The following is a 57671-nucleotide window of genomic DNA, read 5'->3' as shown; positions in this document are numbered from 1 at the left end:
TGCCGTGACGACGATCATGATAGCTGCAGCCGCGGTTATCACATGACTGACGTAGGAAAGCCCCTTTCGTACAGCCTGCTTATTGCTGCGCGTATGATGAAATTCCTCGCTTATGCGCGAGATGAGAAAAACACCGTAATCCATACTAATTCCAAATACTAATCCAAAAATAAAAACCGGGATCATAATGGCAATGCTGCTCGGCTCAATCCCCAATCGGCCATCCATGAAGATCCATGCTAGTATACCAAAGGATGCTCCTATGCTCAGAAGATTGAGGAGGATAGTTTTGAGAGCAATGAGGACGGAACGAAAGGCAACAAGAAGCACGATGAAATTCGTAACGAATAGAAAGAGCAGCACATAAGCTAAGCTTCCAAAAACATGATCGAATACTTCCTGCTCATACTTGGCCTCTCCACCAAGCGAGAAGAATATTTTTGATGATTCCCCTCTTCGCTCCCACTCCCTCAGCCAATTCATCGTCTCGCGAGAGGATGGTTCGCCCGCAATCGTCACTTGCAGCAGCATTTGATTATTATTCAGAAATGGCTGGAGCACCGGCTGGAATTTCTTATTTTGCAGTGGCCGCTGCATGATTGTTGTCAAATACTCGGGTGACAAATTAAGCCTAGAGAATACCGAGTCCACCCTCAAGACGCTCGGATCTTGCTCCAAGCGCTTCGTCAGCTCAAAGGCATTCATCCAACCCGCTCGCTCCAGAAACAAGCTATCCCCGCGAGCAATAACCCATACCTTTGATGTGGAGGGCAGCTCAAAAACAGCCTTTGAGGTCTCAGCGGCCAAACGAGATTCATAGTTTTGAGGCAATGAAGCCTCATCTGGAACAGCAGTCTCCATTCTACTAAGGGGCATCAAGCATAGGATAAGCACGCCCCCTGCCAGCATCCCCATCACCATTGGCCGTTTCATTACCAAACGAGCAAGCCCATCCCATACGGATGAACGACTGGTACCAATCGGGCGCGTTTTTTTCGTTTGCATGGAAGGCAAGCAAATCGCAAGCAGTGCAGGCAGCAGCGTAAACGCGAGCATCAGCGATACGGCCACTACTGTCATCGCTCCAAGCGCAATAGACGAGAACATGGGCAGCGGAATCCAGATAAAGCTCAGCAAACCCAAGAAGACACAAGCTGCCGATACAAAAACAGCTCTGCCAGCTGTCTTCATCGTTGCAGCAAGCGCCTGGATAGGCTGCTTATGCCCTCCGAGTTCCTCGCGAAATCGACTAACGAGCATAAGTGCAAAGTCGATGCTTAGGGCAAGTCCCACCATCGGAATCACATTCAGAACAAAATTGGACAGCGGCAATTGGGTGCCTATTCCATATACAATTCCCATAGCAATCGTCACTCCCGTTATACCAATAACGATGGGGAGCAGCGCAATAATGATTTTACGGAAAACAAGCCACAAGATCAGAAAAGCAAGCGGTATACCGATCATCTCTGCTTTTGCTAAATCCGCATGACTAGCCTCATTTACATCACCTTGAATAACTGATTTGCCTGTCACTTTTATCGAAATTCCGCTGTAGGCGGGCAAAAGTTGATTTAACTGCTTTAGCGTATCCTCCATCCGATAAGGTGGAGCGTCGAATGAAAGCATTGCGTACGCGTAGTTCCCTTTCTGCAGTTCCTGCCGCTCAAGCGGAGAAATAATATTAGTCAGACCCTGAGTCCCGCTCACCTGCCGAAGCGTCTGTTCAATAAAAGCATGAAATCGCGACTTCGATAAGTTGTCCGTTTTCTCGAATAGCAGCATGACCGGTGCTTCTGACAGATTAAAATCGGATGCGAGCACCTGCTGCACCTTTGCATAACTTCCCTTTTGCGGATACAAGCCATGGTCTTGTACGACGGAATCCAGCCTAAGCGCATGACTGCCAACTAAGATAAGTGCAATTGACCATAAGAAAATACACACTCGCGGAAAGCGAAAGGATAGAAGTGCTAGGCCGTTCATCCCCATGAATATGCACCTCCAAAGTCAGTCACATCCGCACGCTGCTCATTGGCTTCGCCTTTACATCCGGAATGGCTTTAATCTCGTCGCCCGGACGAGCCCCTGTGCAAGTGGAGGGGCTATTCGCGCGGCGTTTGGCAGCCAACTAGACACGGTCGGCATATGAAATAACCATTGCAGGAAGCTTCCCCATCGCAGCGGCCCCTCAAATTCACGTTTAATTGCCCTCGTATACGCATGCTTCCAATCAGCCATAGTAAGACTTCCATTTAAATAGCTGTCAACAAGCGGAGCACATAGAGCAGCTGAGCGAAGTGCCATGGACATTCCATCTCCACAAAGCGGCGGAATCATCGCACCTGCGTCGCCAAGAAGCGGAAGCTGATCCCACGCGAGCGGCTTATGGTTCAAATGAACAGGCGCTACTGCCGCCTGCGTTCCTTGAACAGGCTCCCCAAGCGCGAGCTTCTCATGCAGCCTCGGATTTCGCCTAGCAGCGGCGTTCATGATCCCCAGTATCGTCTTTCCTGCATCTGCAAAGCTATCGCGAGCGAGCAGAGCCGAAGCATTCACAAGCCCGTCTTCTACCGGGCATAATCCTAAGTAACCGCCGCGGAAGAAATACAGCTCAACAACCGGCTCCATAGCTATGCCGCGAAAATGGGATTTCACGCCCATGTACGAGGGCTTCGCCGTCTGATGTTGCTTGTAGCCCGGTAATCCTGCATGCTTATTTGCTCCCCAAGCGGCGATGACAGTACGAGCCTCAACTGAGCTGAATTTACCGTTTTGTTTTGTTTCAATGGAATAACCAAAATCAGTAGGCTTCACTGCCGTCACTGTCGTTCCCGTTTGCAATTTTGCGCCCGCTTGCTGCGCCGCTTGATGGAGCGCGGCATCAAGCGAATATCGACTGAGACCCCATGCCGCACTTGAAAGCGGAATATTGATCTCAGCGCCATTTTCGAAAATTAAACGTATCCGCTCTATCAGGCTTGGTCCCAGCGCTTTAATAGACTCGCTTAAACCAAGCACCTGTAGTGTTCCTTGCGCTTCGGGAGATAGAAACTCTCCACACACCTTATGGCGCGGAAATGATTGACGATCGAGCAGCAGCGTCTCCCAGCCCTTATCGGCAAGCGCTTTGGCTAAGCTGCTCCCAGCTATGCCCGCTCCGAGCACAGCTGCATCCAGTATACGCGTCATTTTACTCAGCTCCGTCAAATGGACTGTTATGTGACTTGCTAATAACGACCGCATATCGGAACAAAGGTCTCCAGCTGTAGCTGATAGAACCGTTGCTCAGTTTTTGGCCAAGAAGCTTCCAATCTTTTGCGCGAAAACCCTTGGCAACCGATAATGGACCGTCATGCAAAATGTATCGATTAGTGGAAATGATCCGAGTCGTCAGCCATACCGCAGCCCATGCGATCCAGTGACGGTGGATGTCATTGACAACCACGCCAAGCCGTGCTGCCTTGAGCATACTTGCAGCTGCATGCGGCAGCTCCTCCTCTGAGAAATGATGCAAAAACTGCGTCCCCGTAACGATATCCGCACTGCCATCCGCCAAATCAAACAAATCTCCTTGCTTAATCTGGACTCTGGGCTCCTTTTGAAAAACCAACCTAGCTTCCTCGCAAGCCTCTTCCGTTATATCCACTAGCTGAATAGAAAGGTCAATTTCCCGTTCATCAGCCCACTTCAGCAGCTCATGGTTCACATCGCCTGAGCCCGCTCCAACATCAAGAATGGTCAGGCTTCTCGGCTTATTCGCTTGCTCCCATAGTCGTTCAACGCCGTAAATCGTCGGTGCGGCTGCAACAAAAATACGGTTCAGTTGACGAAGCTGGCGCAAAGCCTCGTGCAGCTCAGCCCCGCCAATTGAAAAATCATCCATAAGCTCGGCAGCTACAGCCCGATGACGCAAGCTTCTAGACATATGCCTCGTCCGCCATTTGCTCTTGATCCCCCGTAAGTACAGCGGGAACATAAGCAATCTTAATCATCTCAGCGGTTAAGCCTGGACCAAATGCGAGTGCAATGCCGCCTACTCGCTCCGAGCCTGTTTCTTGAAGATGCGACCTCATGGCATTCAGCACGAACAAAATCGTAGCGGAGGAGACATTGCCATAATCGCGCAGCACGCCTAAGCTATGCGAGGTTTGCTCATCCGTAAGCTCGAACTTATTTTGCAAAATATCGATAATACCTTTTCCGCCTGGGTGAATTGCCCATAGATCCAGCGCTTCATCCCCGCATAATTGCTTTACTTCCGCAGGTATAAACTCGCCGATCAGCTTCGGAATATGCGGGGAGAGGTATAGGTCAAAGCCGTGGTTGCCAACCTCCCACACCATTTCCTCTGCAAATTCAGGCAGCAGTACCGAACGTTCTTCGCCTAGCGCAAAAATAGGCCTGTGATGCGGCTTGCCCGCACCAATGACGCAGGCTGAAGCTCCGTCCCCGAAAAATGATGCGGCAAATAACGATTCCTTATCGCCAGATGGCTGGATATGAAGCGTGCATAACTCGACGCATACAACAAGTACATTGGCATTACTGTCATTCGATACAATTTGGCGTGACAGGCCAATGGCTTTAAGCCCAGCCGCACAGCCGAGAAAATTAAGCGGGATACGGGTTATCGTGGGGGCTAGTCCTAATTGATGTATGATCGCTGCGTCCATTCCGGGCAAAAATTGTCCGGTACAGCTGACCGTAATAAGATGTGTAATCTCAGCCGCATCAACCTCTCCATCTGCCAAAGCTTGTCTCGCTGCATGAAGCCCAAGCGGAACAGATTCCCGCTTATATATTCCCATACGTTCCGCTGTCGAGGGAGCGGTCTCCGGTGAAGCGCTCGGCAGGTAGCGGCATTCAGCTGCTTCCGCGAGCAGATTTGGTTCACAAGTATACCGGCTTTGCACGCCGCATTGCTTAAAAATCCTTCTTCCCCAACGGGCGGAATCCGGCTTATCGCTTAATGCATCGACTAACCTTCGCGCTGTATCCGCTTGATCAACAAGATGAGGCGGAACCGCCGTACCTATCCCTAATATCGCAATACTCGATTGTGAATGCTTCATATCGTAATTTCCCACCCTCTCCAGACAAGCATAATCGGACAAGTTTTCTGCTTTTAACAAGTCTATTCATTGCTTCTCCTCGTTATGCAAGTGAGTATTACATCGTTTTCCAATCATTTGTAATAAACTTGAAATATAATTTTCATCTCGTTTTAATGAAAGCCTACTATAATGAAAACAACCCCCTTTTGTAATATATATAATGAAGACCCACAGCACCGAATGCTGTGGGTCTCTTTTTGTCTATTTTAGAAAATAGTATTTACCCAAAAAGTGCCCAGTCTACAAAGACTGGGCACTAAGCTAAAATAAAAAATTAAATCATATCTACATATTTACCATACACATATGCTATTTTCCCTTTATACGAAACCTTCACCCAGCCGTGCTCCGTTCCTAACACTTCAAGAACAGTACCTTTTGGTACAGCCGTATAAATCTTTGCCTTCGAAGAAGCTTCAGCACGAACATTCAAGAAGTATGCTGTAACCTTTGCTTGCTTCTTAACGTCCGGCTTTACTGTTGGTTTAGGATCAGGTTTAGGATTAGGCTTAACTGGTTCCTTTGGAATGATTACTTCCGGCGTAGTTACCTCTGGGGCAGTCACTGCTGCCTTAATCGCCGCATTCAGTTTATGGTAGAACTCACCTTTTGTCTTCACGCCGGCAAATAGACTTTGCTCCACCTTTGCTTTGTTAGACAACTCAGCTATTTCATTTTCAGTGACCGCATCCAAAATGTTAATTGAGGCTACATTGGTATATTTGCCATCCTCCGTTTTCGGAATCTCCAATATACCGGTATTAATAAGCTCAACTACATCTGCGCGTTCAGGAGATTTCGTATCTACACCTGTAATTTTCCAATTGCTTTGAATTTTAGGCTCGTATACACCTTTTTTCACGTCTTTTAGGTACGCAATGGCACGATTACGAATGGTTCCGTCCATTTCGCCAAATGTGCTTGCATCCTTCGAAGACCAAAGCTGCCCAAAGTTGCGTCCTTCAAGTGCTCCACCTTTGGCTTTAAGTGCATCCATCCGATATGCGTTCATACCGAGTTTGATCACATCGTCCGATTTGATGCTGCTGCCATCCATTTTACGTAAGTTCGTGATTCTACTGCCAGCAGGCTTCGTTAGATCAATTTCATATTTAACGCCGCCAAAAAAATCGTTTGTGCTATATTTGGAAGCGCGGCGTGTCTTATCAAAGCTAACCGTTACATCGCCAGGTCGTGTTGAGTTAAAATAACCTGCTGCCCATTCCATGTAATCTTTCAAATCTTTACCCGTTACTTGGTAAACAGTAATTTCTCCTAGAGCAAACTGATAGTTATAGGCAATATCTTTTTTCTTAATAGGACCTACATCCAGCCGCGCCTTATCGTTATCAATCTGATGAGCAACGACATCTGCCTTACTGTAATACAACATGACCTCGTTAAAGAAGTCTGATAACGGTGTTTCCTGAATTTGTACAGTCGGAATATCATTAATCTCATTTTTAGCTACAAGATTCATTCCTTTAAGCTGTGCTACTTCGATATTCGCATCTGCCCTAGCAAAATCATGATACGGCTGCAGCGTGGATTCCAATGCAGGATCCGATACTTCAGTCGTTCCATCAGCCGCTTTAACAGGCAATGCAGCAGCTTTCTTATCTTTAAGAACTACCTTATCTCCTTGCTTCGTGAACGTAAGGTCGATACGAGAAACATGCGTTCCGTATTTATCCGGTTCAACAATTAAAACGCCATTCACCGTATCCTCTTTAATAAGCTTGTGCATGTGACCTGCAAAAATAGCAGCCAGCTCAGGGTTCGCATTGGCAATATCAGCTACGCCAGTACCTGGTACACCATTTTCGTTCTCCAGTCCCATATGCATAAGACCAACCATTACATCTACTTTACCTTCTAATTCCTTGATTGCTTTTTTCGTTTCATCAACAGGATTTTTGAATACAATCCCGTCTAGATGATCCGTTCCTTTTTCAAACTCAGTCGTCATTGGCGTATCCATTCCAATAACTCCAATTTTTATGCCAGCTTTTTCGATAATGGTATACGCAGGCAAGAATCGATCACCATTGTCCTTATAGATGTTCCCGCCCAGCCTTTGACCTTTATACTGAGTGGTAATCTTATTGAACACATCGAGCCCGAAGTTGAACTCATGATTGCCCATTACCCATGCATCAAAGTTCATTTCATTCATGGCTACCATCATCGGAGACTTCGGTTGATCATTAAATAATTCAGCCGAATTGCCCTGAATCATATCCCCTGCATCCAGTAAAACCGTATTCGGGTTCTCTTCTCGGACTTTTTTGATTATTGTAAATAACTGCGTTAAACTCCCCGTGGGATTGGGACCGTCAAGAGCATAATCCCATGGCATAAACCGTCCGTGAATATCCGAAGTACCTAGGATGGAAATCTGGGTATCCGTGCTTGCCGATTCAGCTGCTTTTACCGAACTCGGAACAAAATTGATAACGCTTCCAAACAACATGAGAGCAGCAATCACTAAACTTACTTTTTTCTTCATCTTCATTATGACTCTCCTTTGGTGGTTTGGATGACTAGTAGGAACGTTTTCATTCTATAGTATAGCTAGTATTTTGGACATAGCCGAAACGAACTTATTTATTGCAAAAGCGGCAACAGCGAAACAAGTTCGAAGAGGAATCGAACTCATTTCGCTGCTGCTTTGCTGGACTGCCATTGGATTCTTTTGCTATTAGAAAGAGAGCTTTTCCACATAGTTTCGTGGATGCTAAGCGTTACGGACGCGTAAGCTCAACCAGTACAACCTCTGGGCGATTAAATATTCTTTGCGGAAAAATGCTATTTCCGAGTCCGCGGCTGACGATCATCGTTGTGCCGCCTTCCACATATTTGCCTCCGTCATACTTTGGCAAGAAGCCTTGCCCCGGGGCCACGAGCCCACCAAAAAAAGGCAAGCGCACCTGTCCGCCATGGGCATGGCCGGAGAAGGTCAAATCGATTTTGTGTTGCGTGTAGACTGAAAAAAGCTCCGGGCGATGCGATAAAAGAATAGTGAGCGTGTCGGAGTTTTTTTTCGATTCGGTTGCTTGCATAGCCGTCGCCATATTTTCATTCAGCTTCGCAACATCGCCATCAGCCTTTAAATTAAAAACCGGATCATCCACGCCAGCTATTCGAATCTCGCCATTACCCAGCTTTATCATTTCGCTTTTGTTGCGCATCACATGGACGCCCAGCTCTTTCAACGCCTTCTGTAATGTGATTAACCTCGGGCCATATTCATGGTTTCCGGTCACATAGTAGACAGGAGCCAGTTCCGTCATTTTGCGCATCAAGGTAAGGCTAGTTTCTGCATTGTATCTTCTGCTATCAACCAAATCGCCTGTCATCACAATGAGGTCCGGCTTCAGCTGTTTTACCTTGCTCGTAATTGTACTTTGCTCCTTGCCGAAGGACTTGCTGTGAAGATCTGTTAAGTGAACGATACGATAAGAGCTGACTCCTTCAGGAAGCTTCGCCGAGCTGATTTCATATTTTGTTATTCCGATCGCATTATTCTCGTAATAAAGAAAAGCGGCTACTACAAGAATTGCTAATGGTAATATCCACAACAAACGTTTTTTGGTCATGCGCATTACTGCAAAACTCCTTACATTTTAGCGATAACTAGACAAATCTATTTCATCTAATAAACGATTAACGGCGTGAATGACAGCATCTGGTCTATCAATATGAATAGAGTGCCAGCTATCCTCGACTATAATCTGATTCGTGCGCTTGGTCAAATTTGTAAGCTTCCGCTGCCCCTGCTGCCATTCCTCATTCTGCTTCCCTGCGCTTAATACGATAACAGGCAAATCCTGCTTAAGCGGCTCGGCAGCTTTTAATTGCAGGCTGCTTTCCGTCGTGCTAAGCAGCTCAGCATAGACAGCCCTATATGCACTTGCCTTGTAGCCTAACGCACGTACTGGCACTAGCCATTCTTCCGGCAAACGCTTAGAGCCGATATGCTGCTTCAGCCATCTCGGTATGCCAAGCGGCGCCAGCGTATAGCCTAGTCTATATTGGGAACGGTGGCTAAACAGCTGTTTTTGCCGGCCAGCGGTTGTTTGCTCAGGCAGATAGCGGCTCTCGTGCGTCGCATCAACAAGCACAAGGCCGCATACTTCCTCCGGATAACGCGAGGCGAACAGCCTCATAATCATCCCGCCGTAGGAATGGCCAACTAGCAAATAGGGCGGAGCTGCGCCAAGCGTTCTCAGCAGTGAACGCAAATCATCAACATAAGCGCTGCAAGTAGGCAGATCAAGCACCGCCTCACTCCAGCCAAACCCTGCGCGATCATAAGTAATCACGTTCGCCTTCGTCGAAAGCGCCGGAGCAACGAGTGCCCAATCCAGCGAGCAACCGCCCATCCCCGCTTCTAAAATAATTGTTGGCGAACCATGACCCGTCACGGTAACATGCAGCTTGCGTGAGCCAATGTCGGCATGCCACCCCGTAGGTTTATGTTTTTTTTGCTCATAGACCGTTATCAAATACTGTACGATTAACAGTGGAAATCCGACAAGTGAGAGGATAAGTCGAATACTACGATCAAAAAGGGATATTTTCATCATACAAACGACCTTGCCTTTCTCCAATTATTTAGCCCGTTGCTTCGATAGATTCCATGATTGCCACTTGTTATGCTTATGGGCCTTATCCTGAAGCTTATTTATTACTCCGTTCAGCCCCTTCAACTCCGGATGCTTCGCTTGCAGCTTTAGCAGCGCCGGCGCCGCATCTGTGGACAGCGTGCCGAGATAAGCGATGTCAATCTTACCTGTTCGTTCGTAGCGATCACCATTGTTCTCAGCAATCCGCGCATCTATGTTGATATAGTTCATCACAACAAATGCAGTAATAGTTATGCATATATAAACCTTGCCCATCGAGAAATGCTCTTTCCATATACGCAGTAATGCAATGACGAGCAAAAAGCCCAGATAAATCATAAAGCCATGAACGAGTAGTCTTGTCTGTGTGAAGCCGTAAGCCTCCTCGTACAAAGAGAGCCTGCTGTAAGCGGAAATAAGCATAATGATTGTACAGCCTATCAACACGGTAAGAGACAGCTTGCGAATCCACTCCGCTGCTGCGCTAGTGCGCCGAATAAGATGCAAACCGCACATAAGCAAGCAAACGTTAATGAGTGCAACCATAATTAATTCCGCAAAACCTCTGCGTGCATATTCGGCATACGCAGCTCCCTCAGGCAGCAGACCGTTTGCCGCTCCGAACAAATAAGAGAACTGAATGATGACAAACAGCACGTAAACGATATTAATACTGACAAGCAGCGTCCCAGCAGTGATGGGATCAAATTCGATACGTCCGTTTGGCTGTATCGCAGCACCCGGCGTGTCTGTCGGTGAGTTTTTTGTTGTATCTGTTGCCTTATTAAAGAGCAATCCCCATATGTAGCAAAAAGCATAAAAGGCGAATACTGCTGCTACGATTATGCGCCAGATGCTCTCCCCTAAAGAGAAACGATCCATGGCGCCCGGAATCTCAAGCAGCCAAGATAGGAAAATTTCATCCGCTGAAGCAAGCAGCGCAATAACGACAATAAGGATAGGTGCGGACAGGAGCAGTCCTAGCGATATTTTGCCAAACTTGCTTCTCGCCGAGTTCTCACCTTTCTCTTTTCCTCTCAAACGATCATTAACTAGGTTAAACGGTACGCCTATAAAAGCAAACGGCTTAATTAAAGCCAGAAATAATAGCTCTGTATAAAATACGCCTCGGTACCACGGCTTCACACTGCTGCTCGTCATAAGCACCGTCTGAGAAATGATCAATGCAAACAATGCAAACATATTCAGCTGACGGAACAGACCGTTATCATATAGCGCATACGTCAGCGTTAGTAAAAAGATTGGAATGAGCAGCAGCCAGCCAGATCGTGCTTGACCTTGCCATTTCTCAAAGCCCCCCATCCTCCCCTTTATGGAATAAAAAAACAACCCATAAAAGCTGGCAATGAACACGATAATCGAAATGCCTGCGGCAGCTCCTACGAACAAATATTGACTGACTAGACCAAACAGAAGGGCAAGAATAAGCATTTTCTCATACCTTTTTTGCCATGGTGCTGGATCTCTCATTTTTCACTCACTCCATCTTTAAACTGGATTTGTTAATTTACTCCTTTTATTGTAACCTAGAAAACAAGAACAAAAAGTGTAAGTTATAATTGGAAAATTTCATATTTTTGAGTTAGGAGTAATTTGCATGAAAATCCGCAGGCATTATCTCGCGCTTAGGCGCTCATATCCGAGTATTCAAGAGAATATCCCCTTCGAGGTTACAACACAGGAGCTCGCAAATTTGCTCGATTGCACACATCGGAATATGGTACTTTTATTGAAGCGTATGCAGCAGGAAGAGTGGTTAGTGTGGGAGCCAAAGCGGGGACGCGGCAATCGCTCTGCCCTCTCCTTCCTCGTCAGCAAGGAACAAGTCGCGCTGGAGGAAGCACAGGAAATGATGCAAAAGCAGGATTTGCATTCGGCGCTTGAGCTTCTTCAGCAAATCGAAGAAGCGCCTTTGCTGCGCGACCAGTTTCAGGAATGGCTCTCTGGTCAATTCGGATTTCATTCGGAGGTGCAGGGCAAGCGGCGCACTGATATTTTGCGCTTCCCGCTTCCGCAGACGATCTATTCGCTAGATCCGGCAGCTATCCATTATACGGGCGAGTCCCACCTCGTTAATCAAATATTTGATGGGCTCGTTCGCATCGATCCGAGGGGCGAGCAGATTTTGCCGCAGCTTGCCCATGCGTGGGAGGTGGATGAATCGCGTACGCGCTGGACTTTCTATTTGCGCAAGGGCGTTCTGTTCCATCATGGCCGTGAGCTGGATTCATCAGACGTCAAATATTCGCTTGAACGGCTTAAAAGGTTGGCACCACAAGGGCTCTACAGCTGGGCGTACACCAATATCATTTCTATGGATACACCGGATGACACAACCATTCGCATTCAACTATCCGAGCGCAACGAAGCTTTTCTCTCTTTTTTGACAACTAATCGCGCCTCTATCGTGCCTCAAGATGCTTGTTCGGCAGCTGGCGAGCAATTTGGCAGCAAACCGATTGGTACAGGTCCGTTTCGATTCACCGGAAATGATCAAGGCGTCTGGATATTGGAAGCTTTTGCTGCCTATTTCCGCGGCAGAGCATTCCTCGACCGTGTAGAAGTGTGGACCGTTGCCGAGGAGGCAACGCGCGAAAACCACGCTGAGCTGCAATCGTTTCAAATCATGCACAACGCGAGACTAACGGATATGGCAGCTGAACGATGGCAGCAGGTTAGACAGTCCGGCATGACCTGTAAATTCATCACAGTTAATGAACAAAAACACGGCTTGCTGGCAAACCCCGCCATACGAGCGGCTATTAACCTCGCTATCGAGCGGACAGAGCTTTTGCAGCTGTTATCCGGAGATGTCATTGAAGGAGTTAACAGCTTCTGGCTGAACCAGATTGATCAAACGCAGGATGCAGCCCCCATTGATTGGAGCGTAATCAAGCAAGCGCTTGCCAGCTCCGGCTATCAAGGCGAACCGCTGGTACTAGCTACGATTCCGCAATATGCAGCGGATGCAGAGATCATTCAGAAGGTGTATGCGAAATCAGGCATTCCACTGCAAATTAATCTCATTCCTGCCGAGCAATTTAAAGGAACAGCACGCATGTCCGCCGATCTGCTGCTTTTCGCTGTCATGCTGGACGAGCATCGCGAGCTCAGACTAATTGATTTGTACAAAAGCATGCAGCAGCATGCGCTTCCCGAGGTTCATGATATGCTGGAGCACAGCATCCAGATGATATTGGGTGAGCCGGATCGAGCACGACGAGAAGCGATATTCATAGACATTGAGGCTCAGCTCAAAGCCAGGCACAGCTTGTTTTTCCTCTACCGTAAACATTTGAAAACTGCGTTCCACCCTTCCGTGCGCGGCATTTCATTGGAATCGCTGGGCTGGGTACGCTTCCGCGATATTTGGTTTACTTAAAAATATTTGGAATGGAAAAAAAGTCCAAATCCAACATCTAGAATGAATGTTTCGAGTTCTATGGCTGCATACTGAGATTAGGAGGGAAAATATAATGCGCTTGTTCGTGGCTATACCTGTATCACCATCTGTGTCCAAGGAGCTGGAAAGCTGGGCAGAAGATCATAAACATACGCTGCCTTTCCGTAAATGGACGCATCCGAGCGATTACCATATTACGCTTCAGTTTTTAGGCGACACTTCGGCTGCTCAGCTTGAAGAGCTGGCAGCCGCTCTAAAAAAAGTAAGAGCAAATGCTTTTTCCTTAACTTGGAGTGGAATCGGAACATTTGGCTCGCCCGCTGCTCCACGCGTTCTATGGGGTGCTGTTAGCGGAAACTTAAAGGAACTGTCCGCTCTTCACGAGGAGATTATTCGGGCAACGAGTTCAGTCGGCTTCATTCCAGACGATCGTCCCTACGCGCCGCACATCACGCTTGCCAAAGGATTCGCTGACGCTAATCGAATGCCAATTGAAGCAGCGACGTCTATTGCCTCATCGTTCAGCTGGGAAATCGATCAGTTTGTGCTCATGCTCACCCATATGAACGAGTCCCCTATGTACGAGATCATCGATCGTTTTCCGTTACATAAGCATGAATGAGGCTTAACTGCTGTCAAAATAAAAATAATCCCGCTGAGCGGCTATCCAGCTTTCCGACGTGCGCAGCGTCCAGCCGCTCTATTCTGCGTGAGCCTATCTCCTAACTCTATTAAGCCCCAACAATCCACCGCGATACTCCCCTCCTTTTTAGTAATTAACTTCAGCTTTTGCAGCCTATACCGCATCAGACTAGTCGGAAGAACGTATTAATAGTAAAATTAATGACATGAAAAGAAAAGATTGGATGTGATGGTTTGTGAATGGATTTGGATTCGGCCCTCCAGGCGGGGGAATCATGTTTACGATTGTTCCTATATTTATAATGATCGTATTCGTGCTCGTTATTGGCGGCATTATTTTTAGCATTGTTAAATATTTCAAAAATTCGACCGCGCCAAAAGAAACGACTTACGCGCGCGTTGTAGCCAAGCGCATGGACGTTCGCCATCATACGAATCACCATAACCACGACGGAGTGGGGCATACCAGCAATTCATCCCGTACGTATTATTACATCACGCTTGAATTCGATAATGGTACTCGCAAGGAATATGTAGACGTCAAAAATTTGTACGGCTTGGTTGTTGAGGGTGACACAGGTTATGCGGCAGTCCAAGGGGATTGGATCGTTGCTTTTGAACGAAATAGTAATATAAATAGCTCTATTTAAGAAAAGAAAAAGCGCTTGACCCGTAAATGCAAACGGGCAGCGCTTTTTTTGTGAGTTAAATGGGTTAGAGCTTAAGCAATTTGAAATCGCCGCCGCGGCTCTCTGGCGCGGTCGAGCACGAATAGCTCAATTGGCTGCTGACATCAAGCAGTGTTAAGCGACAGCCATGCTTGGCCCCAGTATCAATGGCGAGCCGTCGATTTCCTTGCCATATGGCTCCAGGGGAAGAAGCATCCAGCTTGAACGTTGGCGTATGTCCAAAAATAATGGTGTACGACTGCGCCTCGTCCGAATCAGGCAAAGGCGTATAAATAAACTCGTCGCGAATTTCCGTTAGGTCCTTCTTGTTTTGCTCATGCAGAGGGACACCTGGCCGAATGCCTGCATGAACGAATAAATACTGGCCGACTACCACATACAATGAAAGCTTGTGCAGCCATTCTTTCGTTTCCGGGTGAAGCGCACTGCTGGACTCAGCGGATGCAAGAAGCCGTAGCTCCTGATTTCCGAGCAATGCCTGTGCACCTTCGTTGATAAGCTGGTGAATCGTATCTAGCGTGCCCCATGTAGAGGGCCTATCGGCATCGATGTAGTCGCCCAGCAAAATAAGCCGATCATGGTGCGGGTTATAAGCTGCTTCTTGAAGCAAAAGCAGCAGTTCTTCTTCATAACCGTGTATATCTGCAATGGCTAAAAGACGCGAGTCTGTTTTTGTTGGATTATACAAATGAATCGACTACCTTTCTTCCTCATTCGGGTAAATGAAAGCAGAGCGAATGGCTAGCTTTATCGTTACATGCTCGCCAGCCTCTAACGGGACTGCGAGCACTAGATATACCTTCTGTCCGCAGCTCGTTTGTGCAACTGCACGCCAGCGATTGCCTTCAAAGGTACAGTGAAGCACTTGAAGCTGAATCGTATTGTCTGTCCGCTCCTGCGGTGAAGCTAATGAAAGCACGGCTGCGGCGTCTCTTCGCTCGACGACCTCAGCTTCCTCAGGACGGAACATAATGATCGCTTGCGAATGGTCACTTAAGTTCTGCTGCTCTGGCGCGAGCAAACCGTGAATGATCGATGAGCCGATGCGAACAGCGCTGCCGCTGTCTCCATTTATGACCTCGCCGCGCAAGCCGTTGATTGCTCCAAGCAAAGAAGCTGCCCAGCGGCTGGCTGGACGCGTGAAGCATTGCTGCGGCGTGCCCATCTGATCAATTTGCCCGTTGCGCAAAATAAGCAGCCGATCGGCCATAGCGAAAGCTTCCTCCGGGTCATGCGTAACATGGAAAACGCTCATCCCTAATTGGCGGAATAAATACGCCATCTCGGTGCGCATTTCTACGCGCAGCCGCATATCAAGGTTCGAGAGCGGCTCATCGAGCAGCATCAGCTTCGGCCTAGTAGCAATCGCCCTCGCAATAGCGACCCGCTGCTGTTGACCGCCAGAGAGCTGCGGCGGCAGCCTGCGCTCAAGCCCTTCAAGATGTAGCATCGCCAGCAGCTCCTGAACGCGCTGCTGAATATCCGCTCGAGCCATCTTGCTTCTATGCAGCCCATAAGCGATGTTATCGAATACATTCATATGCGGCCACAGCGCATAGTCCTGAAACACCATGTTAACCCCGCGTTTCTCAGGGGGCATCATGACAGACGGAGAGGCGATAATCTCATCGCCCAGCTTAAGCTGGCCGCCGTCCGGCTTCGATAGGCCGGCGACGAGCTGGAGCAGCGTCGACTTGCCGCAGCCTGACGGTCCAAGCACGCTAATAATCTCGCCTTCGCGCATGTCGAAAGAAATTCCTTTAAGCGCTTGAAACGATCCGTAGCTTTTCATTAAACCAGATGCTGCAAGCAGCGGTTTGGGAGCGGCTGGCTTAGGCTCATATGCCTCGTCATACCTTTGCTGAATCGCTGTCGATGTCATGTATTTGCCTCCTTGCGGCGGAGCATGAGCTCAACCGCCAAAATAATCATAATAACGATAAATGATCCAACGACAGTTGCCGCTGAAGCATAACCAAAATCCAAATCCTCGAATGCTTTGTTGATCGTAACGGGCAGCGTGAGGAAGTTTGGCGGGAACAGGATCGAATTCACCGCTAAGTCAAACACGCTGGAGCCAAATGCAGCAAGGCCCGCAGAGAGCAAAGCGCCTCGTATTAAAGGGACAAGTATGAAACGGACGCGGCTTGCGAGCGTACCGCCTTGCAGCTGCGCGGCAGTAAGCAGGCTAAGCGGCACTTTCGCCATTGCGCCGACCATCAATCTCGTAATGACGGGAATAGCGCCAGCGATAGCGGCAAGCACAAGAATCCAGGGCGTTCCGTACAGGAGCAAGCCGATCGAATCGAGCCATTTTTGATTCCAGACGAAAATATACCCAATGCCCAGCACGACGCCGGGAACAGCAAGCGTGACGACAGAGAACACCTCAATCGTCCGTTTAAATTTGAACTGTGAGTAGGTTAAGACATAAGCGACGCACAGCCCGAATAATAGGCCAAGCAGAGCAGCGACTCCAGCGATCATTAAGGAATGGGACAAACCCTTCAGCAGCGTGCTTGAGCTATGGAACAATTCCCTGTAATGCTCCAAGGTGAGATTCGTTAGCTTCATACCGCCTGACTGTGTTTTGAATATGGACATCAGTACGTTTGCGCCTATCGGAATGCCGATGACTACGGCAAGAAATAACAAGTTTAGTGTGGTAAGAAGCACAGCAAACTTTCCAGCCGGCTTCGGTACAGACCGCTGCGCCCGTGCCGATAAGAAATCAAAGCGTGAGCGGCGCATCGCATAAAATTGGACGAACATCGCAATGCCGATTAACAATACGAGATAAAAGGACAGGACGCCTGCCATATCGAATCGTATGGGCGATGTGTAAATAGCCGAGTAAATGGAATAAGGCAGTGTCGGAAAACGATAAACAGCGGCAATCGATGCAGGTAGCCCGAAATCGCCGATTGTATCCATAAAGACAAGCGCTGCTCCAGCCCAAACAGCAGGCATAAGCAGAGGCGCTTGGATCGTACGCCATACCGTGAAAGCAGATGCTCCGGATAGGCGAGCTGCGTGAGACAGCTGATCAACCTTCCACTCCATCGCCGCATGAACGCTCAAATAAGCGAATGGGAATTTGCTTAAAGTCATAATAAAAATAAGTCCAGCAGGCTGAAAAACAGCGCTCGTAACCCAGTGCCAGCCGAGCAGGTTAACAGCGATGCCGCCTCCGGCAGCAAACAGCACCCAGCCCTGCGCTAAAATAAACGAAGGCGTAATAATGAGCAGCCAAACGGAGGCATCCAGCAGCTTAGCTGTTGGAAATGACCAGTTGGCGCGTATCGTTGCCAGTACACCGCCGAGAATCGTAGCGAGCACCGTCGTTCCAAGTCCAAGCACGACAGAATTTTCGAGTGATTTTTGCCATAAGGGACGCTTGAATATTTCGAGCAGCAGCGCAAGATCCCCGAGTTGCCAATTGCCGAAGAAAACCCCAGGCAGCAGGACTTGAATAATGACTGCCGCCAAGGGATATAAGACGAGGATGAATAGGATGATACTGACAAACCATCCTAACCGATCCTTCATAAAAGTTTGCATCGTTTACTTAACGGACTGGTCGGCGAACCATTGCTTGATTGCCGCTTCATTTTCAGATGCCCAGGAAGCGTCGGCTGCAACGAGCTTCGCATCGGCTGCGCGATCTTGCTTGGCATTTACGCCGTTAACGGAAGGCTGGAAATAACTCTCGTCGCCTTGATCAATTAAAGCTTGCTGCGTTTTTGGATCTAGCAAAAATTCGATAAACGCTTTCGCTGCATTCGGGTTTTTGGTATCCTTCTGAATCGCAGCTACCCGAACGGATGCAGGAGCGCCTTCTGCCGGCCAAATAATTTCGATAGGCTCGTTGTCGTTTTTCATCGCATAGGCATTGCTCTCTTGCAGCGCTGCGATCGAGATTTCACCAGCGGCGAGCGCTTTGACAACGTTTGGATTTTTGGGATATACACGAAGCCCATTATCCATCAGCGAGCTAAAGAACGTTTGTCCGCCATCGATTGTCTTTTCTTTAAAAAACCAAGAAACAAAAGGATAAGCAGGAGCTGCGATCGCTGGATCAGCCATGCCGATCAAGTTTTTGTACTTCGCATTCGAGAAGTCCTCCCATGATTTTGGCGCATCCTCCGCCTTCACTTTGTCCTTGTTATATACGATAACTCCCGCAGCATGTGCGCCTGTAGGAACATACCATTGCTTCTCAGGCACAAAAGCTTTGGCAAAGTCAGTTAGATTAGCGACGTTATTCGGCGACCAGCCTTCAAGCAGTTGACCGCTTGCTCCTAGTCCGTAAATGGAAGGCATCGCATCCAGCCAAATGACATCCCAGTGCGGATTGCCTTTTTCTGCTTCAACGCGGGACATAATTTCTGCTCCGTTGCCCGCAACGACCTCCAGCTTGTAGCCGGTAGCTTCCTCAAATAATGGAGCTATAATGCTGTCAAAATCGTTCAAGTATACAGTAAGCGTTCCTTTATCCTCCGTGGCAGCTGTTTCTGTCGCTTGCGCTTCTTCGGTAGGAGCCGTCGTTTGTGTATTTCCGGCATTTGCTGCCCCTTTATTCGTATTTCCGGCATTTCCGTTGCCGCATGCAGCAGTTAGTGCCATCAATCCAGCTAGCAAAACGGTTCCAAGCCAGCGTTTCCCATTCGTTTTCATCGTTTTGATTTCCCTCCACTATCTGTTTTGCTTACCTCCTAACTTTAGCAACGGTTTGTCAGATGATTGTTAACGTAATGTCGAGATATTATGAAATATAATCGATAGATATTGATATACATATAGATTTAATCTATATTAATAGGCAAAAAGCGAGGGAGTGAGCACGGGATGAATGTACAGCAGCTGCATGTGTTTATGGAGGTGTGCAGCGGTCGAACGCTCTCGGAAGCTGCAGATAAGCTGGGGCTTAAGCAGCCGACAATCAGCTTTCATCTCAAAAGGCTTGAGGAGGAGCTTGGCGTGGAGCTGTTCCGCAAGCACTCGCGGAGCCTTCAGCCAAGTGAAGCTGCTGTGGATCTGCTTCCCTATGCGAGGCGAATCGTTTTCCTTATGGAAGAAGCTAGGCTTGCCATGCTGGAGCGCCGTGAACAAGGGGAAGGCCGTTTGAGGCTGGGGGCGAGCTACACGCCAGCAACCTATGTGATGCCGCCGCACTTTGCCGCCTACCGCAAGCTGTATCCAAAAGTAAGCCTCATGCTGACCGTGAAGCAAGCAGCTTCTGTGCTTGCGATGCTGCGCAGCTATGAGATCGATATAGGCATCGTCTCTCTTGGCGAATCGCTGGAAGAAGGCCTTATTATACAGCCGTTAGTCGCTGATGAGCTGAAGCTGCTGCTTGCGCCGGAGCATCCGTTAGCTAACCATTCGCAAGTAGAGGTCGAAGAGCTTAGACATGAAACATTTCTGCTGCATGAGGTTGGCTCAACCTCGCGTACCTTGTCCGATGAGTGGGCAGCCGGGGCTGGCTTGCAGTGGGAAAGTGTTATGGAGCTGGGTGCGATCGAAACGATCAAGGAAGCTCTAAAATGCAATATGGGTGTTGGCATCCTGCCGCGCCGAAGCGTCATCCGAGAAATCGAAGCCGGCGAGCTCGTTATGCGCGATCTGCCTCAGTATGTAAACCAGCGGCATATTTGTTTGGCGTACCGCAACGAGGATCAGCTGTCTCCACATGTCAGATCGTTTATTGAATTTGTACGGCATACCTTTGCTGCACATGGTAAGCTGTAAATAACGAATATACGGAGGTGGCTTGGATGAGCGATATGACAGGAAAGGTCGTAGCAGTAACTGGCGCCAATTCCGGCATGGGGCTTGCGACAACGGTCGAGCTTGCGAAGCAAGGGGCGCATGTCGTGATGATATGCCGCAGCAAGGAGCGTGGCGAGCTTGCACTTGAACAAGCGCGCAGCCAAAGCGGCAGCAGCGATATTTTCCTCATGACCTGCGATTTGGGCTCGTTTGCCAGCATTCGCACCTTCACTGCTGCATTTAAGCAGAAATATAGCCAGCTTGATGTGTTGATCAACAATGCAGGGGTTGTCGCCTTGAAACGAAGCATAACCTCGGATGGATTTGAATCGCAAATCGGCATCAACCATTTGGGTCATTTTTTGCTGACTAACGAGCTGCTTGACCTTCTTCAACGTGCTCCGCAAGGGAGAATCATCAATGTATCTTCAGGTGCCCATAAGGCCGGAAGAATACATTTTGACGATCCGAACCTGACGAGGGGCTACAATGTCGCAAAAGGTTATGCGCAATCGAAGCTTGCGAATATTTTATTTACGAATGAGCTGGCAAAACGTCTCGCAGATACGAGGGTGACGGTTAACAGTCTTCATCCCGGGGCGGTAGCGACCAATATTGGCGTAGATCGCAAGAGCGGCTTCGGTAAGACGGTGCATAAGCTGCTCAAGCCTTTTTTCAGAACGCCGCTTGAAGGGGCAAAGACGGCTATTTATTTAGCATCCAGCGATGAAGCGGCAAATCAGACCGGCCAATATTTTATCGACAGCAAAAGCGTTCAAACGGCAAGCAAAGCGAGCAATCCCGAGCTTGCGGCTAAGCTTTGGGCATGGAGCGAGCAGCAGGTCAAACTTACATAATACGTGTCTAATTAACAGCACTAATCCATCAGCGCATGGGATAAACTGAAAATCCATCAACACACTAAGTATTAAAACAAACTTATTATAATATGGAGTCTGCAGAATGCTCAGCATGGCACTTCCAGCTAATTAAGTCAGCTTCGCGCAGCATAAAATTAACTGGAGCTTTTCCAGCTAAATATAAAATAGCAGGAAAAGCTCCTGCTATTTGTAATGGAAGCAGCCTAATTTAGCAATTAACAGGATTTACTCCTGCTAATTCAACAAATAATTCCTAAAAAGTCGCTTTGCAGCAAAATTACATGGAGCTTTTCCTGCTAATTAACTCAAATAAGCGCGCAGCTTAAAATTAACTGGAGCTTTTCCAGCTAAATATAAAATAGCAGGATTTACTCCTGCTATTTCAACAAATAATTCCTAAAAAGTCGCTTTGCAGCAAAATTACATGGAGCTTTTCCTGCTAATTAACTCAAATGAGTGCGTAGCTTAAAATTAACTGGAGCTTTTCCAGCTAAATATAAAATAGCAGGAAAAGCTCCTGCTATTTGTGATGGAAGCTGCCCAAATTAGCAATTAACAGGATTTACTCCTGCTAATTCAACACATAATCCCTATAAAGCCGCTTTGAAGCAAAATTACATGGAGCTTTTCCTGTTAATTAACTCAAATAAGCGCGCAGCTTAAAATTAACTGGAGCTTTTCCAGCTAAATATAAAATAGCAGGAAAAGCTCCTGCTATTCACTATTTGTGGTGAAAGCATCCCCATGAGGATATGTTCAGCATTCGAAAAAATTTATAAAAGATTCCCTAGCGGACGCAGCCAAAGTGATCCCTTTAACTGCCATTACTTCGCTCAAATGTTCATAGCTGTAACAGGAGAAACCATTCTTTCCTATTTAACATAAATTCGGATGAATAATGTTTGTAAGCTGCTAAAGAAATCCCGAGCTTCAGCTCTATGACACCGGCCGTCAAATGGCATATGTGGAATCAAAATATATTTCAAAATCCCTTTTATATTAAGAACCAATAAATAAAATGAGCAATCGCCTTGCCCCAAAAGGTGACAAGACGATTGCTCAATGTCCAGCTATTTATGGCATTCGAAAGGTTTCGGACAAGCTCTGCAATATTCCGCCGAAGACATTTCATAATAGAAGCAGCAGGTCTTGCGAATATCAGGCAGCTCGCTCATCGTGCCTATATTCGTTTTGCTCATAAACTTCTTAAACGGATTGCGGCGTTCTCCAAATAAGCTTGCTGGTGCAGTCTGCGTTATAAACGTGAAATCCTCATGAAGTCGTTGTAAGATAACCGGATTCGTTTCTTCCTCTAGCCCGTCCTCATAAAGCGGAGCAATTCGAACCATCGCATTCTCCCATAAGATCACTATAGGTATTCCGCCAACCATAGATAAAGCACGAAATAATGGAGAAATATGCTCTGCAAAAAGTTCTCTTATTACCTGATCCCGCCACTCTTTCCGCTCCCCAGCTACCGGTTCCGTAACGCTTGGTTCTTCAAAGCTTAAATTAGGAAACTTGGATTTCGTCACATTGAACTCGCTGTCGCTAGGTGAAACCAAGCGGCAATTGTCCAACGTCATGGTCAGATTCTTGTTGTATACCGTCATCGCATACAGAACAGGAGCTACGACTAGATAAGCATATCGCTTCGCGAGCATCGACGCAGTTACTCTTCTTGATGGCGAAGCTATTTCGCTCCCTAGCCGATCCAGATAGGTTTCGCATAGCTCCTTATTCAATAAATTTCTTGAATAAATGGAGCGATCAGCGGACTCAGTATTATTTTCATAAGAGAAGTTATATCTGCTTTTTAAATTACCCCACTCCGGCTTTGAAAGCTTTGCTGACATGTTATGCCTTACCAAGGAAGATTTCTGCTACCCGGTCAACAATCATATTAATGGCTATCGGGCCATAATAGGCAATCCATATGTTTGAATCCACATCATAGACTTGATTGTTTTTCACAGCTTCAACATTTTTCCACGTTTCCGTCTTCTGGATTTCGTCCACTGCCGCCTTGAACATATCATCTTTTACGAGGAAATAATGATTAGCGCCAACTTCCGGGAAAGCCTCTAATGCAATTTCATAAGCGGTATCCTTTTCCTTCAAAACCGATTCTGGGGCATTCAAGCCTAAATCATTGTATAAAATAGCTCCTGTACGGTGGATTGGTGTATGTATCCGTATCCCCTCATCACGTGGGCGCGCTAATGCAACAGTTTGATCTCCGAGCTTAGCCTTTAGCTCTACCTTCAGCTTCTCTGTTTTCACGTTGTAGGCCTCCAAGACAGCCTTCGCTTCTTCAGACTTCCCTACAATTTTTCCGAAAGTATCCAATGTGACGCGCCAATCCTCATTAAATTCGAGCATGATCGTTGGAGCAATTTTGGACAAGCTCTCATACACTTCTTCTTGGAATTCTGTACAAATAATTAAATCGGGTTCCATGGCCATAATAGCCTCAAGGTTGGGCTCATCCCTTGTACCGAGCAATTTAACATCCTTCAGCTTATCCATTAAATAGGCCGGGAAGTCTGTTTTATCTGCCGCAGCTTTTACGCTGCCCGCTGGCTGCTCTTCTAAAGTTACCAATTGATCCACAAATTTTGTATCAAGCACCGCAATTTTAAGTGGGCGCTGCTCCAGCGTTGTTTCGCCCTTCATATGTTTAATAACAACAGGATACGCCTGTTGCGCTGTTTGCGATACGTTTGTGTTTGTAGAAGCTGCACTAGATTCAGCTCCAGCTGGACTAGCCCCTCCCGTATTGTTTCCCATGCTATTTCCCGTCGAACATGCACTCAACAATAAAATTAAACTGAGCATCAAGCTAACCGCTAAAATCGACCTCTTACTCCTATTCATCCGTATAACTCCTCCGTCTAATTGTTGATAATGATTATCACAATCACCATCATACGAGAGAGAAGTATCCGCGACAATGGAATTTTGCGACATAGAGGATGAACTTATCCGACGGTGCTTTCTGAAGTTAAGAGGAGAAACGCCAATATGCTTCTTAAAGGCTCGGCTAAAATAATAACTATCACCATAACCTACTGATTCTGCAATGGCTTTAAGCGGCATATTCGTATTCAATAACATCGTTTGCGCATGATCCATTCGAACCTGAATGAGATACTCTAGTGGCCCAATCCGAAGCTGCGCTTTAAATAATCGCTGCAGCTTTCTCTCATTGCAATGAAGAGTGCTCGCCAATTCTTGAAGACTGATTGTCTCAGCGTAACGTTCCTCCATGAAGCGAATCGTTTGGCTGACGTAATCCGGCTGAGCTTTGGCTGAACCCTCAGCGGCATGGAGCTGCTTCATAAGATCGTATACCAATTGGTGAAACAACGCTCTCACATGAAATCTTTCCAATTGAATATCAAGCATCCAGTGCGAATACATTTGCTCGATTCTCGTCAGAAGACCTAGCGGAAAGGCAGGGGCAAAACCATATTGCATTTGAAAGGGATTATTGTCTCTATATACTTTTAACAGTTCTTTACGAGCTGGTAAAACGAGGACTGCTTTGTAAAAAATAAAATAATAATCGAGTTTTTCATTCACTTGCACAATATCAATCGTAGCGCCTTTTCCGGCATGGCACACATAAAAACGATTCACCATATGCTCCATTCCGTCTATGAGAATTTTTGCATCACCAGCAACAGCGAAAAAGAAGGCACTAGCTGGCAATCGGAAGCCTTGCACACTCTCACCCGATCGCAAAATAGACCGACGAACATCAAGCACCCGTATAGCAGCATGATTCCATAATGGTATATGTTCCTGTAATGTCATCATGTTCACCTTCCATGTCTATTTACAATTTCCACCTCTCTTATTATATTAATAATCATTCTCATTATCAAAACATTCTTGCTCAGCAGCTCGAAATCGCCCTTACAATAATTGTAATTATGTTATAATAGGTTTTCAAAACAGGAAGGGAAGATTCGTAATGGAAACGATCGAAATTGTTGCTGTGAGTGCATTAGTTCTATCCGTCCTGCTTGGATTAAAAGTATTTAGCTTGCAGAGGCAGGTTGACGAAATAAAATTAGAGCTTCAACGGGCTAACAACCATTCGGATTTTTCGAGATCACCCAAGCCAAACCTGAATTCCCCTCCTTCCTCACCCGGTATGACTCGCAACAACGCCCCTATAAATATCGATGATAGATTACGCATGCTAGTTGCTTCAGGAAAGAGAGTTCAAGCAATTAAAGAGTTTAGAAAAAAAAGTGGCGTCAGCCTCAAAGAGGCCAAGGACTACGTTGACGACTTAGAGCGGCATCAATATTGATCTGAATATGTTCTTCATCATTTATCCATTTCAAAGCAAAGAGGCTGTCTCTTTTAAGGCAATTTGCCTTTAGTGACAGCCTCTTATCTGTTTACTGGCTTACCGTTTTTTTATCGCTCATATCCGGGATAGTCGTAATCAGAGTCTTGCAGCTTGTTTAAAATATTCATTTGGCGAATATGATCTCTAGTTTCTGCCGTGCCTAACACATATACGGTTTCGTAAACCTTGATGATATCCTCATTAAACTTGTCGGTTGCTTTGTCATTATCAGCTGATTTATAAGGGATTGGTGCGCGAAATTGTGTTTTCTCATCGTCTCGCTGAATTTGGTCGAGCAGCTGCTGAAGCTCACTGATCTCCGCCTGCGTTGCGGTTACCGTTAACTGATCATTGATGGAAGGTTCAGGCTCGACCCKCTTTCCAGAAATCGATACATAATAGGTTTGCTTCTCCGTCATGCCTCTCACTCTCCTCCTATTTGATAATAACTTATAAAACAAATCGGATAGAGATGAAACAAGGCTGCATCTACAATTTGCCCACGAATGCAACAATAACAAGGCTTCTATACAAAAAAGCACCCACAAGCCATGCACCTTCTTCAAAGTGTTTTGCGTGTGGGTACCCGTTGTGTCTATCTCTACGGCAAGCGATACCATGCAAAAGGTTCACCCGTACGAAATGGGCGGCTAATCTTCTGCAATTCCTCTTCTGTATCTGCGGTCAGCTGCAAGGATACACTCTTCAAGTTTTCTTTGAGCTGCTCCACCTTTGTCGCTCCCACAATGACTGTAGATACGACAGGCTGATGCATGAGCCACGCGAGTGATAATACGCTTGGCGTACAGTCCAATTGTTCCGCAAGCTTCGCTACATTTTCACCTAATGCAATGGTTTTAGTATTGATAAATCGCTGGAAACTCGGGTCGGTCTGAGCGCGAGAGCCCTCTGGCGCTTGCTGTGCTGCGCTGTATTTTCCTGACAAAATGCCGCCAGCCAGCGGAAAATACGGAATGATGCCCACGCCTTGGTCTAGACACATCGGAACCAGCTCGTTTTCCGGCGTTCGATCCGCTAAGGAGTAGCTTACTTGTGTCGATACGAAGCGGTTAATCCCAAGCCGATCACTGATTCCGAGCGCCTTCATCAGCTCCCACGCAAAGTAATTGGAAGCTCCGATGTAGCGCACCTTGCCAGAGCGTACCATATCCTCTAGTGCTCGAAGTGTTTCCTCAAGCGGTGTTTCAGGATCAAACGTATGAATTTGATATAGATCGATATAGTCGGTTTTTAGACGTTTTAAGCTCTGTTCCAGTTCCGTCTGCAAATGAAATCTGGACGAGCCGCGCTCATTTACGCCTGCTCCCCGAACTAGCCCTGCTTTTGTAGCTAAAACAACATGTTGACGCTGTCCCTCAAGCACCTGCCCAATGATTTTTTCGGATTCGGTGGCTGCATAGATGTTAGCTGTATCGATAAAGTTGATTCCATTGTCTATCGCGCTATGAATGATTTGTTTTGAAGCCTCATAATCTGCGCGTTTGCCAAAAGCGTTGGTACCTAAACCGAGCGCGGATACTTTGAGGCCGCTATTTCCAAGTCGTCGGTAATGCATGGTTGTCCAGCTCCTTTTCCCATAATCAAGCTTAGCTTCTCTTCCTACATTATACCGTTGATTGCATTCGATTTCAGTAAGAGCTGCCTAGACCACATCAAAAGTAGAGTTAGCATTAACCTTGTTTCATGCTAGGCTTTTATTTCAAAAGCACAATGCCCACATTTTGAATTGTGACCTGCTGTACATATTCTGCTATGATAAGAATTAACTTACACATCGGAACAAGCGTTCCGCTAGCGGAAAGGAACCATACCATGAGCGTACAGTTGTCCGAGCGAGTTATTAAGCTGCTATGCGGCGATACCTTCTATGAACGCGGCGAAGCCTACTATAAAGATGGAAAAGTTACGCTTGCGGACCAAGGTCCTGAGGCAAGCAGCTTTAAAGCTATCGTAATGGGCAACCATCGCTATGAGGTTACGATCGATATTGACCTGGATGGAGACGTCGAAGCGGAGTGCTCCTGTCTCGCTTTCAGCACCTACGATAAGTATTGCCAGCATGTAGCTGCGGCGCTGCTGCAAATTCATCATTTTCAAAATGAGTATGATAAGCCTGCCCGTATCTACCCCTCACTCCTTCATCCAGAGGATAGGCCTTACTACGATGATGACGAAGCAGAAACAACCCATCTCCGTAATCGATATGCCGCGCAAGCGGGGTTAGAAGCAGCCGATACTCGGCTGGCTAACGGCATGTTAGGCTTGTTCAGCCACCGTCCGATCCGCACAAGCGGAAGCCGGTCGCTTTTGGACATGCGCACCACTCTTGAAGTAGAGATTTCTGTTAAGCTTTTCCCCTACGGCTTCCGAAAGCATATGTTCGGCATTGAGCTTAAGGTTGGCCCAAAACGGTTATATATCGTACAGCAAATACGAGAATTTCTGGAAAAGGTCGATCGGCGGGAGCCTTACGTTTTCTCGAAACATTTTACCTATGATCCAGCCGTTCACAGCTTTCAGCAGGAGAATGATGCGGTGCTTGCGAGGCTTATTCAAATCTACCGAAATGAAAAGATATTCAGGGAATCGCTGTCCCGCTCAATTCTAAGAGAGGCTCCGGCAAGCGGAGACCGTATGCTGCTTGTGCCTCCCTCATCATGGGATAAGACGCTTCCTCTGCTAACTGCTGCACCGACCGTACAGCTGCTCTATAACAATCAAACGTTTCATGGCATTGAACGGAGTGACGAAGCGCTCCCGCTCCATTTTGCGTTTGATCAAGCGACGAGCGACGGCTATCAATTGGATATTCAGGGACTTGATCAGATCATCATTATGGAAGATTATGAGCTGGTCATTACAAACGGCAAGCTGATTGAGCTGAAACCGGAATCTTGCACACGGCTTATGGAGATGAAGCAGCTGCTCGGCACTTCGCGCAAGCCAAAGATTCATATTGCCCCTGCGCAAATGGAGCCGTTTATGGAAAGGGTCATCCCGGGACTAATGAAGCTGGGCAGTGTCGGCATTGCGGAATCAATATCTGACCGCGTGCTGCAAACGCAGCTTAAAGCGAAGCTTTACTTGGACCGGGTAAGAGATCGGCTGGTCGCAGGGCTTGAGTTCCAATATGGCGACATTATTATTAATCCTTTAGAAGGAAGCGAGAAATCACGCGGTACTGATCGCATTCTCATGCGGGACGGAGAACAAGAGCGGCTCATTCTCGAGCTGATGGAGCTGGTTCCCTTCGCCAAAACAGAGGGCGGCTATTTCATGGAGGACGAGGATTCGGAATTCGAATTTCTGCACCATATCATCCCGCGGCTTGAGAAGCTGCTGACCGTGTACGCTACCTCTGCTGTTAAAGTACGAATTGTGACTAAGCATGCAGCGCCAAAAGTAACGATTAATGTAGATGAGCGTACAGACTGGCTGGAATTCAAGTTCGATATGGACGGCATTCCTGAATCGGAAATTCGGAACCTGCTGAAGTCGCTTGAAGTGCAGCGCAAATACCACCGCTTGCCAAACGGCTCGTTATTGCCGCTTGATGGCGCCGAGTTTCAAGAAATCATCCATTTCTTAAATGAGGTCGGCCTGCGCCAGAGCGATATTCAAGGAACTGAATTTCGGATACCTACAGCCCGCGGCCTTCATCTCATTGGTTCACATGAGAACGGAAATGCGGTAAGACTTGGCAAATCGTTCCGCCGGCTGCTGGAAAACATGCGTAACCCCGACAATTTGGATTTCCCTGTACCGGACAATCTCGCGAACGTGCTGCGGGATTATCAACAGTATGGCTATCAATGGATGAAGACGCTCGCCCATTACCATTTCGGCGGCATTCTTGCCGATGATATGGGGCTCGGAAAAACAGTGCAGGCCATCGCATTTGTCGTTTCCGTACTTCCTGAGATTCGGAGGCGAGAGCAGCCAGCGTTAATCGTCGCTCCCGCTTCACTCGCCTACAACTGGCTGAATGAGCTGAAGAAATTCGCTCCAGAGGTTCGCGCCGTTATTGCCGATGGCACCAAGTCAGAGCGCAGCGGCGTGCTGACAGGCGATTCTTCGGCGGATGTGATCATAACTTCATATCCCTTGCTGCGCAAAGATATTAAAGATTATATGAAGCAAAGCTTCCACACACTTATTTTGGACGAGGCGCAATATTTCAAAAACCATACGACTCAAACCGCGCAAGCCGTTAAGGCTATTGATGCCGGGTATCGCTTCGCATTGACCGGCACGCCCGTGGAAAATACGCTGGAGGAGCTATGGTCTATTTTCGGAGCCGTTTTCCCAGCGTTATTTCCTAGCAAGCAAGCTTTCAACGAGCTATCGCGAGAAGCTGTCGCCAAGCGGGTTCGTCCGTTCTTGCTGCGCAGGCTGAAAAGTGATGTACTGAAGGAGCTGCCTGACAAAATCGAGTCAATACAAGCGTCGGAGCTGCTGCCTGAACAGAAACAGCTGTATGTTGGATTCCTTGCTAAGCTGCAGCAGGAAACAGTGAAGCATTTGAACGATGAAAGTTTCCAGCAAAATCGAATTCGAATTTTGGCTGGAATAACAAGGCTTCGCCAGCTCTGCTGCCATCCTGCCTTATTCGTAGAAGATTACCGAGGAAGCTCCGCCAAATTTGAGCAGCTCCTCGAAATTATCGAGGAATGCCAGAGTGCTGGCAAGCGGCTGCTCATCTTCTCACAATTTACAGAAATGCTCGGCCTAATCGCACGGGAGCTGGGTTACCGAGGCATTACTCATTTTTATTTGGACGGACAAACAAAAGCCTCCGAGCGCGTCGAGCTTTGTAATCGATTCAACGACGGTGAGCGCGACCTCTTCCTGCTCTCGTTAAAAGCCGGGGGCACTGGACTAAACCTAACGGGTGCCGACACTGTTATTCTCTACGACCTTTGGTGGAACCCCGCCGTCGAGCAGCAAGCAGCCGATCGTGCACATCGTATTGGACAGAAAAACGTCGTACAGGTCATCCGCCTCGTAACGCAAGGCACGGTCGAGGACAAAATGTATGAGCTTCAGCAAAAGAAAATGAACCTGATTGACGAGGTTATCCAGCCTGGTCAGGAGGCTCTATCCTCTCTATCGGAAAAGGATATTCGTGAAATTCTGATGATTGAGTGATGTGAATTCAATTCATATTAAAGATGCATGGCTCAGCTCCGTTAAGGAGCAGACTGCCGCTTCGAAATAAAAAAAGTAGGAATCACAAATAGATTCCTGCTTTTTTTGCATACAACATGTCTCGTCTAGAGGATCAATCTATTTTACTGCTTTAACAAACGATCAATCTCAGCGGCTGCTTCCGTTAATCCCTGTTTAACCGAAAGTTCCTCTTGAAAAATTTTGGTCATATATTTTATATAAATAGCGTCAATTCGACTATACCTTTTCACTGGCGGACGAAGAAATGTATGATCAAGCGCCTCCGTGTACGGATGAATAAAGGATTCACCCTGCGCCTTTATCTCTTTGGCCTCCAAGTTTGTCGGAATTATGCCTGTTTGCGACATTGCAATTTGCGATTGCGTATTGACCATCCATTTCATAAATGTCCAGGCCTGCAATGGATTTTTCGAGCCCTTCATAATAACTAAATCTTCTCCTCCCAATATGGAGGCAGGACCAAAAACCGGCGGAAACGGAACTGCTATTGTTGCGTTAATCGCCCTCTCCAGCTCTTCGCCTTGAAAAACGCTGTAAAACCAAGGTCCATCATCTGTGACCAATATTTTCCCTGACTTTACCCCCTCCCAATTATCTCCGCCGCCGTTAATAACCGTACGATCAATCAACTGCTCCTTATATAGCAATAAAAGCTGCTCAACCGCCTTGATTGTCGCTTCTCCATTCAAATAGCCGGATGCCTTCGAATATGAATCATCTGTCATACGTCCGCCCAGCGCATAAATATAAGGCAAGCTCTTCCACGACTCAAGCCCCCCTATACCAATCATGAATCGATGTTTTTTAGCAAGATCAATCACTTCCTGAAAAGTTGCAGGCGGCTTTGACAAGCCCGCCTGTTCCAACAATGTACGATTGAATATAGCAATTTTCGTGTTCATATTAACGGGAAGAGAATAATAGGAACCCTTATAATAACCTGCTGAGCCTGTATTGCTCTGCAGCGATTGCGTTATTTTGCCAAAATCATCGTATTCGCTCAGGGGGAGCAGCAATCCGCTTTGGGAAAACTCAGGCACCCATACAATATCCATACGCACTACATCAGGCGCTCTATTGGAATATGCCTTGGAGATGAGCGTATATTTCATTTCCATATTGTTGCTTTGCCGAACAGGAACGACGTGAATAGCGGGGTACGCCTCCTCAAACGCAGGAATAAGTATATCCTCCAAAATTCGAGTCTCTTGATCACTGTACGTATGCCAGAACTCGATTTCCGTATTCTCAGTATTTGTTAACTTCTCGACCTTGCTGTCATTTGTAAGAATAGACTGCTGGCTGCAGCCTGAGCTGATTGCAAGTAAACACACTATTATTATCAGCCTATTTATAAGCATGGCAATCTCCTCCATCAACTATTGTTGATGCTTATCTCGATACTCTACAGGTGTCATCTGAGTCATCTTTTTAAACAGCTTGCTAAAATATTTCACATCGTTAAAACCGGATTTTTCAGCTACCTCATAAATCTTGTACTCGTTTTTAACCAGCATCCGTTTTGCTTCGTGCAGCCTCAAATCGATTAAATAATCGATGAAATTTTGACCTGCCTGTTTTTTGAACAAATTCGAAAAATAGCTTTTGCTTACATGTATGTTATCCGCTACTTGTTGCAGTGTTAAGTCTTCTCGGTAATGGAGCTTAATGTAGGCGATGGCTTTAGTGATTAACTGTCCGCTATGGCCTTTATCAACCAACCTCAGCTGATTGGGATGTTCCATTTCCTCAAACAATTGACGGATAGTCGATTCGAGCTGAACAACCGTCTCACAGCGCCAAATATGTTCTCGGAAATCTGATAGCGTTTTTGAGCCTCCGTTCACAAAAGCATAGGCAGAGAGCAGTTCATATGCTTCTTTTCTTACGCGCTCCGGTGTTTGAGCACCCTTCGTCCAGCTTGAAACGAAGCGATCGATGACTGTTTTTGTATGGTCCTCGGTGCGAAATTGCTCAACCATAACCTGCATGTTCATTCCCTCATAATTAGACCCCGCTTCGCTCTCATCCGGTATTTGTTCATAGGCAAAGAGTTTGCCCGTACCTTTAAAAAATCTTCGTTCCCCTGCAGCTCGGCTTTTTCTGAGTCCTGTTTCCACCCGCTCTGTTTCCTGCTCCACACAGTAACCAATAGAAATTGAGGTCGATAGTTCAGCAGCAACCCGGTTCTTGAAGCGCTCAAGCTCACCTTCTGCATTCCCCACAAGAGGTAAGATCATAAAGAGACCTTCTCCCGTCAAAATCGGCGCACTGCCATACTGGAATTGCTCATAAAATAAAGCCTGCATATCCTCATACATGATGCTAATATGCAAATCCCCGTATCGTTCCCGCCACTCGTTTAGACCATCCGATACAACAAAAGCACAAACGTAGCGATCATTTGGCTGATCAAAAAGATCAACTAATTTAGATTCAGACTCGCTGGTTGCGAGCAAGCGTATGATTTCCTGCTCAGAACGTCTTCTCGCAAGGAAAACCAATTGCTCATCAAACTGTTGATTTTGCACGACTTGTCTGCGGTTTTGCTGCAGCATTTCTTTACATCGCACGAGTACAGCAATGAGTTCCCCCGCTTCCAGTGACGGCTTAAGCAAGTAATCGACAGCACCCTGCTTCATCCCCTCACGCACATATTCGAATTCATTGTAGCTGCTAATTAGGATAACCTTGGTTAGCGGATTAACCTCCAGCGCCTTTCGCGTTAGCTCCAGTCCATCCATAACTGGCATCTTAATATCCGTTATCAAAATATCAATAGGCTGAGATCGAAGCCGTTCAAATGCTTCAAGGCCATTTGCACAATCTCCTACTAAGGTCAGCCCTTGCTCATCCCAACTTATGAAGTTTTTAAGCCCGTTTCGAATAATCGGCTCGTCGTCCACAATCAAAACATAATCGTTCACGTCATTTCCTCCTCGAAGTTGTAGGCAGCAATATCTGAACTCGGAAGCTTTAGGTTTATAAACGGATGACGATATGAATATGAGTACCGAGTCCAATATCACTCGTAACAGATATGCCCGAGCCTGCGCCATAATAAAGCCTTAAGGAATCATAAACATGCTTCATTCCTATGCCTGCTTTCGTCATACCTTCCTTTGCATTCAATTGTTTCAACTTCTCTTCTGATATTCCTGAGCCACCATCATGGATCACAATCCGCAGCTCTCCCTGCTGCTCTGTCACCTTAATCGTAATATCTCCTCCGCGATTAAGCGGCACGAAGCCGTGGAAGATCGCATTCTCAACGAGCGGCTGAAGCAGCATCCTTGGAATTTTCACTTGATCCGCCCCAGGCTGTACCTCTATAGCCAAAGCATATTTTTGCTCATACCGCATTTCTAAAATAACGATATATTTCTGAATGATCTCCAGCTCTTCCGCAAGTGTAATCATTTGCCCGTTCTTGCCCATATTGGCTTGAAGCAGTCTAGTTAGAGCCGCTAGCCCTTGTTCGGCTCGCTCCATCTCTCCTGCTCGAATCAGCCATCTGAGCGTACTAAGCGTATTGTAGAGAAAATGCGGATGAATCCGGTAAGTGACCGCACGCACCTCGGCCTCAAGCTTCTCGTTTTGCTCCTGCTCCACTCGTAGCATCAGCTGTTCAATTTCATCCAGCATTTTATTAAAATGCCTACTCATGAGCCCAATCTCGTCTGTAGACGTTAACGCTGTTCGAACAGATAGATCTCCCTGCTGAACTCTCCTCATCTCTAGCGTTAATTGCTTGATTGGATTCGTAACCTTCTTCGCGATGAGAAGACCAACGAGCACCGCAAGCAAAGCGAAGCATGCTGAGGTTATTAAAATACGTGTATGCAGCTTATCCAGCGCCCCCGTTATTTCAAGCGTAGGAACTGTGCCAACCAGCAGCCAACCATTGCTTAGCAGCTGCTTTACGCCATAATAATGGACGCCCTTATTAGCGTACTCGAATTCAACTGCATCATTATGTACGATCAACTCATGCAGTTTAGCATCCTCCACCATCTGACCAATTCGTGAAAGATCCGCATCGATCATAATTTCACCTTGTGCGTTAACGACCATATAACGTCCGGTTTCCCCCAGCTTCACTTGCTTAATCGTATTAATGATGGCCTTGCCATTTAAATTAACGACCAGCAGACCGATTTGCTGAAGCGATTCAAAGTCTTTTAACGCACGGCTGATCGGGAGAACAAGATCAGTATTTTCCCCACCACCGCTAAAAGGATCCTTTCGCATCGGCTGCCATACGAACCCGCCATCCTGCTTTTTCGACTCCGCTACCCACTCTTGATGATTCAAGTCAACCTTTCGCAGTTTGGGTGTAGAAAATGTGCCGCTCCCCCAGCCGATGCCCCCACTTTTAATGATATAAACAATTCTTACGAATGAGCTTGAATACACGACGTTATTAAGCAGCGTATTTAATGATTGCGTCATCTCGATCTGCTCGCTAAGCGGACTCGAGGTATATTGCATCGCTGATTTTTGCACCTTCAAATCACTGTATATTAAATCGGATGTATCGCTTCCCGCGTTGAAAATAGAAGACAAGGCATCTGCGGTTTGCTTGGTAACCTGAACGGTAGATGCTCTAACATTTCGTTTTACAAGCGCGGAAGATTCCAAATAGAAAGAGAAACCCGATAAAGTGGTCGGAATCAAAATAATGAGTAAAAACGCTAAAATCATTTTTGAAGCAAATCGGTTCGTTATTTTCTCGAAGCGCGCCATAAGCTGCCCACCTTGTTAAAGAAGATACTCCTAGTTTACCTAAATCAACATGATTAAAATAGAAGGTTTTATAGAAGAGGAGCGCAGCCATGCTGGCTTCGCTCCATTCATTCTCATGCATTACGTTCATATCAGCAAACGCTTTCATTGCAGTGTACAAAACCAAGCGCACGAAAACTATCTTTCGTATCGCTTGGTTCTGCATGCTATCGCAACCTTACTTGTAATTAATGGTTAGTAGATCCCAGTATTTCAGGACTGGAAGCTTAAGTGTAACCTTGCCTTCTTGCTGCTTGAAGCTCAGCTTAATAGGTGATCCTTGATAATAGTCTGGTGAGGCGAATAGGATACTTGCAACTTCACGCTCTGTCTCAATGGAAATGTCTATTTCTTTACGCTCAATAGGCACAGCTTGCTCGCCCTTGCTGTCATTCCACTCCATGAATTTAGCATCAGTGAAGTTAATGAAGTGAACGATGTCGCTTCCGCTTTTCTGCTTCGCGAAGGACCATATTTTCCCTTGCTCTGGAGCAGCGGAAACACTTGTGTCCCCTGTACTTGATACGATTAGTTCAGATTCCTCTACTCCATCTCGCAAAATGTTCTGATAAGCGACAAGGAAATCGTAATAGCGAATAAGCTGCTCTTCCAGTTCAGCTGGAATGGAGAGATTTCGATTAGGGAAATACTCTTTGGCCAGCATATTTTCCCCAAGCTCCAGATGGGATCCGCCGGATGCGAAGATGACTGCATCTGTAAGCAGAACGCCTGGCGTATTAAATTCCCCGCTCGCGTTTGCCAAATCATAGTTCATATAAGCGGCAAGCACCGTGTTTAGCTTATTTTTGCTAAACTGGTTGTTTTGATCGATAATCCCCTTCAGGTTGCCATACTTCGGATGCCCGTCCCATACTTCGGTATATAGGAATGAGAGAGGAGCCTGAGGAGCCATAAAGGCTTGCCCATACTGTCCGACAGCGTTCATCACATAGTCGACATCCAGCTTCTCCTTAGCTGCTTTCAGAAATGATACATAGCCCGGCGCCAGCTTTACACTTTCTCCTTTGGCATTCCAAAGCGCTCCGCGATCGCCTAATTGATCAACATGCCAGCCGTCGAATTTCAATTGGTTAAATACTTCAATTTCTTTATCAATCAGATAGTTTTGCCACTCCACGTTGTTTGGGTCATAGAGCATAATGTCGCTGGCCCAGCTGTCTGGCAATGGATGCTTATCCTGATTCGCTTGCGAAGGATCTTTGTACAGCGCCCACGCTTTTTTGACACCGTCCTCCTCTGCCCCCTCATATGCCCCGAACAATAAATTGTAGTTCATCGCCTTCATGTTTTTGCTGTGCGCAAGGTCAATATAGCCTTTAATTGTATCCAAGGCGACAGGCCTGTTTGCAATATCCGGCCATTCCGACGCTGGTTGATTGCCTTCCAGCTTCAGAGGCTGATGATGTTTATACTGCCAATCATAAAACTGAACGCCGTTAATATGGAACCGATTCAGACGTTGGATTACTGTTGCCATCTCTTCCCCATTCATGCTGTGGAAGTCCGCCAAATAACCGTAACGAGGAAATTTGCTCCAGTCTGTGGACACGTCAACTGCGATGTTCTGATGATCCTTCACTTCTTCCTTCGTTGCAAAGAAAACCTCAGCCATATAACCTCGGCCATCCTCCTTTGGAGGCGTCCAATCCCATTCCAATGAATTGCCGTCCACCTTGACTTCTTGCTCAGCGATCTTCTCCCCTAGATGGCGATACTGGACAATCACCTTCGCTTTTGACTCCGTTTTAGCCAAATCCAACGTAAAATGAACGTTGTCGCCGGGACGATAAGCCGATTTGTCGGTCGACAAGCGACTTATTATACCTTGGCTATTCACAAGCTCCGCCTTTATTTCCTTCTGCTCGCTGCAGCCGGAAGCAAGGATCATAAAAGAGGTAATGACAACAATGACTGATGAACTTATTCTATTTCGATTTCTTTTACGTTTCATTTGATAGCTCCTGTTTTTAGATTTAACCCTTCACTCCGCCTTCGTTAAATCCACCCTGTACGAATCTTTTTTGGAAAATAATATAAAGGATTATCGTCGGAATGAGCGCTATAATGGAAGCAGCAAATACCCATGAATAGTTTGTCGCATATTTATCGTTGAACATCAGCAGTGCAATTGGCAGCGTCCGAAGCGCCTCATCCTTAATAATGACTAGAGCCGTGAAATACTCCTCCCATGTGCCTTGAAAGGAAAGAACTGCAAGCGTCGCAATCGCCGGCATCGACTGAGGCAGGTAAATATTCCAGAAAATGCGCCAGCTGCCACCGCCATCGATCAACACGGACTCCTCGTACTCCTTCGGAATGCTTTGAAAGAATCCGCGCAAGAAGAACGTGCTGCCAACAACACCGCCGCCGATATAAATTAACCATAGCCCCCAGTAGGTGTTAACCAAACCAAATGATTTGATAATTAGAAACTGTGGAATAATGTTGATCACTCCGGGAATCATCATGGTCAGAAGAAACATTCGGAATAGAAACTCTTTGCCCGGAAACGTAAATCTCGCAAACCCGTAGGCGGTTAAACAGCCGAGAAACAAACTTCCTGTCATAGACACGATGGTAACGAGCGAGCTGTTCAGGAAATACCTTGCAAAATTATTTTTGCTCCATACTAGCTGGTAGTTATATAGGTTTGGGATGACGGAGAATACTTCCTTAGGCCGCGGCAGCGAGTATGCCCCTTTAATGAAGCTCGTCATAATCATATATACGAAGGGAAATAGAAAAGCCAACGCACCAAGCACGATAATGCTGTAAACTAGTAGCTGAATATGCCATTTAGTTTTCATTTCTTCTCCCTCCTACAAAAAACGCTGATTGCCGAATTTTTTCATCTGAGAATAGGTGAGTAAAAACACTGCAATCCCCATCATGACGGCTACCGCAGATGCATAACCAAAGTTAAAGTTCTTAAATGCTTGCATGTACATAAGGCTTGGCAGCGTCTGTGTCTGATCCATCGGACCACCGCGCGTAATAAAGTACACTTGTGGAAAGAAGTTGAATGCTCCGTTAATTAGGTTAATAAGAACGAATGCGGTGACAGGACCTAACATCGGAACCGTAATACTCCAGAACTGCTTCGTTCCGTTAGCGCCATCAATTTGCGCCGCTTCATAATATTCCTTCGAAATGCCCTGCAAGGCCGCCAAATAAATGACTACGCCCCAACCAACCGTTTTCCAAATATGAAACAACCAGATGACAATCATAGCCGTCCAATAATTTGATAAAAAATTAATCGGTTCATGGAATATGCCAAGCTGCTTATAAAAGATATAGTTGATCAAGCCATATTCACCGCCAGCGAACAAGAAGCGGAACAAGAAGGCGACCACGATCCAAGACGTGATGATGGGCAAATAATAAATCGTACGGAACACAATCTTATGCCTAACGAAGTGGATATTAATTAAGACCGCAAACACGATGGCAAGAAACCAGTTAATGGGTACCGTTACCGCGACGTTTAGAAACGTATTTCGGATTGCCATTAACACTTTATTGTTCGGATCCGTAAATGCGGATACGTAGTTTGCAAAGCCAATGAATGGATTTTCTGCATTAGGCATAATGCTGTATTCCTGGAAGCTTATAATTATGTTTTTAATCATCGGATAAATAACGAATACGGCCGTTCCTAAAACACCAAGAAAGATATAAGGCATAACCTTTATCCACTGCTGAATGCCCTTTTTCAACTTTACGCCTGCCGGAATTCGCTGCTCTTGCTTCGGCTGCCCCGTCACTGGTATAGACATATTGATGCTCCTTCCCTATCCTTCATCTCACTAGAGCCTTCATCTACCTTTGCAGTAGATGAAGGCTCTAGCATTTCACTTATTTCTTCAAAATAGCTTCAATGTTTTTCGCTGCCTCATCGAGCGCTTCTTTTGGTTTAAGCTCTCCACGGACCGCTTTCTCAAAAGCAAGATTAACGATTCCTTCCATTTCGCCGTATTGTGGAATCGGTGTGCGCGGCAGTGCAGTTTCAAGCTGCTTCACGTATTCTGTAACGAATGGCTGCTCAAGAAATGCCGGATCGTTTGCTGCCGTTTTGTTTGTAGGGATAAGACCAAGCTTGCTCATGATCTTTTGCGGCTCGTCGCCAAGCATCCATTTTGCAAATGTCCACGCCTCTTGCGGATGCTTCGAGTTTGCAAAGATAACAAGATCCTCGCCGCCTACAACAGATCGGCTGCCGCCTGCACCAGTAGGAATCAAGCCGCGAACCGTTTGCTCCAGCGGTTTGAATTTCGATTCTGCTTCGTTCATCAGAATGCTGTAAAACCAAGGGCCGTCATCAATCATCATATAATCATTGTTTTTCATACCGTCCCATGCGCCTGGCTCGCCGCCAAGAATCGTAGGCGTTACGAGTCCGTCTTTATTCCACTGTACAATCGTTTCGAGCGCTTTTACGCTCTCCGGGCTGTTCAAGTAGCCTTCAACCTTTGTATAGTCCTCGTTCGTCAATGAACCGCCAAGGCTCCAGAAGTAAGGCGATGCTGCCCATACGTTCGCTCCGCCGATGCCAATACCGCCCGGTTTGCCTTTTGCGACCGCAAGCTTGGCTGCTGCAACGAACTCATCCATTGTCGCAGGAGCTTCTTTTATGCCGATTTCATCCAAAACCGATTTGTTGTAGATAGCAATTTTTGTATTCGTGTTTACTGGAACGCCATAGTAGCCGCCGTTATATGCATTCGTTTCCATAGGCGCTTCGAACGTATTTGCTTTTAATGCATCGAAACCCTCGTTCTTGCTTATATCTTGCAGCGCTCCCATCTTGGCAAATTCAGGAACCCAAATAATATCCATTCGCATGAGGTCAGGTGCTGCATCGCCCGCTACTCCGGCAATAACCTGCTCTTTCAAGCCCTCGTATGGCATTCTTGTCAGCTTGAGCTCGATACCTGGGTTTTCTTTCTCAAAGAGCGGCTTAATATTTTCCGTGAGCACCTTCTCTTCTTGATCGCTATAGGTATGCCAGTATTCAATAGTAACTTTTTTGCCACCCGCTGCCGGAGCGTTACCGCTTTCATTTTTCGGAGCATTTCCTCCGCTATTGGCAGGTGCGTTATTTCCGTTTCCACACGCCGTAATCGTAAAAGCCATTACCGCCGCTAGTACCCCGTACGAAATTGTTTTGTACCATTTCATAGGATTGACCCTCCTCTTATTTATGCTTCTCCTTCATTATGCTTAGATCATTCTTCGTTAGAAACCGTTTTCATTGCGGAAAAGGTGTCGTATTTCACTCCGTTTTAAATGCCTCTTTTTTGGAAAAATAAAAAAGGTGTCTTATCTTTCTGTCTAAACAGAAAGATAAGACACCTTCACCATTTACTTTCCAATTGGCTCGAGCGGAGCAACACGTCCTAGCGATATGCTTGCGCCTTGAACAGGAGCCCCCCATCGTACGCCATTCGCAATGACTCTCAGCACATCTGGATGATGGTAGATCGGGAATGTTTCATGTCCAGGCCGGAAATAAAACAACTTGCCTTTTCCTCTTCGGTAGCAGCAGCCGCTTCGAAATACCTCTCCCCCCTCGAACCAGGAAATAAATACGAGCTCATCCGGCGCGGGTATGTCAAAGCGCTCCCCGTACATTTCTTCCTTCGGAATTTCAATATAATCATTTAAGCCGTCCGCAATCGGATGGCCGTGCTCGATAACCCAAACCCGCTCTTTCTCGCCATCATCGCGCCATTTGAGATCTCCTGTTTTAGTGCCTAACAAACGCTCAAATATTTTGGAGCCATGGCCAGAATGAAGAACGATTAACCCCATGCCCTCCATGACGCGTGCGCGCACCTTCTCGACAATATCATCCCGCACCTCAGCATGAGCGAGATGTCCCCACCAGATGAGCACATCCGTATGATACAGCACATCATCGCTTAGCCCATGTTCAGGCTCGTCGAGAACCGCTGTCTTTACTTCAAAGCCATCCACTGTTTTCAAGTAGCCGCCAATTGCGTTATGAATCCCTTCGGGATAGATGCTTGCAACCTGTTCATTTTGCTTCTCATGCCGATATTCATTCCAGACAGTTACCTTTATATTAGCCATTATTAGAAGCCTCCTGTGTTATCGTAATCCAGCGCTCTTCCTGGGTGGATAGGAGAATAGAATCCAGAGTCAGCTGATTGATATAACCATCCTCGATTGTTGCGTCGAGACCATCTTGCTTGCCGTTCAGCAAATTAAAGAAGGACTGCATTTGATTTGCTGCGAACGAATTTGGAATATCGATTTTACGGAATTGCTTATTCTCTCCAAGCTTGATTTCAAGGCTATCCTCTTCTTCAAGGTTGTAGATGAGCGCTCCTTGCGTACCGTAAATCTCGATCCGTTGGTAATTGCCGCGGCCAAAAGCGAAACGGGATATGTTCATCGTAGAGGAGCCGCCATCTTCGAAACGGGCAAGCACATGACAGAAATCATCAACATCCACCTCGCCTTTGCCCTCTCCATTTAGGTTGTCCCGCTCTTTTACAATCGTTCCTGCATCTGCGATAACCTTCACGGTTTCTCCGATAAGGAAGCGCTTAAGATCGAGAATATGAGAACCTAAATCACCGAGCGCACCCGATCCTGACAGATCCTTGCGGAATCGCCAGAGCAGTGGAATTTCCTCATTAATACCCCAGCTTTGCAAATACTGGCTGTATACGTGATTGATCTTGCCAAGCGTGCCTTGCTCAAGCAGCTGCTTCGCATATCGAACCGCGGATTTATAACGATACGTGAAACACACCATATGAGGGATGGGATGATTCGCTAATTCCTGTCTAAGAATCGCTGCTTCCCTCGCATCAAGGGCAATTGGCTTCTCAAGCGCAAATGGCTTGCGATGAATAATGGCGTCATACGCGATCTGAAAATGATTGCTGTTTGGTGTGCCTATGGTCACAGCGTCCAGCTCTGATTGCTTTAACATATCCAAATGATTTACATACTGCCGCTCAAGCGGAATACCCAGTTCATTGCCTTTGGCCAAAAGCGCTTCCTCATTACAATCACATATCGACCATATTTCAGCATGTTCACTTGCCAAGATGCCTTCAATATGAAAGTTAGCAATGCCGCCAAGCCCAATAACGCCTATTTTCAGCTTCTTCATATGCTTCATCCCGTCCTTATATTGGCTTCAATTACAAACCCAGTATAGTTTGTGTTAGAATGAACGGGAATGTCCGATCTAGACTCTTTTTGTACAAAAGCGACTTTTACGGAGTGAAGGAGGTCATAACTATTGCTGTCCATGAACATGGATTTAGTGCCTCGCATTAAAATTATGGGGTTTATTGCTTACAAAAGCCCGTGGATTCATTTCAAACGAAATATAAATGAGTATGTGCTCTATTTCATCAGAAGTGGAGAACTCCATATTAAAGAGGAGAAAAATCATTATGTTCTGCGTAAAGGTGACTTGCTTATTCTTGAGCCCAATTTGAATCATGAAGGAACTGCAAAGCATGTTTGCGATTACTATTACATTCACTTTGAGCATTCAGATATTAAAGCTGTGTATAGGGATGATATGCTGGCTTTAGCCAATTACTTTATTGTTGAGCATGACCAGTCTCCGTTTATTGAGCATAAGCCTACCGTTAATGGAATCCATCCAAATCACTGCTACTTCCCCAAATACCATACGATTTCTGATAAAACCAGATTTAATCTCATCCTGCATGCATTAAATGAAATGCAGAAGCTCTATATGCGCAGGTATTACAATAGAAGCCTAACTGCTTTTCAATTTATGCAATGGCTCGTTGAGCTCTCACGTGAATATTTTATGGATGAGCTGAAGCGCAACGACCGAATTCATTCGAAGTCGGTTGTTAAGGTTAACGCGCTGCTCGATTATATCCATCAAAACTATCAGAGCAAAATAACCGGCAAAGACATTGAGCTTGCATTTGAAGGCAACTATGATTATTTAAACCGTGCCTTTAAGCTCGTTACCGGCCAATCGATCATTCGGTACATCAACGCGGTTCGAGTAAACCAAGCGAAACAATTGATTGAAACGACGCCGCTCAGCATAGGAGAAATCGGTTATCTAGTCGGGATCAACGATCCCTATCATTTCAGCAAAGTATTCAAAAAATATGTCGGCCTCTCTCCTACTCAATATTTTAAGCAAGTATGGAAGAGCGACTAAAAACCCTCCAAACGACCATCGTTAGGAGGGTTTTTTTGGGCTTTAATCCATAGAAGCTATCTATCATTATGGGGCAAATATCTTCAATTGATACTAGCAGATTTTGATAGAGATAGGGATATTGACCAGTACGAACACTCTATCATGTACGTATACTTACACTACATAGATACAAAATAAATAAGAGAAAGGAGGATCTCTAGCTTTGCTAGAATGCTAGTTTTCCAAGTAGCCTAAGGTTCTATCTAGAAAAGGAGTGCTGCACAATAAAGCAAAAAAAGGGTTCAAAACTGAAAAGAGGTTAAAGCATGCATGACTTAATGATCATTATGACCATTTCCGCGTTCCTTCTAACAATCAGCTTCATCTTCTGGCGACCGCAGGTCAATGAAGCGATACCCGCAACAATCGGAGCTGCAGTCGTTCTTCTTAGCGGAAGCGTCTCGCTTTCCGATCTCGGTCAAATAACCGAAACGATAAGCGGGGCTGCGGTCACCATTATTGCTACTATCGTTATGGCCATTGTTTTAGAAAGCTTCGGTTTTTTCTACTGGGCAGCCGAGCTGCTCACCAAAAAAGCACGCGGCTCCGGCATTCGTTTGTTTTGGCTAACAAACTTATTTTGCTTTCTCATGACGCTTTTTGTAAACAACGACGGAAGCATCTTAATTACAACGCCCATATTACTGCTCTTGCTGCAAAATATGGGACTAAAAAAACATCAAAAAATACCTTATCTCTTATCTGGCGCATTAATCGCAACGGCATCTAGTGCCCCTATCGGCGTAAGCAATATCGTCAATTTAATTGCGTTAAAAATCGTTCATATGGATCTCTACATGCATACCGCCATGATGTTCGTACCCGCTTCGCTTGGACTTGTCCTCTTGTCGCTCCTGCTGTTTGCCGTCTTCTATCGCACACTTCCAAAAACACTTCCTCCCGCTTCCAGGTGGAATCTTATGCCCGGCAGCCATCCGTTAAAGGAAACCTTGCCTAAAGAGAACCGCAACCGCTTCATGCGCAATATTCTTATTTTTGTATTCTGTGTTCGTATCAGCCTCTTTGTCGCTTCCTACATCCACTTCCCCGTCGCTGCAATGGCTGTTATCGGATCTGCTCTTCTGCTAGGCTGGCGTTGGTACCACTTAAAAATTTCACCGGCGGACATGCTCAAAAAAACACCTTGGTATATACTCATATTCGCTTTCAGCATGTATGTGATCATTTATGGCCTTAACAACATCGGTTTAACGGATTGGCTTATTCATCTTATGCAGCCTCTCATATCTGGAAGCCTGGTTCACGCCAGCGTCCTCATGGGCGGACTTTTAAGCGTACTCTCCAATTTATTCAACAACCATCCCGCACTTATGGTCGGTACGATTACACTAATGAATATGGGCCTTGATCCTCTGACGTTAAAAATTGCTTATCTCGCTAGTGTCATCGGCAGTGACATCGGTTCGCTCCTATTGCCAATTGGCACACTGGCAACGCTTATGTGGATGCATATCGTACGTAAAGGCGGAGTTCCAATTAGCTGGGTCCAATATTTGAAGGTAACTTCAATCGTCATTCCGATTACCGTTATATTCACGTTGATTCTATTATCGTATTGGGTATACTGGGTGTTCTAATTCGCAAAAAAAAGAGACCTTCCGCAAGGAAGGTCTCTACTATAAATAACAGGATAAATCTGGTTAATAGCTATATTTTATACTCGAAATAATCCATAACCGTTCAAAGGCACGACAGGCGACCTATCTATCTTGAGTCCCTGTGATTGTCCATGGAAAGCAACATCAACCAGCCACTGTGTAAAGCTGGCAACATCCATTGCTTCCAGCTCCTGCAAGGTGAAGAAACCGGCAGCGTCAACCTCCACAAAATCCGGGGTAGGCTCTCCGCTCACATATTCCATCTCAAATGCTACGTACAGATTATGTATATTTCTCGGCTGATCACGCAGTGCTACGACGTTTTTAACGATTGCTTGCACGCCGCACTCTTCCATAACCTCTCGCTCAATCGTGTCTTGAATGGCCTCCAGCTGCTCAATATAACCGCCCGGATTCGTCCATTTACCTTTTCCAGGCTCTTGCGCTCGGCGAACGAGCAAAATTTTCTCATCCTTTACGACCAGTGCTCCGACACCAATGCTATAATTTCCCCAATGAACGAAGCTGCAGCTCGTACAAGCCCGCCTCATCGTACCGTCAACGTCACGGGTTTCGAGCTCATGACCGCATGACATACAAAATTTCGCTTCCATTTGCTTCACCTCTGCATCAAGCTTTTTTCCTCATTCGATTATACGAATTATTTCAGCTTATGCATAGGTTGTACCCATTGAGTACGAACCTTTCATTTGATAAGGAATAGGACGTACAGGTATAATGCCAATATGAGCTACAGCATAGGAGGACAAAGATCATGCGTTTTGTAAGCAATAATGGCATCACCGACCCAACGCTTAATTTGGCATTAGAGGAATATATATTGCGTTCATTGCCTGACAACGATGACTACTTGCTTTTCTACATAAATGAGCCATCCATCATCATTGGCAAGAACCAAAATACCGTCGAGGAAGTTAATGCAGATTACGTCGAGAGCAGTGGGCTTCACGTCGTCCGCAGACTCTCTGGAGGGGGAGCCGTCTACCACGATCTCGGCAACTTGAATTTCAGCTTTATTATGAAGGATGACGGTAAGTCCTTTCACAATTTCAAGAAGTTCACCGAGCCCGTTGTACGTGCGCTTCAAGAGCTGGGTGTAGACGCCGAAATGACCGGCCGAAATGATCTACAGGTTGGCGAGCGAAAAATATCCGGCAATGCGCAATTTTCGACGAAGGGCAAAATGTTCAGCCATGGAACGCTGCTGTTTAATTCTGAAATCGAAAATGTTGTATCTGCGCTAAAGGCAAATGCTGAGAAATATGTATCGAAGTCAACGAAGTCGATCCGCAGCCGCGTGGCGAATATTACAGAGTTTTTGAAGGAGCCTATGACGATAGAGCAATTTAGGCAAAGACTGCTTCAATCCATCTTTGAGCAATCTGCTGAAATTCCGTTCTACGAGTTATCTGAACAGGACTGGCAAAATATACACAAGCTGGCGGAAGAGCGCTACCGCAGCTGGGAATGGAACTATGGCCGTTCTCCATCCTTTAATGTACAGCAGAAGAAACGAATCGAAGGAGTTGGCACCTTTGATGTTCGCCTTCAGGTTGAAGAAGGATTGATTGTGAACGCTGCTATTTACGGAGACTTTTTTGGCCGTGGCGACAGCAATGAAGTTGCTCAGAAACTGATCGGCATTCGTTATGAAGCTTCCGCTCTAAAGCAGCTTACAGCTGATATTGATCTGCCCTTCTATTTCGGTCCGGTAACGAAAGAACAATGGCTTGAGTTAATTTTGTAAGCAGCATGCAAACAGCCCCTTGCGATATGCGAGGGGCTGTTTACGTAATCATTGAAGGAGAGATTATGTTCACCCTTCATCCCCGCTCTCTTTATCCATTGAAACGTCGATATAACCGATTTACTGCTGCTGACATCTTCTCATTTCCCTTCCCCTTGCGCTCCAGGTTTTCCTGATCTGCCCTCTCAAGCGAAAGCAGGATTAATCCATAACCAACGGCTGAAAGCGATGCTGAAAGCTTGGCCAGTTCTTCAGACTTAATCTCTTTTTTATCTGCCATCAACTTTTCTCCTTTATATTGAAATTTTTAGAATACTTTTATGTGATAAGCTGAATCATCATGGTCAAAGGTTTAAAGCAGCTCTTCCTTTTCCTCTTTTGCTTTTATGACGGCAAACAATCCAAATAAATCGCCAATGACTAATATAACTGCAGCCCATATAGCAAGATCATCAGACGATAATTCGGTTATCTCCGGTTTTGTTGTCGTTTTTGGCATTCGGATTAAGCTCCTTGATTTCATGTGATGATAACAGCCTATGCCAAGGAGCTGATTTGGGTTTGGGCGTATGCCGCTGTGTCCAGAAATAAAAAGGACGACAGCAAGAAACCCCAAGCGGTTCGCTCGGGGCTTTCAACCAGTTATACCATTCTGAACTTAGAGACATGGCTTTGCAAATCACCTGCTGCAGCATGAAGCGTTGTTGCAGATGCTGTTATTTCCTCCATGTACGCAAGCTGCTCTTCGGTTGCTGCAGATACGCTTTGCGTCAATGCTGATGATTCATTAGCCTGCTTCGCGCTGGCTGAAGTGGAAGCAGCAATGTTTTGCGAGCCTGTAGATATTTGTATGGATGACGCAGCAATCTCTTGAATTTGGCTCGCTACCTCACTCACTGAACTGCGGATAAGCTGAAATTGACTGCTTGTCTCGATCAATGAACGCTTTCCCTTTTTCACTTCATTTTTCCCTTTATCCATCATAGAAACAGCCTGCATTGTATTGCTGCGTACAGTGCCGAGCAGCTTAGACGCTTTTTTTGACGCTTCTTCCGATTGTTTCGCTAAGTTTCTAACCTCTTCCGCTACTACAGCAAACCCTAAGCCATGTTCCCCTGCCCTTGCTGCTTCAATGGTTGCATTTAATGCAAGCAGCCGAGTCTGGCCCGAAATGGATGCAATTAATGCTACGATGTTCTCGATGTGCTGCACGCTTTCCTTCACATTTTCCATGGAATTCGCAGTTTCATCGACGATTTGATCAATGCTGCTCATGTCTTGGGTGGCAAGCTCCATGTAGGAATGTCCTCCATCTACGATAAGAATGGCTTGCTCTGACGTTTCCGAAATCACAGTTACCGCGGATGCTATACTTCTAATTGCTTCGACAATGTCCTCCATCGCTGTTGAAATTGCTTCTGAACCTTGCAGCTGCTCCTCTGCTGATGCAGCAACCAGCTGCGTCGATTCAACGATGTAATACGTAGCTGCTGAGGTTTGTTTGGCTCCTTCACGCATCTCCTCAGAGCTTGCTGCCAGCTGCTTCGCAGCCTGATTGACCTGCTCTATCATCTCCTGCAAACCGCTCCTCATACTATCAAACGAGTCTGCTAATGAACCGATTTCATCTTTATTTCGAATGTGAAGAGGCGTGCTGCGCAAATCACCGCTGGCTACGGCCACAGCTAATCCAGACAAACGTCTAATGGGCATGGAAATATTTCTAGAAAGCAGTGTACCAAGCAGCAGCGTCACCGCAATAAGGAGGATACTTCCGATAATCATAGAAATATTTGACTGATTAACTTCCCTATCGTTTGCCAGTACCTTTTCCGACATAACGTTCTCTTGTTTTTGAGCGAGTTTAATCGCATTAGTGCGAATTAGCTTGGCCAAAGGGAAAACGCGTGTGTTGGCATAAGAAGTGGCTTTTAACTGCTCCACATCGTTAAACGCTGCTATCCGTTCCATGTATTGATTGTTCCATCCCAGAAGGGCGTCAAGCGCTTTAATATCTTCCTCATTTTGTATCAAAGCTTGTGCTGCCTTTGCTTGACTAACAATATCCGCACTTACCGCATCCATTTCTTTTAACATGTCTTTATTTTTATTCAATAAGTAATCGCTAAAGCTGCTATTGAGCTGAACGGCATTTCTTTGAATAGACTCCATATTCATAAGGACGGCTACATTATTGTTAATAAGCTCATTATAGGATCTATTAAGGTTATTGAGATTATAAAAAATAAAGCATAATAGAAGCATAATAAAAACAATTGCAGCAAAAAAACTGCCGTAAATCTTATTGGCTATCGTTAATTTACGTTTGCTCCCAATATTCAATTTCATCTATGCCGTCCTCCTTGCGTTTTCTGTGAGGCAATATGTACTTCATAAAAAAGCTTTAAATAAAAGGGCTGCCGCTGGCAGCCCTTTATCTATTGCTTTAATTTAATTTTTCTTAAGGAGCTTGCTAATGATAACGGCTGCTTGCGCTCTGTTAGCTATGCCTTTTGGAGCATAGGAGCCGTCCGTCATGCCGTTGATCACGCCTTGTTCTGTCAGAAGGGCAATCGCTTCTTTCGCATACGATGCCATTTTAGCTTGGTCGCTAAATTTACTTAAGGCACCCTCTACGTCACTTGCTGCTGCATCCTTATTGATGAGCTTCAAGGCGTTCGCAGCCATAATAGCCATTTCCTCACGTGTAATCGGTCGGTTAGGATCGAATTTGCCCTCTCCTACACCTTGAGCCAGTCCTGCTTTCACCGCTGCAGCTACTGAAGCGTAGTACCAATCCGACGTTTTCACATCACTGAAGTCTGCCGTGGCAGTCGCATCCGCTAATTGATAAGCGCGAACAAGCATCGTCAAAAACTCAGCTCGCGTTACTTGTTTAAGCGGTGCAAATGATGTGCTGCTAATACCTGTAATAATGCCTTTTCCAGCCAACTCCTTAATTGCGTCTCCAGCCCATGCCTCGACAGCTCCTAAATCTTTAAACTCAGGAACGTCAACTGGCGTTGGCGTAGGTTTAGGAGTCGGTGTTGGCGTTGGTGTTACAACTGGACCTGGTCCGCCGGTGCCTGGGTCCGGTGTTACAACAGGTCCCGTCTCCTCAGCAAATGCCGCTGTAAATATTGCATTAGCCACCACTCTGAATTGCTTTTGCGGATGTGCTCTGTTCAGCAAATCATTCGCAAATAACGTGACATTAATTTTGCCTTTTTTGTAGGTGAAGCCAATCGTTTTACCTTTTACTTTATCATTTCCAGGCCACCAGCCTGCTTTAAAGAAGTCAGCATCTGTACTTGCCGTTGCCAACACCTTCGCATTTGCAGGAGTAGAAGTGATCCATGAACCCGATGCCGTGTAGAAGAATTCTTTTGCATCGTACGCAGCCGTAATCAAATGCGTTTGATCCAGCTCTGTTTTGAACAAGCCTTCATGAGAGCTTCCTGTCGTTGCGAAATCGAATCCTGGCAGCAGCGTCGAACCCTTCATTGTGTTCATTGCTGATCTTCCGAATCCAATATAAGGCTTGCCCTCACCAATCAGGTTCGTGCTTGCTTGTCCGCTTGTGTTAATAAGTACATCGCTTGCCGCCATATCCGTTGTCACAGGGAAGCCCAAATCTTTTAGAACAAAAGCAGGGACTCCTGTTGCGGATACCGTCGTTAATTTCAGCAGCGGCCCTTCTTTGCTGTTCTTACTGTCAAAGGCAATAACATCTAACAAATATTTTTTGGAAATAGACTGGAGATCCGCTTTGGAAACGAGGAAATCTCCTAATTCATAACCTGCAGCACCTTTGCTCAGCATCGTTACTGCTTTCTTAGCTGCAAGCAATTCATTTACTGCTTTAATGGCCGCATTGCTTGTATTTCTAATGACATACTGTTCTGCGTCGCCTGGAATGGTCGTCTCTGGGATTACGACTCCAGTAACGCTCGTCGTTTTACCGGAGAAGGCTCCATCCTGACGAACCACATAACGATCAAAACCTCTCATATCAGCAAAGCTTTGAACGATTTCCGCATACATTTCAGAGAAATCCGATACATCAAAGCCATCATACAAGACGAGGTTAGCATAACCCCTCTTCGCTTGCTTCATGTTGACAACGTAAGAGCCAATTGGATAAACAACCTCGCCAATCGTCACAGGTGTTGTGGTTTGTTCGACTTTCACGCCATTGCTCAGCAAGTACTGAACCATTTCATATGTTGCTAGGCGGTTTTTTTGCAATTCGCTTGCTACAGGAAGAACATAATAGTCTGGGAAGAAATTAGTTTCTGCACCGCGCGGTMTGCCAATGACTTGGTCAGCAGCATTCGTCAAATATTTATCAACGGTACGGCTGTCTGTATTCTCGACTCCGCGCTTATAAACTTCAAGCTGGTTCAAAAACAATTTTTCTTTGTTTTCTACTACATACTTGGTTGCTGCAACGCTCGCATAGAAAAGTGCAGTCGTTGAATCCTCGTTAAGCTCTGGTATTTCCAGCGTGTGACCTAATGCACCATGGTGCATCGCATAAACAGCTGTATACGCAGGAGATGCATCGTCCCAGCCTGATTTATTAGGTCCATTGTTGTTTTGATGAGATTCATACGGAATTTCGTAGCTTGTATATTTGGTGTTAGCAATACCTGCTTTACCCATCGCATTCGCTTGCTCGAGCATGCTTCCAATCAATAGATCGTACTCGAAGTTCGGATCATGCGGCGGCGTACACGGCTCGATCAGGAAGCTGCCTACGAAACCGTGCATATCCAAGAAGGAAAGCGGTGACCATTTGGCAATTTCTTTCGTTACGATTTTTGTTTCGGGCTGTGTTTGATAGGAATTATCGCGGTTCAAGTCAAACGAGTTGGCATTTGCCCGCGTATTCAATGAACGTCCATCCGGATTTTCCGTAAAATTCATTAGGAAAATAGCATTTTCAAGCGCATCATTTACGTTTAACGTAACGGGCAGCGGATTAGCAGCATCCTCGTTCGTATTAAACGTGATGTTATCCTTCATCCCCATTTCCCGGAAGAAGTTAAGAATAACGTCAACGCCAGGCGCTTCATCCGGATGGATATTGTTAAGCCATACTGGAACTTTATAGTCGGTGAACGTGCCATTTTTGATTTTATCCTGCAAGCCCTTCGGATCATTCATCATAGCAGGCATCGTTTCATTTAAGTATTTGTCTACAGACGCTTTGTCCTTTGCCAAAATCGTAAAATAAATGTTTCTTCCCTGCACGGATTGGCCAAGAACCTGTGTTTCGACATAGCGATTATTTTTCGCATTAATTTCTGCTGTAATCGCATCAATCTCTGGTTTAATTTCATCATACGAATGATAGCTGTCATAAACATTAAGCTTAATAGGTGCTGTCGCAATGGTGCGGCCTTTCTGATCTAGAACAGCAAAATCACGAGTACCAAGCATTGCCGGGTATCTGGAACGGTGAGCACCAGACAAGTTTGTTGTGTTGTAAATAAGGTCGAACGTAACTTGCGCTTTAACCGTCGTTCCATCCAGCACTGGTGTCCCTTCCAAATAGATGAATGGGTCTCCCGAATACGAGTTCGTGCCCCACTTTTTCCATTCGGTCAGAGGTTTCTCGCCATAGCTCCATTTCAGATCTGCAAGCGCTACGCCTGCCGGCAATTCGAATGAAACGTCAATCGTTCTTTTTTCTGTTATGGATGCTTTATCTTTGCTTAGTTGAAGCTCTTGTACTTCAAGAAGAATGCCTGTTAGCACTTTTGTAAATGTCGTTAAATGCTCTTGGATTCTTCCCGGATAAGCAGACTCGATATAATCAAGAGTATCTTTTGCTGTGTGCCATATCTCTCCATCCAGTGTAGTTTGCGTATAACCATCCTTGTCGCCAAGGCTCCAGTTCGTCGCTTCCAAGTAGGCGTAAGGAATACCTGCTTTCGAGAATGGCGCATGATCGCTCCAGTCTCCTGTTGTACCAGCTGGATACTTAGGATTTTCACCTGGATTAGTTATAAGGGAGAGACCAAGACGGTCAGCAATGCTAAGGCCTAGGTCACGAACAAAACCTTTTGAACCACTGCTGCCATAAATATACATATTGTCGCCGACAGCCACACTGTCGAGGTTAATCATCGCAACTGTGTTTTTCTTATCTTGAGCAGTCATTTGAGACACATAATATTGAGAACCTCTAAGTCCTTGCTCTTCCGCGCCAAACGCAATGAATTTAATCGTATACGGCGTAGCTAGCTCGGACACTGCTTTCGCTGATTCCAGCATAACCGCTACACCTGATGCATTATCATCAGCGCCTTTGCCTGCATTGACAGAGTCATAATGCGCGCCTACGATTACTACCTTTGGCGAGGTTCCTACTTTAGTCGCTACGATGTTATTTGAATTAACCGTTGTCCCACCGCGAGTATAGCTGAACGGCTGTACCGCAGTATTAAGGCCTAGTTTTTCAAATTCAGCCTTTACATAATTTCCGGCTTCAACCTCTTTCGCTGTACCCGCAACACGAGCACCGATTGTGGTCGCCATATAATTAAGATAATCATAAGCACTTTTACCAACCGAATCTTCCGGCTCAGCAAGTGCAGAGACGATCAGCGGCTCCGTATCCGAAGTTTCTTCCAGCCCCGTTGTTTCTGGAGCGACTGCAGTCTCCTCAGCAGGAACCGAACCTGTATCGGCACCTTCCCGCGCATATGCAGCACCGGGAGCAATGATAGAGAAAATGAGCATTAAGGAAAGCATGAGTGCGAGAAGCTTTTGAGAGATAATCTTCTTAGACATGTTCTTCCTCCTTTTTTGTCTAGCAATTAATCCAATAAACAGAGTGCAGCCAAACTATAGATTGACAATGCTATACTCATCACTCCCATTCCGCTTTTGCGTTAATCAATTTTGACTTAATCTAGGGTGCGCCTTATGTATATGTGGGTAAAGCGTCAAAATTTGTATACAATATACTTCTTTACGTGAGATAGTGTAACATCAACATTTCATATAGACAATGATATTTTCAGATATTCGATTAAAATTCGATAAAAATCATTCTTTTATGTTATTTTATATAACATCAATTCTTAAGAATACCGACCATTATTCATTCATAGTTTAATAGACGTAAGTTTAGCTTGCGTGAACAATAGCATATAATCATGTCCGCCAGCCTTTGAATCTGTACCTGACATATTAAATCCCCCAAAGGGATGAACGCCTACTAATGCTCCCGTACATTTACGGTTAATATATAGATTGCCGCAATGCATTTCCTGCAGCGCTGCTTGAATACGATCCTCTTCTGCCGAGAAAAAAGCTCCTGTCAGACCAAACTCCGTATCATTGTAAATATGAATAGCCTCCTGCCAATCCTTCGCCTTAGCAATGGCTAATACAGGCCCGAATATCTCTTCTTGCATTAACGAATCTTTTGGAGCAACATCAGCAAATACCGTTGGCTCTATGAAATAGCCGCTCTCTATTCCTTTTCCGCCGCCTGCTATTAATCTACCTTCACTCTTGCCTCTCTCAATGGCATTCAAAATCTTGTCAAAAGAAGCTTTATCAATAACAGGCCCGATTGCCGCATTCTCTTCCGGGGAACCCATAACAAGCTTGCTCGTTCTTTCTTTCACTTTTTCAATTAGCTCATCATACACATCCGCTACAACAATGGCTCTTGAGCCTGCCGAGCATTTCTGTCCTTGAAACCCAAATGCAGAAGCTACAATAGCATCAGCAGCAGCATCGATATTGGCCGTTTCATCCACGACAATACCGTCTTTCCCGCCCATTTCCGCAACAACTCGCTTCATCCATATTTGTCCCGGCGCTTGTTCAGCAGCCAGCCTATTAATACGCAGCCCTATTTCCTTCGAGCCTGTGAAGCTAATGAATCTAGTCTTTGGATGGCTAGTCAAGTAGTCGCCGATTTCTGCACCGCTTCCCGGCAAATACTGAATAACATCAGCAGGCATCCCCGCCTCTACCATCAGCTCATAGAACTTGTAAGCAATAATCGGAGTTGTAGATGCAGGTTTCATAATAATCGTGTTGCCTGCAACAATAGAGGCACTAGCCATCCCAGCGCATATTGCCAGCGGGAAATTCCAAGGCGGAATAACAATCCCGACGCCCAGCGGAATATAAGTCAGCCGATTGTCTTCACCTGCTAGCTTAACCAGCGGCTTAAGCTCATTGGTTTCCGCTAATTTCAACATTTCACGTGCATAATAATCCATAAAATCAATCGCTTCTGCCGTATCCGCATCGGCTTCTGCCCAGTTTTTACCTGACTCAATTACGAGCCACGCCGAAAAATAGTGCTTCCGCTCCCGCATGAGCGCTGCGGCTTTCATCAAGCAGCTCGCCCGTGTCCATACCGATGTATGTTTCCACGTTTCAAAAGCAGCAAGCGCTGATTTCATCGCCTGTTCAGCTAATTCTTGGCTCGCTTTTGCCACTTCACCTACTACTTCATCCGACTTTGCCGGGTTGCGCGATACGATATAATCAGAGGTATGAACGGCATGACCTCCAATATGCAGCGGGTATTGCTTGCCTAATTCGGTTCTCACATGAGCAATTGCTTCCAGAAAGGCAGCGCGGTTCTCAGCATTGCCAAAATCAGTCATCGGTTCAGTAACAAATGGCGTTACATTCCATTCTCTCATTGTCATTCCCCTCTACTTCCACATATTTTTCAGTACAAACCAAACGTTATCAGGTCGTTCTGCCAGTCTTCGCATGAAATAACCAAACCAATCTTCACCGTAAGGGACATAGATTCTTACTCTATAACCATCACGAACGAGTTCATCCTGCAGCTCCTCGCAAATGCCATAAAGCATTTGGAACTCGAATTGCTCCACTGGAATTCCCTGCTTTTTGATGAACCTTTTTGCGGTCTCAATGATGGCGCGATCATGGGTCGCTATCCCCGTGTAGCTGCCGCTCTGCAAATGCATCTTTATTAATCTCTCAAATGATTGATCGACATCCGTTTTCTGCGGATAGGCAACCTCTTCAGCTTCTTTATAAGCGCCCTTCACCAATCTTAGGTTGGCACGATTAAGTCCTAGCTCATAAACATCCTGCTCCGAGCGAAACAAATAAGCTTGAATAACGATACCTACTTGGTCATATGACTCTCGCAGCCTCTTATATAGATCAAGAGCAGGCTGGCAGTGAGAGTAATCTTCCATATCGATTCGAACAAAAATGTTCATTTTCGCAGCGGCATCCAATATCGTTCTCATATGCTCCTCGCACAGCTTGCTGTCTAGATCCAGTCCTAAGCTTGTAAGCTTTAATGATAAGTTCGCATTTGCATTAGAAGCAGCAATTGCCTTTAGCGTGCGCAAGCACATATTTGCGGAATGAGCTGCCTCTTCCTTGCCTCGAATAAATTCACCTAATATGATCTAAAGTTGCCATTTTTCCTTGTTTATTAAGCTTCTTGACCGCTTCAATGGCGCTGCTTATCTCAACCCCAGCTACAAATCGGCTAGCTCCCAGCTTGAGCCCATATTTACGCGCCAAGCTCCCAATCCGACTGCTTTTGCCGAGAGTCAGAAAAAAGCTCCTCATCATTTTTTCCATAGCGAACCCTCGTCCCCTAACCGCCTAGATTCTATATGATTCGTTTGCCAAGCAGAGAGGTCGCCATCTCAACCGCAAGCCGAGAAGTACGCATGCCTACATCCAGCAGAGGATTTACTTCCACAATATCCATAGAGGTTACGCGGCCTGTTTCAGCTAGCAGCTCCAGCGCTAGATGCGCTTCGCGATAGCTTATTCCGCCTGGAACCGGCGTCCCTACACCAATAGCTTCCGCCGGGTCCATACAATCCATATCAAAGCTTACATGCACACCATCCGTACCGCTGCTCACAATCTCAATCGCCTTCTCCATGACTGCCTTCATGCCCATTCGGTCAATGTCATGCATCGTGAAGCAAGCGATACCTTCTGAGCGAATAAGCTCCTTCTCGTAATGATCCAAATCACGCGCTCCGATAATCACTACATTTTCTTTCTTAATGAGCTGTCCAGCTCCCGGTATATCGGAAAGCTTAAACTTCCCTAGACCCATCGCTACCGCAAGCGGCATACCGTGCATATTTCCGGAAGGAGTTGTCTCCTCCGTATTCAAGTCGCCATGCGCATCAAACCAGATAATACCCAAATTATTGTAATGACCAGTCAAACCAGCTAGCGAGCCAATCGCAACACTATGGTCCCCTCCTAATACGAGAGGAAAGGAGTCCGCAAGCACTGCGCGATAGACCTGTTCACCTACTAGCCCGCTCATCTCTTTCACTTCGGGAAAATATTTCATCTTGGGCTGCTTCGGATCAAGCACGCCATGCCTCGGGCAGCTGACCTCGTAGTTGCCAACTAAATCAAATCCCATACTTCTGATTTGACGCGCTAGCCCTGATTGAATAATGCTTTCCGGTCCAAGCTCCGATCCTGCGCGGCTTCCGCCCATCCAGA

General features: G+C 46.1%; 42 protein-coding genes and 1 pseudogene (2 of these 43 cut by a window edge). 10 read left to right on the top strand and 33 right to left on the bottom strand.

Translation table 11 applies throughout. The annotated features are described in order from the left end of the window. From AC1DM9_RS27795 to AC1DM9_RS27760, 8 genes are all read right to left on the bottom strand, one after another. Positions 1–1992 carry the 5' portion of an MMPL family transporter gene (locus AC1DM9_RS27795; RefSeq protein ID WP_477583318.1) on the bottom strand. The gene continues 162 nt to the left of window position 1, outside the view, so the window shows 1992 of its 2154 coding nt (coding positions 1–1992); the start codon lies at positions 1990–1992; the stop codon falls past the left edge of the window. A gap of 54 nt (positions 1993–2046) precedes the next feature. Continuing rightward, a complete protein-coding gene (locus AC1DM9_RS27790; protein WP_441884312.1) occupies positions 2047–3192 on the bottom strand; it encodes an NAD(P)/FAD-dependent oxidoreductase in 1146 nt (381 codons plus the stop codon). Position 3193: 1 nt separating this feature from the next. Next, entirely contained in the window at positions 3194–3928 is a 735-nt protein-coding gene (locus AC1DM9_RS27785; protein ID WP_477583315.1) for a methyltransferase domain-containing protein, read from the bottom strand. After that, positions 3921–5075, bottom strand: coding sequence for a type III polyketide synthase (locus AC1DM9_RS27780; RefSeq protein WP_477583313.1), 1155 nt, complete (start codon positions 5073–5075; stop codon positions 3921–3923). Before AC1DM9_RS27780 ends, AC1DM9_RS27785 begins: the two co-directional genes overlap by 8 nt. A 316-nt stretch (positions 5076–5391) precedes the next feature. Next, entirely contained in the window at positions 5392–7590 is a 2199-nt protein-coding gene (locus AC1DM9_RS27775; RefSeq protein ID WP_477583351.1) for a 5'-nucleotidase C-terminal domain-containing protein, read from the bottom strand. Positions 7591–7861: 271 nt separating this feature from the next. Then, positions 7862–8722: a metallophosphoesterase gene (locus AC1DM9_RS27770; protein WP_477583311.1), complete on the bottom strand. Its 861-nt coding sequence runs from the start codon at positions 8720–8722 to the stop codon at positions 7862–7864. A 21-nt stretch (positions 8723–8743) separates the two neighbouring features. After that, on the bottom strand, positions 8744–9706 hold the full coding sequence (locus AC1DM9_RS27765) for an alpha/beta fold hydrolase (RefSeq protein WP_477583309.1): 963 nt from the start codon (positions 9704–9706) through the stop codon (positions 8744–8746). 24 nt (positions 9707–9730) lie between these two features. Next, complete coding sequence (locus AC1DM9_RS27760) at positions 9731–11236, bottom strand: DUF4153 domain-containing protein (protein ID WP_477583307.1); 1506 nt, start codon at positions 11234–11236, stop codon at positions 9731–9733. Between the two features lie 127 nt (positions 11237–11363). Here AC1DM9_RS27760 and AC1DM9_RS27755 point away from each other — a divergent pair, with 127 nt between their 5' ends. The 3 genes from AC1DM9_RS27755 to AC1DM9_RS27745 all read left to right on the top strand — a co-directional run bounded on the left by AC1DM9_RS27755 (position 11364) and on the right by AC1DM9_RS27745 (position 14461). Further along, positions 11364–13148, top strand: a complete 1785-nt coding sequence (locus AC1DM9_RS27755) for an ABC transporter substrate-binding protein (RefSeq protein ID WP_477583305.1) — start codon at positions 11364–11366, stop codon at positions 13146–13148. Positions 13149–13242: 94 nt separating this feature from the next. Further along, positions 13243–13791: an RNA 2',3'-cyclic phosphodiesterase gene (gene thpR / locus AC1DM9_RS27750; protein WP_477583303.1), complete on the top strand. Its 549-nt coding sequence runs from the start codon at positions 13243–13245 to the stop codon at positions 13789–13791. Positions 13792–14086: 295 nt separating this feature from the next. Beyond that, the gene (locus tag AC1DM9_RS27745; protein WP_477583301.1) at positions 14087–14461 is read left to right on the top strand and encodes a DUF2500 domain-containing protein; all 375 of its coding nucleotides are present in this window, start codon (positions 14087–14089) and stop codon (positions 14459–14461) included. 64 nt (positions 14462–14525) lie between these two features. On the opposite strand, the gene AC1DM9_RS27740 is transcribed toward AC1DM9_RS27745, so the two are convergent. The 4 genes from AC1DM9_RS27740 to AC1DM9_RS27725 are packed head-to-tail and all read right to left on the bottom strand — an operon-like array spanning position 14526 to position 19177. Next, positions 14526–15188, bottom strand: a complete 663-nt coding sequence (locus tag AC1DM9_RS27740) for a metallophosphoesterase (protein ID WP_477583299.1) — start codon at positions 15186–15188, stop codon at positions 14526–14528. 9 nt (positions 15189–15197) lie between these two features. Next, positions 15198–16382, bottom strand: coding sequence for an ABC transporter ATP-binding protein (locus AC1DM9_RS27735; protein ID WP_477583297.1), 1185 nt, complete (start codon positions 16380–16382; stop codon positions 15198–15200). Then, positions 16379–18049, bottom strand: coding sequence for an ABC transporter permease (locus tag AC1DM9_RS27730; RefSeq protein ID WP_477510021.1), 1671 nt, complete (start codon positions 18047–18049; stop codon positions 16379–16381). The genes AC1DM9_RS27735 and AC1DM9_RS27730 overlap by 4 nt, the downstream gene beginning before the upstream one ends. Before the next feature lie 15 nt (positions 18050–18064). Beyond that, positions 18065–19177, bottom strand: coding sequence for an extracellular solute-binding protein (locus tag AC1DM9_RS27725; protein ID WP_475444509.1), 1113 nt, complete (start codon positions 19175–19177; stop codon positions 18065–18067). Positions 19178–19348: 171 nt separating this feature from the next. Between AC1DM9_RS27725 and AC1DM9_RS27720 the strand changes: the two genes are divergently transcribed. Together AC1DM9_RS27720 and AC1DM9_RS27715 are read left to right on the top strand one after the other, a co-directional pair. Next, on the top strand, positions 19349–20251 hold the full coding sequence (locus AC1DM9_RS27720; protein ID WP_477583294.1) for a LysR substrate-binding domain-containing protein: 903 nt from the start codon (positions 19349–19351) through the stop codon (positions 20249–20251). Between the two features lie 35 nt (positions 20252–20286). Further along, positions 20287–21129: an SDR family oxidoreductase gene (locus AC1DM9_RS27715; protein ID WP_477583349.1), complete on the top strand. Its 843-nt coding sequence runs from the start codon at positions 20287–20289 to the stop codon at positions 21127–21129. A 1094-nt stretch (positions 21130–22223) separates the two neighbouring features. Here AC1DM9_RS27715 and AC1DM9_RS27710 read toward each other — a convergent pair. Then, positions 22224–23009 carry an IucA/IucC family C-terminal-domain containing protein gene (locus tag AC1DM9_RS27710; RefSeq protein WP_477552038.1) on the bottom strand — a complete coding sequence of 262 codons (786 nt, stop codon included), beginning with the start codon at positions 23007–23009 and terminating at the stop codon, positions 22224–22226. Between the two features lies 1 nt (position 23010). After that, on the bottom strand, positions 23011–24975 hold the full coding sequence (locus tag AC1DM9_RS27705; protein ID WP_477583293.1) for an ABC transporter substrate-binding protein: 1965 nt from the start codon (positions 24973–24975) through the stop codon (positions 23011–23013). A gap of 157 nt (positions 24976–25132) precedes the next feature. Here AC1DM9_RS27705 and AC1DM9_RS27700 point away from each other — a divergent pair, with 157 nt between their 5' ends. Then, complete coding sequence (locus AC1DM9_RS27700; RefSeq protein ID WP_441884354.1) at positions 25133–25477, top strand: hypothetical protein; 345 nt, start codon at positions 25133–25135, stop codon at positions 25475–25477. A 110-nt stretch (positions 25478–25587) separates the two neighbouring features. On the opposite strand, the gene AC1DM9_RS27695 is transcribed toward AC1DM9_RS27700, so the two are convergent. Both AC1DM9_RS27695 and AC1DM9_RS27690 read right to left on the bottom strand, forming a co-directional pair. Continuing rightward, complete coding sequence (locus tag AC1DM9_RS27695) at positions 25588–25938, bottom strand: hypothetical protein (protein ID WP_441912881.1); 351 nt, start codon at positions 25936–25938, stop codon at positions 25588–25590. Positions 25939–26120: 182 nt separating this feature from the next. Then, positions 26121–27095: an aldo/keto reductase gene (locus AC1DM9_RS27690; protein ID WP_477583291.1), complete on the bottom strand. Its 975-nt coding sequence runs from the start codon at positions 27093–27095 to the stop codon at positions 26121–26123. Between the two features lie 257 nt (positions 27096–27352). Here AC1DM9_RS27690 and AC1DM9_RS27685 point away from each other — a divergent pair, with 257 nt between their 5' ends. After that, positions 27353–30688 (top strand): DEAD/DEAH box helicase, encoded by a 3336-nt coding sequence (locus AC1DM9_RS27685; protein ID WP_477583347.1) that lies wholly within the window; start codon positions 27353–27355, stop codon positions 30686–30688. A gap of 143 nt (positions 30689–30831) precedes the next feature. Here AC1DM9_RS27685 and AC1DM9_RS27680 read toward each other — a convergent pair whose 3' ends face one another. The 9 genes from AC1DM9_RS27680 to AC1DM9_RS27640 all read right to left on the bottom strand — a co-directional run bounded on the left by AC1DM9_RS27680 (position 30832) and on the right by AC1DM9_RS27640 (position 42686). Beyond that, the gene (locus AC1DM9_RS27680) at positions 30832–32091 is read right to left on the bottom strand and encodes an extracellular solute-binding protein (RefSeq protein ID WP_477583289.1); all 1260 of its coding nucleotides are present in this window, start codon (positions 32089–32091) and stop codon (positions 30832–30834) included. 18 nt (positions 32092–32109) lie between these two features. Beyond that, positions 32110–33657 carry a response regulator transcription factor gene (locus AC1DM9_RS27675; protein ID WP_477583287.1) on the bottom strand — a complete coding sequence of 516 codons (1548 nt, stop codon included), beginning with the start codon at positions 33655–33657 and terminating at the stop codon, positions 32110–32112. A 55-nt stretch (positions 33658–33712) separates the two neighbouring features. Continuing rightward, complete coding sequence (locus AC1DM9_RS27670; protein WP_477583285.1) at positions 33713–35476, bottom strand: cache domain-containing sensor histidine kinase; 1764 nt, start codon at positions 35474–35476, stop codon at positions 33713–33715. Positions 35477–35693: 217 nt separating this feature from the next. Next, the gene (locus AC1DM9_RS27665) at positions 35694–37487 is read right to left on the bottom strand and encodes a glycoside hydrolase family 66 protein (RefSeq protein ID WP_477583283.1); all 1794 of its coding nucleotides are present in this window, start codon (positions 37485–37487) and stop codon (positions 35694–35696) included. Positions 37488–37509: 22 nt separating this feature from the next. After that, positions 37510–38343, bottom strand: a complete 834-nt coding sequence (locus AC1DM9_RS27660; protein WP_076270382.1) for a carbohydrate ABC transporter permease — start codon at positions 38341–38343, stop codon at positions 37510–37512. A gap of 12 nt (positions 38344–38355) precedes the next feature. Next, positions 38356–39315, bottom strand: a complete 960-nt coding sequence (locus tag AC1DM9_RS27655) for a carbohydrate ABC transporter permease (protein WP_339205187.1) — start codon at positions 39313–39315, stop codon at positions 38356–38358. A gap of 79 nt (positions 39316–39394) precedes the next feature. Beyond that, complete coding sequence (locus tag AC1DM9_RS27650; RefSeq protein ID WP_441884376.1) at positions 39395–40717, bottom strand: extracellular solute-binding protein; 1323 nt, start codon at positions 40715–40717, stop codon at positions 39395–39397. Between the two features lie 183 nt (positions 40718–40900). Further along, positions 40901–41632 carry a ThuA domain-containing protein gene (locus tag AC1DM9_RS27645; RefSeq protein ID WP_477583281.1) on the bottom strand — a complete coding sequence of 244 codons (732 nt, stop codon included), beginning with the start codon at positions 41630–41632 and terminating at the stop codon, positions 40901–40903. Continuing rightward, positions 41625–42686: a Gfo/Idh/MocA family protein gene (locus AC1DM9_RS27640; RefSeq protein ID WP_477583279.1), complete on the bottom strand. Its 1062-nt coding sequence runs from the start codon at positions 42684–42686 to the stop codon at positions 41625–41627. The genes AC1DM9_RS27645 and AC1DM9_RS27640 overlap by 8 nt, the downstream gene beginning before the upstream one ends. A 141-nt stretch (positions 42687–42827) precedes the next feature. On the opposite strand from AC1DM9_RS27640, the gene AC1DM9_RS27635 reads away from it, so the two are divergent. Then, complete coding sequence (locus AC1DM9_RS27635; protein WP_477510052.1) at positions 42828–43733, top strand: AraC family transcriptional regulator; 906 nt, start codon at positions 42828–42830, stop codon at positions 43731–43733. A gap of 308 nt (positions 43734–44041) precedes the next feature. Continuing rightward, positions 44042–45373, top strand: a complete 1332-nt coding sequence (locus tag AC1DM9_RS27630) for an ArsB/NhaD family transporter (RefSeq protein WP_477510009.1) — start codon at positions 44042–44044, stop codon at positions 45371–45373. Positions 45374–45450: 77 nt separating this feature from the next. Here the strand turns inward: AC1DM9_RS27630 and AC1DM9_RS27625 are convergent, their stop codons facing one another. After that, positions 45451–46008: an NUDIX domain-containing protein gene (locus AC1DM9_RS27625; protein ID WP_477510008.1), complete on the bottom strand. Its 558-nt coding sequence runs from the start codon at positions 46006–46008 to the stop codon at positions 45451–45453. 161 nt (positions 46009–46169) lie between these two features. On the opposite strand from AC1DM9_RS27625, the gene AC1DM9_RS27620 reads away from it, so the two are divergent. Then, positions 46170–47162, top strand: a complete 993-nt coding sequence (locus AC1DM9_RS27620) for a lipoate--protein ligase (RefSeq protein WP_477551742.1) — start codon at positions 46170–46172, stop codon at positions 47160–47162. Between the two features lie 91 nt (positions 47163–47253). On the opposite strand, the gene AC1DM9_RS27615 is transcribed toward AC1DM9_RS27620, so the two are convergent. From AC1DM9_RS27615 to rocF, 7 genes and pseudogenes are all read right to left on the bottom strand, one after another. Then, on the bottom strand, positions 47254–47442 hold the full coding sequence (locus tag AC1DM9_RS27615) for a hypothetical protein (RefSeq protein ID WP_477583277.1): 189 nt from the start codon (positions 47440–47442) through the stop codon (positions 47254–47256). A 72-nt stretch (positions 47443–47514) separates the two neighbouring features. Continuing rightward, positions 47515–47661, bottom strand: a complete 147-nt coding sequence (locus AC1DM9_RS27610) for a hypothetical protein (RefSeq protein WP_179089894.1) — start codon at positions 47659–47661, stop codon at positions 47515–47517. Between the two features lie 143 nt (positions 47662–47804). Continuing rightward, complete coding sequence (locus AC1DM9_RS27605) at positions 47805–49511, bottom strand: methyl-accepting chemotaxis protein (RefSeq protein ID WP_477510006.1); 1707 nt, start codon at positions 49509–49511, stop codon at positions 47805–47807. Between the two features lie 102 nt (positions 49512–49613). Further along, a complete protein-coding gene (locus tag AC1DM9_RS27600; protein ID WP_477583274.1) occupies positions 49614–53963 on the bottom strand; it encodes a M20/M25/M40 family metallo-hydrolase in 4350 nt (1449 codons plus the stop codon). Between the two features lie 317 nt (positions 53964–54280). Beyond that, entirely contained in the window at positions 54281–55846 is a 1566-nt protein-coding gene (pruA, locus tag AC1DM9_RS27595) for an L-glutamate gamma-semialdehyde dehydrogenase (RefSeq protein ID WP_477583272.1), read from the bottom strand. Between the two features lie 12 nt (positions 55847–55858). After that, positions 55859–56774 (bottom strand): annotated as a pseudogene (locus tag AC1DM9_RS27590) (proline dehydrogenase family protein). A gap of 31 nt (positions 56775–56805) precedes the next feature. Further along, positions 56806–57671: the 3' portion of an arginase gene (gene rocF, locus AC1DM9_RS27585; RefSeq protein WP_477510002.1), read on the bottom strand. The gene runs 37 nt beyond the window's last position; only the last 866 of its 903 coding nucleotides appear in the window; its start codon lies beyond the right edge, outside the window — the gene reads right to left on this strand; the stop codon is at positions 56806–56808.

The organism is Paenibacillus sp. 01T431 (assembly GCF_056398625.1).
Note: the sequence above shows the minus strand (reverse complement) of the source record. Positions and strands in the feature narration are given on the sequence as shown.

Excerpts from the sequence above, each read along its gene's own strand:
- AC1DM9_RS27735 (WP_477583297.1), bottom strand. The coding sequence starts at position 16,382 with ATGACATCGACAGCGATTCAGCAAAGGTATGACGAGGCATATGAGCCT.
- AC1DM9_RS27610 (WP_179089894.1), bottom strand. The coding sequence starts at position 47,661 with ATGCCAAAAACGACAACAAAACCGGAGATAACCGAATTATCGTCTGAT.
- AC1DM9_RS27645 (WP_477583281.1), bottom strand. The coding sequence starts at position 41,632 with ATGGCTAATATAAAGGTAACTGTCTGGAATGAATATCGGCATGAGAAG.
- AC1DM9_RS27745 (WP_477583301.1), top strand. The coding sequence starts at position 14,087 with ATGTTTACGATTGTTCCTATATTTATAATGATCGTATTCGTGCTCGTT.
- AC1DM9_RS27635 (WP_477510052.1), top strand. The coding sequence starts at position 42,828 with ATGAACATGGATTTAGTGCCTCGCATTAAAATTATGGGGTTTATTGCT.
- AC1DM9_RS27705 (WP_477583293.1), bottom strand. The coding sequence starts at position 24,975 with ATGATGACATTACAGGAACATATACCATTATGGAATCATGCTGCTATA.
- AC1DM9_RS27760 (WP_477583307.1), bottom strand. The coding sequence starts at position 11,236 with ATGAGAGATCCAGCACCATGGCAAAAAAGGTATGAGAAAATGCTTATT.
- AC1DM9_RS27620 (WP_477551742.1), top strand. The coding sequence starts at position 46,170 with ATGCGTTTTGTAAGCAATAATGGCATCACCGACCCAACGCTTAATTTG.
- AC1DM9_RS27655 (WP_339205187.1), bottom strand. The coding sequence starts at position 39,315 with ATGTCTATACCAGTGACGGGGCAGCCGAAGCAAGAGCAGCGAATTCCG.
- AC1DM9_RS27755 (WP_477583305.1), top strand. The coding sequence starts at position 11,364 with ATGAAAATCCGCAGGCATTATCTCGCGCTTAGGCGCTCATATCCGAGT.
- AC1DM9_RS27690 (WP_477583291.1), bottom strand. The coding sequence starts at position 27,095 with ATGCATTACCGACGACTTGGAAATAGCGGCCTCAAAGTATCCGCGCTC.
- AC1DM9_RS27640 (WP_477583279.1), bottom strand. The coding sequence starts at position 42,686 with ATGAAGAAGCTGAAAATAGGCGTTATTGGGCTTGGCGGCATTGCTAAC.
- AC1DM9_RS27605 (WP_477510006.1), bottom strand. The coding sequence starts at position 49,511 with ATGAAATTGAATATTGGGAGCAAACGTAAATTAACGATAGCCAATAAG.
- AC1DM9_RS27680 (WP_477583289.1), bottom strand. The coding sequence starts at position 32,091 with ATGCTTATAAATAGGCTGATAATAATAGTGTGTTTACTTGCAATCAGC.
- AC1DM9_RS27715 (WP_477583349.1), top strand. The coding sequence starts at position 20,287 with ATGACAGGAAAGGTCGTAGCAGTAACTGGCGCCAATTCCGGCATGGGG.
- AC1DM9_RS27685 (WP_477583347.1), top strand. The coding sequence starts at position 27,353 with ATGAGCGTACAGTTGTCCGAGCGAGTTATTAAGCTGCTATGCGGCGAT.
- AC1DM9_RS27700 (WP_441884354.1), top strand. The coding sequence starts at position 25,133 with ATGGAAACGATCGAAATTGTTGCTGTGAGTGCATTAGTTCTATCCGTC.
- AC1DM9_RS27650 (WP_441884376.1), bottom strand. The coding sequence starts at position 40,717 with ATGAAATGGTACAAAACAATTTCGTACGGGGTACTAGCGGCGGTAATG.
- AC1DM9_RS27615 (WP_477583277.1), bottom strand. The coding sequence starts at position 47,442 with ATGGCAGATAAAAAAGAGATTAAGTCTGAAGAACTGGCCAAGCTTTCA.
- AC1DM9_RS27730 (WP_477510021.1), bottom strand. The coding sequence starts at position 18,049 with ATGAAGGATCGGTTAGGATGGTTTGTCAGTATCATCCTATTCATCCTC.
- thpR (WP_477583303.1), top strand. The coding sequence starts at position 13,243 with ATGCGCTTGTTCGTGGCTATACCTGTATCACCATCTGTGTCCAAGGAG.
- AC1DM9_RS27630 (WP_477510009.1), top strand. The coding sequence starts at position 44,042 with ATGCATGACTTAATGATCATTATGACCATTTCCGCGTTCCTTCTAACA.
- pruA (WP_477583272.1), bottom strand. The coding sequence starts at position 55,846 with ATGAGAGAATGGAATGTAACGCCATTTGTTACTGAACCGATGACTGAT.
- AC1DM9_RS27665 (WP_477583283.1), bottom strand. The coding sequence starts at position 37,487 with ATGAAACGTAAAAGAAATCGAAATAGAATAAGTTCATCAGTCATTGTT.
- AC1DM9_RS27625 (WP_477510008.1), bottom strand. The coding sequence starts at position 46,008 with ATGGAAGCGAAATTTTGTATGTCATGCGGTCATGAGCTCGAAACCCGT.
- AC1DM9_RS27720 (WP_477583294.1), top strand. The coding sequence starts at position 19,349 with ATGAATGTACAGCAGCTGCATGTGTTTATGGAGGTGTGCAGCGGTCGA.
- AC1DM9_RS27765 (WP_477583309.1), bottom strand. The coding sequence starts at position 9,706 with ATGATGAAAATATCCCTTTTTGATCGTAGTATTCGACTTATCCTCTCA.
- AC1DM9_RS27790 (WP_441884312.1), bottom strand. The coding sequence starts at position 3,192 with ATGACGCGTATACTGGATGCAGCTGTGCTCGGAGCGGGCATAGCTGGG.
- AC1DM9_RS27780 (WP_477583313.1), bottom strand. The coding sequence starts at position 5,075 with ATGAAGCATTCACAATCGAGTATTGCGATATTAGGGATAGGTACGGCG.
- AC1DM9_RS27670 (WP_477583285.1), bottom strand. The coding sequence starts at position 35,476 with ATGGCGCGCTTCGAGAAAATAACGAACCGATTTGCTTCAAAAATGATT.
- AC1DM9_RS27725 (WP_475444509.1), bottom strand. The coding sequence starts at position 19,177 with ATGAAAACGAATGGGAAACGCTGGCTTGGAACCGTTTTGCTAGCTGGA.
- AC1DM9_RS27785 (WP_477583315.1), bottom strand. The coding sequence starts at position 3,928 with ATGTCTAGAAGCTTGCGTCATCGGGCTGTAGCTGCCGAGCTTATGGAT.
- AC1DM9_RS27660 (WP_076270382.1), bottom strand. The coding sequence starts at position 38,343 with ATGAAAACTAAATGGCATATTCAGCTACTAGTTTACAGCATTATCGTG.
- AC1DM9_RS27710 (WP_477552038.1), bottom strand. The coding sequence starts at position 23,009 with ATGTCAGCAAAGCTTTCAAAGCCGGAGTGGGGTAATTTAAAAAGCAGA.
- AC1DM9_RS27770 (WP_477583311.1), bottom strand. The coding sequence starts at position 8,722 with ATGCGCATGACCAAAAAACGTTTGTTGTGGATATTACCATTAGCAATT.
- AC1DM9_RS27775 (WP_477583351.1), bottom strand. The coding sequence starts at position 7,590 with ATGTTGTTTGGAAGCGTTATCAATTTTGTTCCGAGTTCGGTAAAAGCA.